Origin of the sequence: Sphingobium sp. MI1205 (genome assembly GCF_001563285.1) — a bacterium.
Classification (GTDB): Bacteria; Pseudomonadota; Alphaproteobacteria; order Sphingomonadales; family Sphingomonadaceae; genus Sphingobium.
Window position 1 is genome coordinate 107585 of the sequence record NZ_CP005191.1, and the last position, 55713, is coordinate 163297.

Sequence of the window (55713 nt, forward strand, 5' to 3'; positions counted from 1 at the left end):
TCACCCCAACCCGACCGACCGAGGGCGAGAATGACCGATGGATCCTCGATCCCGGCGCCATCGTCGGCAATGGCGAGAAACGCAGTCCCATCGGCGTCGATGACCTTGAGGTCGACCGCGCTCGCACCCGCCCGGCGTGCGTTCTGGATAAGCTCGGAGAGAATATCGCCGAGCGTGTTATTGAAGAGGCGGGTGACTCTGGTGACGGCGGCAGGATCGACCTGGCTGTTGATCGTGGCGGGAAGGGACATCTGGGGCTCCTCGACAAGTGGAAATTCTCCGCCTGCAGTCCCCCTCCCCTTTTCCCGGACCGCCGAAGGGCGCGATCGAAGCCCTCAATAATCCTCGGCGAGCATGATCGTGAGCACGCGCCGCGTGAGCGATGCGTCCGCTGGATCTTCCGATCCGAATTCGAGGGCGGGATCATAATAGTCGATCTTGAAGAAGATGCGTTCGCCCCGAAGATCGAAGGCGCCGAAGTCTCGTTCCGGGCCGTCGCCGGGGCCAAAGTCATACCGGCGGACGGCGGCGAGGAGTTCAGCCTGGGCAATGATTTCACGAACCGCGTCTTCTTCGCCTGCGAGACGAGCGAGGCAGGCGCGGGTCACGACAAGGCGAGCGGTCGGATCGAAACCCTGGCGGCAACGGTCGTTCAAACGGGCGATCTGTTCTGTAACGGAGATGGTCATGCTGCCTCCTTCAGGCCGGCGTTGAACTGCTCGAGCCACTCCGCCATGGCCGGACGGTCGGGGAGCGGGACATGGGCCGCCACATCCTGGAACCGGATGAGGTCGGCAGGCGCGTCGTGGATGATCGCGTCGATGTCGGCGGCCGGCAGCAACTCTTCGGCGCGGATGAAATCGGTCATGCGCCCGGGCCGCGTGCGCGTCGAGCGGCGCCACAGGCCTTCGACGGTCCTGAGACGCGGGGCCGCTCTCGCCTCGACCAGCACGATGAGGCGCAGACACCAGGACGGAAGGGCGCGAACTTCGTCCGGCTTCATCGCCCCGCAGATGAAGCAGCTCGATTTTGGCGGGACGGGAAGCTGAGCGGCTTCGATCCGGGCGATGCAGGCCGCGCGATCCCAGCCCCATTCGCGCAGTGGGTAGCGGCATTCGAAAAGATCGCTCGTGATGGTCGAGGCATGGGTATAGCGCCGCGTGTCAGCCGGCGATGCGTCGTAGCCGATAAGGCGAACGACCTTCTGGCCGCGCGCCCAGGCGTCCTTGGCCGGTTCCCACTGCTTGAGAAAGGCGTCCTGCGGGGCGACCTTCCATTTGAGCGAGCATTAGGTCTGGACGGGCCTGTCTCCTTTGCCTCACAAAGCCCGCATTTCCAGCGTTCCTCATCCCCCTTTCCTTTCGGGACGCCCGATTAGGGCGTGACCGACGTCAGACAGCGGAAGGATCGTGCGCTTCAGCGCTGGGGCGGATCGGGATTGGTCTACGTATCCGATCGAGTTCCTGCACGAGTTGGGCATTGCGCCGCTCAAGCCTCTCGGCACGTTGCTCGGCGTCGACGGCGCGTTTCAACAGGCTAGCGTTATGTGTCGCGAGGGCGGCGCTTCGAGCTTCGGCATCCCGAAGAGCCGAGCGTGTGCGATCGGCCTCTCTGGCGGTCGTCTCGTTCGCGCCGGCACGCTGCGACTGAAGCGCGCGGAGGCCGTCGAGAACGCCGGCATGATGGGTATATATGATGTTGCGGCCGACCCCGGCTGCCCGTGCGAGCGCAGCGACTGTGGGTTCTGCGGAGGGATTGCCGGCGAGGCCTGCAAGGGCTTCACGCAGGCGCGCATCCGTCTTTGCCCGCCGTCGAGCTTGCGGGCTGGACAGGTCAATTTCGGTCGCCATCGGTATTTCCTTCGTCTAACTGGTCCAGGATACGGCGAGATTCCTGGATGCGGGCTTCTGCAAGCGCACGGCTCTCGGAGTCGAGGTCATCGCGCTGGAGCAAAGCGCTGTTGCGCTCAAGGCGCGCTTCCCAGACCGGCTTATGCTTGCCGGTCACGGCGAAGTTGGCGCAAGTCGAGCAAGTGCTTTGCGTGCGGAGCACCGGGTTCGGCTCGCGCTCGCCGCCGAGGCATGCCGAGGTTTCCCGGCGGTAGAGGCAGTAGCCCCAGTCGCACACGCCGAGGCGCATATCCGTTTCGGCGAGGATATCGGTGATATAGCCATCGACGTCGCCCGATAGCGTGCGCCCGCGGAACGGCGATCGCTCGGAGAGCATGACGCCCGCCTTCCCGGCGACGTTCGGCGCCAGGAGCAGGTCTTCCAGCGCCTTGCGGGTTTCTTCGGCGGCTTGGTCGTCGATCAGCTGGGCAAGCTCGAAGTCGGTGCCCACATAGGCCCGGTCGGTCATCGCGCGGTGGACATGGCCGAGATGGCGTTGCAGCGCCGTCAGGCCGGTGCGGTCGCGCCGCCCGATGAACCGCGAGAACGTCTTGCGACCCTGATAGGTGGTCAGGTGCCAGGTGCCGCCTTGGTGTTCCGGCAAGGCAAGGAACGGCGCAAGTCGTTCGTTCAAGCGGATATTGACCATGGGTGATCGCAGTAGGGCGACGGGCATCATCGTCGGAAGCGGCGAGCGTCCCCGGCCGAGCTGGTGGAGCCAGAGGTTCCTCTTCCCGCTAAGTTCGCGAAGCGGTGCGGAGAGACGTTCGAGGATGTGGATCGCCCGCCGGACCGGCTCGGGCGCAAGCCATCGATGGATGTCCCCATGTTCCGTCAGCGACGTCTTCGTGATCGTGCCGACCAGATAGACGTGTTCCTCACCGTCTCCATCGGCCGCGCGCCGTTCGAGGCAACCCTCCTCAAGCCTGAGTATTTCGGAGGCTCTCGCGCCAACGAGATAGGCGATGACGACGAAGCAGGCGTCGCCAAGCCGATCCAGCATGAACGTCAGGCGGCGCAGCGGCCATTCCGGATTCGGATACAGATCCGCGTAGGGGCATGGCTCAGCCAACATGGCGCGTCTGATATGCCAGTGGAGCCTTCGCCCCTGATGCTGTGGTCGGAACTGCTCATACAGATCTTCGAGACGGTCGCGCAGCGCGAGTATCTGGTCCGCTGGGTCACCGAGCAGTTCCATAGCGCCGCTGATGAGAGGCACGGCGATCTCGTCGGGCGTATAGGGATGGCCGCCATAAGGTTTCCAGTGCCGCTTCCCAACCGAACCGGCGCGAGGCGGCGCCATCAGCGGCGCGTCGTCCAGCTTGTCGCGCTGCATGTGGAACGTGCGGATCGTGCCGAGATAGCCTTCGGCGGTGCTGAGGGAGAGCCGTGAAGCGTTCCTGCCGGGACGAGCGCGCAACATGGCCACGAACCGGTCGACGGCGTCTTGATCGAGATCCTTGAAGCATCGGACGTTCTCGGCTGCCATCCATCGAACGAGGAAGCGGATGTGGCTGAAGTGACCATCGATCGCTTCCTTGCGAAGTGGCCTCCGCCCTTCGGGCGGATCGGCCCGCAGCGAGAGCAGGAACAGTTCGGCGGCGTGCCGGAGCGGCGTCCACCGATCGTCCCGGAACCGGCTCCCGTCCGGCATTTCGAAGCCCCAGTTGAACGTCGTGGCGGCGGGGATGCCTTCGTTTCCGAGCAATGGCGCCGGAAGTTGGGTAGGCGTGGATGTCGGGACGGAGGCCATGAGGCTATTCCAGGTCCGGCAGCGGCGGCAAGGCGGGTATGTGCCGTTCCGCGTCCGGCATCATTTCGGGCGGGAACGCCGGCAGCAGGTCTTGTGTCAGCACCCGAAGGCTGGGGGCATAGAAGAGGCTGAACCGGATCGGGTCGATGCGTTCCCGCGCCGCTTCAAGATGCATGGTGGCCTGGACAATGCGCGCCAGATGATCCGGGTCGATCGGGACGATCAGGCCTGGACAGGCAAGGCAGCCTCCCAGTTTCGGGCACACGCGGCCAGGCTGTGCCTGCCCGCCGTCGACCGGTCGAAGGCAGTCGTGGCCGAACAGCGCCGTCACCCGCGCGCTGGTATCTGGCCCTTGATGTTGCGAGTCATGGGCGGGCGTCTCGCCGGTGACCCATGTGATCATCAGCGACTGGAGCCGAGCGATCGTATCGCGTTCGAGGCGGCGGACGGCCTCGCCATCGACATAGATGTCGGTGGTGGCGACATTCGCATGATTGAGGACCGCTTTGGCCGCCATGATATCGCCCTGCGACGCTGTGTAATGGGCGCTTGCCATGCTGCTGCGGAACAGCTTGGGCGAGAAGTCGGGAAGCAGGGAACGGGACTTGCCGGGATGCGCTTCGTTCCAGGAAGCGATCGCGCCATTGTGCCGCTCGTAGAAGCGCAACATTGCCGATCGCAACGTGGCCTGCACGATATGACCGGCGCGATGCTCACGCTCGAGGCGTCCTGTCGTCATGAGGAAGCGGTGGAGGAACAGTCGGTCGCGTTTGGACGGCTCCACATGCGGCAATAGGGGTGCCGTCATCGCAAGCAGTTTTTCGATCAGGCGCGGCGCCGCATAGGGTCGGCGATTGTCGAACGAGCGCCGTTGCATGCGTTTCACCTTACCGCCGGCGCGGGGTTTCACCCACTCGACCATGACGCGATGCCGCTCGAGCGGATGCGGCACGAGGCAGTCCCGCTTGATCTGGCGCAGCGGACCGGCGTTGGCCGCCGTCTGGATCAGCAGCACGATATAGAACGCAACCAGCGTGTCGGTCGTGAGGTGGAGATAACCCTCGAGCTCGCGGAACCCGCCTACCTCGGCGATCCTCTGCCGATCGGGCTTATTAAGGTCCAAGCCTCGGTCGGTCGGCATGATGCCGTGGCCGCGGCGATGGAGCTTCCAGATCCAGCGATCCCGTTCGACGGTCCGCCCACCATGGAGCGGCACATTCGGAAGACCAACGATGGCTTGCCCGTGCTGGAACTTGTCCCACGCAGTGTCGATCTCGGCATAGCAGACTGCCAGCAGGGCGCGCATTGCGGCAGGTGTCAGCCGGTCTTGCGGTAGCCGCTGGACGCCGGCCAGCGGGATCGCATTGTTGGGAACGGCGAAGCCCGGTGCGAACAAGCCTGGATTGTCCGCGATCGCGCGCTTGAGGACCGGCCGGATCATACCGAGCTGACCGGATTGTGAGCGGACGCCGCGCCTGCGCCCGTTGGTGGGCATCGCCAGCCAGGTGATGAACCGGCGGATCGTTGCCGTGTCGAGGTCTGCCGCGCGCCTGACACGCGCGTCTTCGCGCAGGAACCTCCCGAACACGCGCAGCGCGAACCAGTGCGCGGTGCGGGTCGCGGCGCTGGATGCTACATCATGATCGCGGAAAGCCCGGGCGATGGCGGCGCTGATATCGTCCGGCATTCCGAACAGCGCCGGGCTGAAGCTTTGGACGATCTTGCCCCATTCGTCGCGGAACTGGATTTCGGCGACCTGCGCCGGATGGTTCGCCGGTGCCGGATCGAGTCTCAGCGTCCGATCGAGGCGGCCCCTAGCCATCGGCGGGGATCAGCTCGCCATAAAGATAGGCGAGGCTTTCGCTCAGATCGCGCTCGTGCAGTTCGACGCAGCGCAGATAAATCGCGGTGGTCGTGATCGAAGCATGGCCCAGCAGCACCTGCACGACCTTGAGCGGGTTGAGATCGGGATTGGTGCGGGCCTGGATCTGAAGGCGGGCCAGCATCGCCATCGCGAAGGTGTGCCGCAGGCAGTGCAATGTACCCAGAAGTCTCGCAGCCGCGAAAGCTTCCGCGAGCTGCGCCGTCAGGAGTTTTCGCGTCATAGCCCGGCCATGCTCGTTCAGCAGGAGATTGGGCGGCGCGCGATAGCCCCGGTCGGAACGGCGGACACGGCGGACGATCCGGGCGCGATCCTCTCCCACATACCAGTCCGTATGATCGAGCAGCCGAATCGGCGGATAGACTGTCCTTGGCCGGTCTCCCTTGGTGATATGGATCGGCACGCCGACAAGTGGATCGCTGTCGAGGTCGAGTGGCCAGCTATCCGGGATTTGGTCGATGGCGAGCGCGCAAAGCTCCTTGCGGCGCAGTCCCGCCCCAAGCGCCCATTGCGCGGCAAGTCGGGCGGTAGGCCTCAGATGCGCGAACAGCCGTGCCAGTTCGTCGGCGCGCAGAGGTCGCGGCAGTTTTTCCGGGCGTGAGACGATCAGCTCGTTGACCTGGCGCCGCTGCAAGCCTGGGCGATAAGCGCCGTCGAGCATCAGCGTCATCTTTTCGGTCAACCGGAACGGGCAGTGGTCGATCAGGCCCTTATCGAGCGCCCAGCCATAGAACCGGCAGACGGTCGAGACGCGCGCGTTGATCGTGGTCCGGGCATAGGGCTTCCCGGTGTGTGCGCTGGGGTTCTCCAGCATCCGGTTGCGATAGGCAGCGATGACGCGTTCGTCGGCTTCGCGCCATTCGATCCCCGATTGTTCGAGCGAGTCGAACCAATCGTGGAGATGCTCGCCGTAGGTCCGCACAGTTTCCGTAGCGTGGGCGCGGCCGCTTAGCTCTGCATGCTCCATGAGCCAGACGAAGGCCGGCTCGATGATCGCCATGTCGGCGTCGAACAGAATCGGGAAGCCGGCGGGGACATTGGGCACGCCAGAGGCAGCCCGAATCACTGATACCACGGGCCATCTCCCTCGCCCGCACAGGTGCAATTTCGAAAGTAGAGCAACATGCTCGATTTGGCCGAAGCATTTCGATGGAATGGGCGCTTTCCTCGCCATGCCGAAGGGTGTCGCTGCGACCAGCTACCCCAAGCACTCACCGTGCCTGCTGACACCTGGCGCCCGCCTTGATATGAGTGAACGAGGATCAAGGGGGGGAAGCGGTGGCGCGTCGGGTATTCTTTAGCTTTCACTATGACCGTGACGTTCGACGGGTCGTGCAAGTCCGCAATTCCTGGGTGGTTCGTCCAGGTGGCGAAGCGCAGCCTTTCTATGACAAGGCAGAGTTCGAAGAGGCAAAAAGACGCGCGGGCGGCATAGAAAAATGGATCGAGGAGCAGCTCAAAGGCACGTCCGTGACGGTGGTGCTTTTTGGCGCGGAGACGTATGACCGCGAATGGGTCCGGCACGAGATCAAGAGAAGCTACGAGCTTGGGAAAGGCCTATTGGCCATCGACATCCATAGCGTAAAAGATCCGCAACTCGGGACTGATCGACAGGGGACCAACCCTCTCAGCTATTTTACAATAAAGCAGAATGGTCGAGATATTCCGCTGTCAAACCTATACGGGACGTATGATTGGGTTCGGGATAACGGCTATGCCAACATGCCGGCTTGGATCGAAACTGCAGCAAAAGCGGCCGGTCGCTGACATCAATGAGTATTTATGAACTCGCCATACTTGGCGCCGCAACGCCAGAGGAGCGCGCGACACTGACAGCGACGCTCACCGATATCGTTTCCGACTTTGGATTGACGTTGGGGGACGATATAGTTGTGCATAATGCGGAAACGCTGGGTGGGCGGCACAAGCCAGCAGCATTCGCAGGTGCATATTTTGGAGGAAATGCCCAACAAGATCTCGAAGCGGCCCAGGACCTGATCCGAGCGAGCGCGCCCATCATTCCCACGATTGCCGCTGGCGCAGACTTCAATGCTCAGATCCCCCAGTGTCTCCAGCCCATCAATGGGCTAACGCGGCGCGCTGACGATCCAAATATGACTGAACTCGCGTCGACAATGCTGGAATGTGTGGGTTTACTTCGTCGACAGCGACGGGTTTTTGTGAGCTATCGGCGGGTGGAATCCCGAGCAGCTGCGTTGCAACTTCACGATCTCCTTGCGTCCCGCGGATTCGACGTATTCTTGGACACGCACGACATTAGGCCCGGCGATCCGTTCCAAGATGTGCTTTGGCATAGGCTCGTTGATTCTGATGTTATGGTTATGCTCGACACGCCTACCTATTTCGATAGCCGCTGGACGCGACAGGAAATAGGAAGAGCACGCGCGAAAGAGATCCAGGTCCTTCGTGTAATTTGGCCTGAGCATACGCCAAACAAGCTGACCGATCTTGCAGAGACTATATATCTTGACCCAAAGGAACTCGAAGGGCCGGATGGCCCAATAGTAGCCCAAACGGCAGATACAATCGTCCTGGAGGTCGAGCGGCTAAGAAGCCGCAGCATCGCATCTCGATATATGTCGATTACCGGCAAGCTTCGCGCTGACGTCGAAAAAATTGGTGCGTCAGTGGAAGGCGTCGGTGCACATCGGGCCGTCGCCGTGCGGTTGCTGGACGGCGAAAAGATCTGGGCATATCCGATCGTCGGAATCCCCACGGCTGAAATTTTGAACGACGTGGCCGATAAGGCGCGACGAGCGGAACAGCAGGAGATACCGGTACTGGTCTACGATCATATCGGCATCCGTGATGCATGGAATGCTCATCTCCGATGGCTTGGGGATCATATTCGCGCGGTCCGTACGATTAAAGTTTCCGAAGCCGGATGGGCTCTTGCGGCATGGGAGAATTGACCATGACTGAGGCCATTTTTCTTTCGGCGGGCGTGCCAGATCCAAAGCGAGGCCCACAATATGCAGCGACTGCTGACACCGTCGCGATTACAGCCGCAGTCTCCGCTTTGGTGCACGTTACACTAGGGCGCAGGCTGCTTGTCTGGGGTGGTCAACCCGCAATCACACCGATGATCTGGGTGGTCTCGCAAGACATCGGAATAAATTACGGACACTGGGTCCGGCTCTACCAGTCTCGCCATTTCAAGGATGAGTATCCCGAGGATAATGAGCGGTTCAACAACGTGGTTTATACGGAAGAGATCGAAAGGGATCGGGAGAAGAGCTTGCTGAACATGCGTGAACGCATGTTTTCCGAACACAAGTTCAAAGCAGCAGTTTTTATTGGAGGCATGGGAGGAATTATACAAGAATATGAGATGTTTCGACGCCTGCAACCCGAGGCTGCAGTGATACCGGTAATCTCCACGGGCGGCGCGACGCTTGACGTAGGAGCGCAAGTTGAGTCTTTAGCGCCCGACCTAACGGAAGACCGGGACTATGTTGCGTTATTTCACCGCCACCTTGACGTTTCCGTCCGAGAGGAGCGCTTCGAAAGCCCGGCCCTCCAACCAGCTGTCGTTGAGGAGCGATTTTGGCAGCCCCCTGCCACTGCTTAAACGGGGTGGGAACTCATCAGTCGCCAGCAAGCCATTCGCTAAGCTCCGTAGCTGTGTTCCTTTTCTCGTCAAGGACCATCCAGACGCGCTTTTGATGACCCTGTAGATCCCCCCAGACGATGCGGCGGTATAATCCCAGATACTCCCACGACGCCCATGCCTGCTCATGCGCGCTGTCGGATGCCGGGAACAGCGCGATCTTCGTCAACCCTTTATAACCATCGGCCACGCCCAACTCCCAGGGCACCCAACGGCTGTCCTTGCTATTCTTGCTTGCAAGAAGGACAAAGCGCTTGGTCTGGCGAATACGGCTCTTTAGCAGCCCCGCCGTTTCCTCCGTCGTGTATGGGGGCATTTCCGGGTCGATTTCATCGACATAGACCCTAGCTCCGTGCCCTTCCAACACACGAATAGCGCCAACGACCAGATCATCATCTTTGCTCGAGTGTGAAAGAAATGTGGTGCCTGAGAGGCTACGGGAAGCAGCAGACTTTCTGAGGCTTGCCTGTTCGCTAACATTTAACTTATCAGCGAAATTCCGAAGCTCGGATTTTGTAATGTATTCGATCATAATCGAAACTCTATTATCGGATATAGACCGAACTCACGGAGCTACCTCAGTTATTTGAGCGGATCGCTATCGCGTCCTCAATCCAACTCTCGATTCCGTTCTTGATCGAATCATAGACTGCCTTGCTATCTGAGCCGGAAGGGGTGACCAGCTTCGCTATAGATGATAGCTTTTTCCCGGTATTTCCATAGCCCACTTCGTCAAACGGATTGCTACCAGCCGTGCACGAATTCCCGTCGTGGCCGAGAAGTTTGTTTATCCGAATACCGACCACTCCTTTGCCGGCATCCCAGCCTTTAACGATCTCGCGGATTACCCAAGGCCGGTTCGCTGTTTCAGAGCCGACAAGCACCACCACACAGCTCTTGCCGTACATGTTGTCATCGATCCATTTTTCGATCGAGGCCTTGCCCTTCCGCTTGACCTCTTCCCACGCATTCGCGGTGCAAAGAGACTGCCCTTCAAGAGCACCGATGTTGCGCACTTGCTGGGTGCGCCAAAAATCGTTCGCGAAGTGGAAACTGAAGAAAACGCGCCGCGCCATAAGGCCCCCTTTTGTTCTCCGGCCTTCTACAAGCCCAGCCTTCGTTTCGCCAGAGAAATCGATTCTGAAGCGATCTGCTCGAGGATGGAGTACGGTAGTTGAGGCCCAGCGGGTTCATCCGGCAATCAGGCGTCGCTGCGCGACGCGAGTGACGGGCCGACCACCGCCAGCTCTTTGGGTTAGCGCGGCGGTCGGCCCGTCACTCATCGCGAGCAAAAGAGACAGTCGCCGAAGCCGGACCTAACGAGCACGAATGGCGCCCCAGCGAAATGCTCGGCAAGGTGGCGTTCGTCAGAACGTTGGACAGCAGATCGAAATAGGGCGGCCAATGCTTGAAACGGCGCGGTGTGTAGCGCACCGTCACATAGGGAATTCCTCGCGCCGCCATCCAGGCGGCGATCATCTTCTGATAGGCATAAGTTTCCGGCTTCTCGACGCCAGGATCCCCGGTGATCACGAGGTCAGGCGGCGTGCCCCGGCTTTCAAGTTCGAGAAGAAGCGCGGTGCTGTCGACACCGATGCCATAGGCCAGGACGACGGGCTGCGGCGCATCGACGCGAATATAATCGAGCAGGCGCGCGGGAGCGGAGCCGGCCTCGGCCGGGATTGAGGTGAGATCGCACATGGGGATATCCAAATGGGCTTGAGCAGAGCTTTGGCTCGATCACTCCTTCCCACTCCCCTCTCATCTGGACGGCTCCGGCATCGATCCACGTCCATGAGATATTGTTGCGCGCCGTTGGCCGCGGCAGCCTGATTTCGCTATTGGCACCGCCGGCGCACAACAGGCGTCATCGGCGGCGTTTTGCGGAAAAGTGCGCTCAGCCTCGAACCATTCCCATAATCCGTCGCATCGCCGCTGATGTAGAAAGCCGCCCACGCCCCATCCTGGGCACCGGCGATCCAGCTCCTTTCGGACTCGGCATAGCAGCAAGCCGTCACGCCCTCGTCCAGACCCGGTCAGTCGAAGGCACTCAAACGGCCATAAATGTCTGCCAGTTCGTTCTGGATACCGAGACGCGCGGGGCCATTGGGCATCATGCCTTCTGTCGTGGCGGAACCAGAGTCCCATCGATCGAGGCGAGGATTTCCGCCGGAGCAATGACCGGTCGATCCGTTTCGACCCGCTCCGAATAGCGATCGACCAGTTGATCGACATGCGGGCGGAGCAGGACAGTGAAACGCACCAGTTCCTCCATCACGTCGACGATCCGGTCGTAATAGCTCGACGGCTTCATCCGCCCGGCCTCGTCGAACTCGGTGAAGGCTTTGGCGACGCTCGACTGGTTGGGGATGGTGAACATCCGCATCCAGCGGCCGAGGACGCGCAAGCTGTTCACGCTGTTGAACGATTGTGAACCTGCGGAGACCTGCATGACGGCAAGGGCGCGACCCTGCGTCGGGCGCATGCCCTTCAAAGCCAGCGGCAGGTGATCGATCTGCGATTTCATGATCCCGGTGATCTGGCCGTGCCGTTCCGGGCTGCACCAGACCTGGCCCTCGGACCAGAGCGCATGCGCCCGCAGTTCGTGAACCGCCGGATGATCGTCATCCTGGACCTGATCGGGCATCGGCAAATCGGAGGGATCGAAAATCCGCGTTTCGCAGCCGAAGAACTGGAGCAGACGCGCCGCCTCTTCCACCACAAGCCGCGAATAGGACCGTTCGCGCAAGGATCCGTAGAGCAGCAGGATGCGCGGCGGCGGATTGAGATCCCCCAGGCCCAGGGCTGGACGCCGATGAACATAGTCAGGCTTGAGCGCTGGAAGACGGTCGGGATCGGCAAGCGTCCGCAATCGGCTGTGGTTCGTCTCGTTCATGCCCGGACCTCCGCCGGCACGCTGTCGGGGAACCAGCGCCGCCCGAACCAGAAGGCGGCGTTGACCAGCAGGATCAGCACCGGAACCTCGACCAGCGGCCCGATCACCGCAGCGAAGGCGACCGGGGAAGCCAGTCCAAAGGCGGCGATGGCGACCGCAATCGCCAGTTCGAAATTGTTGCCCGCGGCCGTGAACGCCACCGCCGTCGTGCGCGGATAGTCGCTCTCGATCAGCTTGCCCATGAAGAAGCTGATGCTGAATTGAACCACGAAGTAGATGGTGAGCGGGATGGCGATCCGCAGTATGTCACCCGGCAGTGTCACGATCTCATTGCCCTTGAGGCTGAACATGGCGACGATGGTGAACAGCAGCGCGACGAGCGTGATCGGGCCGATCCTGGGCAGAAAGCAGGTTTCATACCATTCATTCCCCCTAGCCTTGACCAGCCATTTGCGGGAGAGAAATCCAGCCAGAAAGGGAATGCCGAGATAGATCAGCACCGCCTCGGCGATGGTCCAGAAGCTGACATTGATAACGCTGCCCTCCAGCCCGAGCAGCGGCGGCAAAAAGGCGAGGAAGAACCAGGCGTAAACGCTGAAGAACAGGATCTGGAAGATTGAATTGAACGCGACCAGCGCAGCCACATACTGGTTGTCGCCCTTGGCGAGATGGTTCCAGACGATGACCATGGCAATGCAACGGGCGAGGCCGATAAGGATCAGGCCTGTCATATATTCCGGCTTGTCGCTGAGGAAGATGACGGCGAGCGCAAACATCAGCACCGGGCCGATGATCCAGTTCTGGATCAACGAGATCGCCAGCACCCGCTTGTCTTCGAACACGCGCGGCAGTTCCTCATAGCGCACCCGCGCGAGCGGCGGATACATCATCAGGATCAGGCCGATGGCGATGGGCAGGTTGGTGGTCCCCCAGGACAGGCTGTCGATCGCCCTTGGCAATCCTTCGAAGGTCGATCCCAGACCCACGCCGAGCGCCATGGCGAGGAAAATCCACAAGGTGAGATACCGATCGAGAAACGACAGGCGTTCACGCCTGGGCTGTGCGGTCATCTTGATCCCTCGTTCAACCGGTGACACGCCTGCCGGCGGCATCGATCACCTGTTCGCCGTCTTCCTTGGCGAAGGCGCTGCGCTGGTCAGCCGGTAGGAGGTCGAGGACCTCCTCGGACGGACGGCAAAGCTTCACGCCCAGCGGCGAGACGACCAGCGGCCGATTGATGAGGATCGGATGTTCCATCATCGCATCGATCAACTGCGCATCAGTGAGATCCGGATTGTCGAGTCCCAGTTCGGCAAAGGGCGTGCCCTTCTCGCGCAGCAGGGCGCGCGGGGTGACGCTGGCGCGGACGATGAGGCTTGCCAGCAAGGCACGCGAAGGCGGAGTCTTGAGGTACTCGATGACATGCGGTTCGATGCCGGCATTGCGGATCATGGCCAGCGCATTGCGCGAGGTTCCGCATTCAGGATTGTGGTAGATGACGATGTCGACAGGCGTCTCCGGGTGGGTCATTCGCATGCTCCTGCCCTGACGCTGGCGCCCTCGCTCTGGCCGATTTCCCTGAGTTTGCGCCGCATCGCCATCTCGTCGAGGCTGGCGAGCGGGAGCGCGAGGAACAGCGAAATACGGTTCTGCAAGTAGCGCAGGGCCTGCATGAAGGCCTCGCGCTGATCATCGCCTTCGACGGCGGCCGGATCCTCGATGCCCCAGTGCGCCGTCATCGGATGGCCGATCCACACGGGACATGTTTCGCCTGCGGCGTTATCGCAGACGGTGAAGATGAAATCGAATTGCGGCGCGTCCGGCACGGCGAACTCGTCCCAGCTTTTCGAACGCATGCCCGCTGTGTCGAACCCAAGCCCGTTCAAAACCGAGAGCGCCATCGGATGGACTTCGCCCCTGGGCTGGCTGCCGGCGCTCCAGGCGCGGAAACGCCCTTCCCCCAGCTTGTTCATGATGGCTTCGCCCAAGATCGAGCGGGCGCTGTTACCGGTGCACAGGAAGAGCACGTTGTAGGTCTTGCCGGGGCCGATCGTGTCGGACATGGGAGTAACCTCAGGCCTTGCAGTCGAGCTCGCCGAACAGATCGGCGCACATTTCAGGGACGCCCTGGCAGCAGTCCTCCATCAGGAAGGCCAGCAGCCGGCGCATCCCCTCATAATCGGCGCGATAGTGGATGAGCCGGCTTTCCCGCTCGGACTCCACGAGTCCCGCCCGTTCAAGAATACCCAGATGATGCGACATGGTGGACGGAGGCACATTGGCGGCCTGCGCGATGGCGCCGGCGATCAGTCCATCGGGCCCTGCCTTCACCAACATACGAAAGACAGACAGGCGCGTGTCATGCGCCAGCGCGCCAAGCGCCTCGACGGCCGAGTCCTGCGGATTGAACTCCTTCATGGTCGATTCCATCCTTCCAAACTCATCGAATAATAGTAGGCGCCTGCGCGGTCAATCTACATTTCGAGAAGTATAGAATCATATACCACTATGGAGATGGCCGATGGTCTGAGTGACCATGATGCACTCATGCGGATGGGCCGACAGCCTCGATCCAGGCGGAACCATCTTGCGCCAGACGCTCATGACAGATAGATAGTAATAGATTACTATCTTTTGAAGGCGCAAGCTATGAACGGGCGGTCCAGACATCTTCCCGCTGACGAGCGACGGGCGGCGACCGTGGAGGCGGTGGTCGGCCTGGCCGCGGAACAGAACCCGAGCGACATCACCACGACGGCCATCGCCCAGCGGATGGGTCTGACCCAGGGCGCGCTCTTCCGCCACTTCCCGACCAAGGACGCCATCCTGCAGGCGGTGATGTCCTGGGTGACCGAGCGCTTGCTCGGCCGCGTGGACAAGGCGGTCGAGGAAGCCGCCTCTCCGGCTGCCGCGCTTGAAGCGGTTTTCATGACGCATATCGATTTCGTGTCTGATCACCCGGGTGTACCGCGAATGCTGTTCGGGGAGTTGCAGCGACCGGGCGAGACGCTTCCCAAGCGCATGGCCCAGACCCTGATCCGCCATTATGGCGAACGGCTGCATACCCTGCTCGACGCCGGAAAGGCACGGGGCGAACTGCATGCGGACCTCGATCCGGAAGCCGCGGCCACCCTGTTCATCGGCACGGTCCAGGGCCTGGTCATGCAATCCATGCTGGCGGACGATGTGACCCGCATCCGCAGCGATGCGCCCGGCGTGTTCGCCATCTATCTGCGCGGCGTCGGAGCATCATCATGAAGAACATCCGCCTGTCCGGCACGACAAAGCGGATCCTGATCATTGCGGCCGTCATCGTGATCATCGGTGCTGGATGGCTGTGGATGCAGCGGGGCAGCCGCGACGGCGACGCCCTCAATCTGTACGGCAATGTCGACATCCGGGAGGTGCAATTGGCCTTCCGCCAGTCCGGCCGCGTCGCGCAGATGCTGTTCGATGAAGGCGATCATGTCGAGCCGGGCGCACATATGGCGACTCTCGACGCGCAGCCGTTCGAGGAAGCGCTCGCGGCCGCCGACGCCGCCGTAGCGGCCGCACAGGCAGACCTCGACAAACTGCGCCGCGGGCTGCGGCCGCAGGAGATTGCGCAGGCGCAGGAGGCCCTCAATCAGGCCCTGGCCGTCGCCAGGGACACGGAGCGTAATTTTGATCGGCAGAGCCAGTTGCTCGCGTCGGGAGCCGCCAGTCAAAAGACGGTCGATGCCGCGCGCACTGCGCGCGATCAGGCCGCCGCCAGTGTCAAGGCGGCCCGGGCCGCGCATTCGCAAGCCGCCGAAGGCTTCCGCAAGGAAGACATCGCGGCGGGGCAAGCGCGCCTCGCCGCCGCACAGGCAGCACGGGCTCAAGCCGCCACCGCGCTCGCCGACACGGTTCTGCTTGCACCCGGCACCGGCACGATCATCGCACGGGTGCGCGAACCCGGCAGCATGGCTGTCAGCCAAAGCCCGGTCTATAGCCTCAGCCTTGATGCTCCGGTTTATGTGCGGGCTTATGTCGGCGAACCGGATCTGGGGCGTATCGCGCCCGGAATGCGGGTGCGCGTTCGCAGCGATTCCTCCGACAAACTCTATCAAGGCCAGATCGGGTTCATTTCGCCTCGCGCCGAGTTCACGCCCAAAACGGTAGAAACGACCGATCTGCGCACGGATCTGGTCTATCGTCTGCGGATCGTGGTCACCAATGCCGATGCCGCGCTGCGTCAGGGCATGCCGGTAACGATCGAGGTCGTAGTCGGACAAACCTCCGGCGCGCGCGCCAAAGGCCGCTGACGTGCCGCCCGCCACCGCGCCACAGGAGCAAAATGGCGATGTCGCGGTCGTCATCGACAGGTTGAGCAAGCATTTCGGCAGTGCGCCTGCGTTACAGGATCTCAGCGCGCAGATAAGCTATGGCCGACTGACCGGGCTGGTCGGGCCGGACGGCGCGGGCAAGACCACCTTGATGCGTATCCTGACAGGACTGCTGGTGCCGAACAGCGGCCACGCCAGGGTAGCGGGCTTCGATGTGGTGGACGACAATGACGCCATCCATGTCGCGACCGGCTACATGCCGCAACGCTTTGGCCTCTACGAAGACCTGTCGGTCATGGAGAATATGCGGCTCTATGCGCAGTTGCGCGGTATGGCCGCCGATGGACACGCCGACCTGTTCGCCCAACTGCTCGACTTCACACGTCTTGCCCCCTTTACCGGACGCCTGGCGGGCAAGCTCTCCGGCGGCATGAAGCAGAAGCTGGGTCTCGCCTGCGCATTGATGGCCCGGCCTGCTGTCCTGCTGCTCGATGAACCGGGTGTCGGTGTCGATCCGGTCAGCCGTCAGGATCTGTGGCGCATGGTGCAGGCGCTGACCGACGAAGGGATGGCCGTAGTCTGGTCGACCGCCTATCTCGACGAAGCCGAACGCTGCGACAGCGTGCTGCTGCTCAACGAAGGGCGGCTCGCCTATGACGGACCGCCCGGAGAGCTGACCGCGCGCCTTACAAGCCGGAGCTTTCGGCTGGAACAGGTCGGCGAGCGGCGGCGGGCCGTGCTAGCCGAAGTGCTCAGCCTGGACAGTGTCGGCGACGGGGTGATCCAGGGCGCCGGCGTCCGCGTGGTGCTGCGCGCCGATGCGGGAACCGAGCAAATTAGCGCGCTCGCCGATCGGGTCGGCGCACAACTGAAAGCGGTGCCTGCCCGCTTCGAGGATGCTTTCATTGATCTTCTGGGCGGCGGTCCGGGCGGCACATCGGCGCTTGCCGAAGGGATGCCGCCGGTCGAACTGGCTTCAGACGTTGCCGTCTCCTGCCGCGATCTGACCAAGCGTTTCGGCGATTTCACCGCCACCGACATGGTGAGCTTCGAGGTCCGCAAGGGCGAGATATTCGGTCTGCTCGGGCCGAACGGCGCCGGCAAATCGACCACCTTCAAGATGCTGTGCGGCCTGCTCAAACCCACCAGCGGCGAAGCGCAGGTGGTGGGGCTGGACCTGCGCCGGGCGACCGGTGCTGCCAAAGGCCAGCTTGGCTATATGGCGCAGAAATTCTCGCTCTATGGTTTGCTGTCCGTGCGGCAGAACCTGGAGTTCTCCGCGGGCGTCTATGGCCTGAAAGGCGCCGCGCGGCAGGCGCGGATCGACGAGATGATCGACATCTTCGGGCTGCAACCCTGGCTGTCGGCGGCGCCGGAGTCCCTGCCGCTCGGGGTCAGGCAACGTCTGGCGCTGGCCTGCGCGGTGATGCACCGCCCGCCCGTGCTGTTCCTGGATGAACCGACTTCGGGCGTCGATCCCATCACGCGCCGCGAATTCTGGACCCATATCAACGGCCTTGCCCGCAAGGGGGTGACGGTGATGGTCACCACCCATTTCATGGACGAGGCGGAATATTGCGACCGGGTGGCGATGCTCTATCGCGCCCGGCTGATCGCGCTCGACACGCCGGACGCCCTCAAACGCAGCGCGGTAAGCGATCTCCGTCCGGACCCGACCATGGAAGACGCCTTCATTCATCTGGTCGAAGCCGAGGACCGCGCTGACGAAGCCCGCAGCGGAGTTGCCGCATGAACGGCGCGGGCGGATCGCGAACGGACCTTCAAGCCATGCGCCGCTTCGATCCGAAGCGCCTTTGGGCGCTGGTGTTCAAGGAAAGCCTGCAGGCGATGCGCGACCCGTCCACGCTGCTGATCGCCTTCGCCCTTCCGGTCGTGCTGCTGCTGCTGTTTTCCTATGCGGTATCACTCGATGTGCGCGCGGTGCGCATCGGCGTCGTGCAGGAATCCGAATCTGCTTCGGCGCAATCGCTGGCCGCCGCCTTCGCCGGCACCCGTTATCTGGACGTCACCTTCGCCCATGACCGGCGCGAAGTCGCCGACCAGGTCGTCTCGGGCGATTTGCGCGGATTTGTGGTGATCCCGCAGGATTTCGAGCAGCGCCTGGCCGATCGCGGCACGCGGCCTCTGGTGCAGATCATCGCCGACGGTTCGCAGCCCAATACCGCCAACTATGTCACCAACTATGCGCAGGGCGTGGTGCAGACCTGGCGGGGCGGGCTTGATGGCGAGACGCCACGCGCAGCCGTCACGATGGAGCCGCGCTACTGGTTCAACGCCGAACTGGAAAGCCGCCGCGCGCTGGTGCCCGGCGCGATCGCCATCGTCATGACCATCATCGGCACCATGCTGACCGCGCTGGTGGTGGCGCGCGAATGGGAGCGCGGCACGATGGAAGCGGTGCTCTCCACGCCCGCATCGGTCGCGGAGATCCTGATCGGCAAGCTCCTGCCCTATTTTGCGCTCGGCATGCTGGCCACGCTCGGTGCGACCGCGCTGGCGGTCTTCGTGTTCGGCGTGCCGCTGCGCGGATCGCTGGCGGCGCTCCTGCTGCTTTCGGCCACCTTCATGGTGCCGGCGCTGGGCCAAGGGCTGCTGATTTCGTCTGTCACCCGCAACCAGTTCCTGGCCGCGCAGATCGCCTTGTTCTCCGGTTTTCTGCCGGCCTTCATGCTGTCGGGCTTTCTCTATGAGATCGACGCGATGCCCGCGCCGATCCGGGCCATCACCTGGGCGATACCGGCGCGCTATTTCGTCTCTTCGCTAAAAACCGTCTTTCTGGCCGGCGACATCTGGGCCGTCTTCGTGCCGAACCTGCTGGCGATGGGCGCCATCGGCGTCCTGTTTTTCCTCCTGGCCAAGCGCGCCACGCGCAAGAATCTGGAGTGACGAGCCATGACGCGGCACAATGGCTATCTCTCTTTCACCCGGCTGCGAGCCCAGTTCGTCAAGGAAGTGCTGAGCATCCTGCGCGATCCGCGCAGCCGCATGGTGGTGTTCATGCCGCCGCTGCTGCAACTGCTGGTGTTCGCCTTCGCCGCGACGCTCGAAGTGCGCAACGTCGATATTGCCGTGCATAATCAGGATGCGGGCCGCTGGTCGCATGAACTGATCGCGCGGCTCGATCGGGCCGACTTCATTACCCAGGTCTATCGCGTGACCGACGGTCAGGAACTGGGACGCCTGATCGACCAGGGCAAGGTGATCGCGGCGCTCGACATCCAGCCGGACTTTTCGCGCGCAATCGCTGCCGGAGACAGCGGCCGTATCCAGCTGTTGATCGACGGCCGGCGCAGCAATTCGGGACAGATCACCGCCAGTTATCTCTCCGCCATCGCCGCCGAAGTCGGCGCGGAGGCCAACCCCGGCACAGGTCCTGCGACGCCAGTGGCGGTACGCAACTGGTTCAATCCCAATCTGACGTATCGCTGGTTCATCGTCCCGGGCCTCTCCGGCATCCTGGCGTTCTTCAGCGCACTGCTCATAACCTCGCTGTCGATCGCCCGTGAACGCGAACTGGGAACCTTCGACCAGTTGCTGGTCTCACCAACCTCCACGCCGGAAATCATCCTGTCCAAATCCTTGCCGGCGCTGGTCATCGGCACCATGCTCGGACTTCTGATGATGGCCGCGGCCGCGGGACCGTTCCGGATTCCGTTCAACGGGTCGTTCGCGCTGCTGTTTGTCAGCCTGGTCCTGTTCATCCTGTCGGTGGTGGGCATCGGTCTGATGATTTCGGCGATCAGCGCGACCCAGCAACAGGCCATCCTGGGCGCCTTCGCCATCGGCGTGCCATCCGTCCTGATGTCGGGATTTGCCACGCCGGTCGAGAACATGCCCATGCTGCTGCAATGGCTGGCGCAGGCGATTCCACTCACCCATTTCCTGGTCATCGTCGAGGGCAGCTTTCTCAAAGCCATGGCGCCGGGCGACATATTTGCCAGCCTCTGGCCATTGGCGATGATCGCCCTGGTGTCGCTCACCATGGCCACCATCTTCGTTCGAGGACGCCTGCAATGAGATCGCCCCGCCACAGTCATGCGCCGTCATTGTCTGATACGGGCGGACGTTCCCCGCGATGGTCGCGCTACGCAATATTGATAGCTGGCTGCAGTTCGTTGACGGCCTGTATGGTCGGCCCCAACTACCGGGCGCCACCTGCCGTTGACACGGGTAGTGGCTGGAGCCGGCCGGTTGGGGAAGCGTCGGCGCCAACGGACCTGGACCGCTGGTGGAGGGCCCTGGGCGATCCCGAACTGGAGAGGCTGGTCGATACCGCACTGGCGCAAAATCTCGATATCCGTCAAGCCACCGCACGGATCGACGAGGCGCGCGCGCTGCGAGACCGCGCCGCTGGCCGGCAACTGCCCACGGTTTCTGCTGGCGCCAGTGTGAACCAGCGTCGGCAAAGCGAGAACGGCCCGCTGCCCGTTGGGTCCATTCCCGGCCTCGATGCGTCTCAGACGATCTACGATGCCGGCTTCGACGCGGCCTGGGAACTCGACCTGTTCGGCGCGAACCGGCGGGCGCTGGAAGGCGCGAACGCCCGCTTGCAGGCAAGTGAAGCGGAGGCGCAGGGCGTGCGTATGCGGATCGCGGCCGAAGTCGCACGCGCATGGTTCGAGGCGACCGGCGCCAGAGAAGAATTACGCGCGCAGCGGGCGACGGTGGCGACGCTGCACCAGACGCTGGAACTCATGCGCGGTCGCGCGGCGCTCGGCGATGTTGCCGGTGCCGACGTGGACGCAACCCATGAACGCTGGGCCGCCGCCAACGCCCTGCTGCCGGGCATAGAGGCGCGGCAGCGTGCGGCAGTGCTCGGCCTTGGTGTCCTGCTCGGCTCACCGCCGGAACGTGAACTCAAGCTGCTCGATGCAACTGCATCGTCTCTCATACTGCCGGCGCTGCCCGTGGGGGAACGGGCCGATATATTGCGGCGTCGCCCCGATGTTCTGGCTGCCGAACGGCGCCTCGCCGCCAGCACCGCCGATATCGGCGTGGCGACCACCGAACTGTTTCCCAAGCTCTCTATCGCAGCGGGCGGCGGATTTCAGGCGCTTAGCACGGGCGACTGGTTCGACACCTCCAGCACCCGCTACTCCATCCTGCCGCTCATTTCCTGGCGCTTGTTCGACGGCGGCCGCGTGCGCGCGGAGATACGCGCGCGGGAGGCCGTTCAGCGGCAGGCCGCGCTGGGCTATGAACAGGCCGTCCTGGCCGCATTGGGCGACGCGGAGCGCGCCTTGAGCGACTATGACGCCGGACGCGATGCGCTCGCGCGGCGTCAAACGGCGCTGGACGCTGCGCGTCGAAGTGTCGGCCACGCCGAGGCCCGTTTTGCCGCCGGCGATATCGCGGGGATTGAACTGCTTGCGGCCGAGCGCCTCCTGCACGAAGCTGAAACCGCCTGTGCCCGCGCGCATGCCACAACGGCGGTGCAACTGGTGGCGTTGTACAAGGCGATCGGTGGGGGCTGGGACTTGCCCGATGCGCCGACTTCCAAACACGTTTCAATTGGTGCCACAGTGGGAGAAGGGCAATGAATGACGCTGACGGGAACAGCAAGGAACCGGCCGCGCACGACTGGGCGGGGGAAGCGGGCACACGCTGGCTCGCCCAGCTCGACCGTTTCGAGAGCATGATCGAACCGATCGGCGCAGCGCTGCTCGCGCGAGCAGCCTATGTTGCCGGGGAGAAGGTGGTCGATATCGGCTGCGGCGGCGGCTGGACGACGAGGCGGATCGCCGAAAGGACGGGCAACACGGGATTGGCGCTCGGCCTCGACATATCGCCCGAACTGGTGGCGGCGGCAACGGATCGGGCGCAGCGCGCCGGTCTTGCCAACATCCGCTTCGAACAAGGCGACGCCGCGACGGCCATGCCCGAAGAAGCCCCCTTCGACCGGCTGCATTCCCGCTTCGGCACGATGTTCTTTCCCGAACCCTATGCCGCATTCGCCAATCTGCGCCGGATGCTGCGTGCCGGTGGACGGCTCGACATCGCGGTGTGGGCGCCGATCGCCGACAATCCGTGGCAGCGCAATGTCATGGCCGCGATCCGCCGGCATATCGACCTGCCCACGCCGCAGCCGCGCGAGCCCGGCCCCTTCGCGCTGGGCGAGCAGGATTATGTCACCGATCTTCTGCAAAGCGCCGGCTTCTGTGACATATCGTTCGACGCCTGGACGGGCGAGCAGCGCGTCGGCGGACCCGGCAGCGATCCCGAGAGCGCCACCCGCTTCGTGCTCGACGGCATGCAGGTCGGCGATCTCGTCCGGGCGAGCGGGGACGACACACGCGCAGCCGTTCACCGCAGCCTGGTCGAACTGTTCGAGCGCAATTGCGATAATGAAGGTGTTCGCATGGGCGCGAAAGCCTGGCTGGTGAGCGCCCGCGCGTGACCTGGCGTCAACCGCCATCCTCATCGTGAACCACCCACAGGCTATGCGAATCGATTTCCAGCTTGAGCAGGGCGCGGGCCGCTTCCGATCGCGCCATGATCTCGGACCGGCGCGCTTCACCCGCCTGACGGCGGGCATAGAGCAGGTCGGCAAGGTCGATCTGGCCGAGCTGGTAGCCACGTTCGGTTCGGGCCAGCGCACTAGCGGCGCTTTGCGCTGACAGATCCGTGTTTTTCCACGCCTCCAGCCGCAATGTGGCGCTGGACAGATCGGCATCCGCGATGGCCCTCACGGTCCGCTGGACGGACATATGCTCAAGCTGCGCGGCATTGCCTTCCGCGGAAGCCCGGTCCGCCGCCGCGCGTCTGTGACCGCCGCCCAGCGGCATCGACATGACCACCCCCGCGCCCTGCTCCATGCCGCTCCGCTCACTGAACAGCCGGACGCCGAAGGACGGATCGGCAATCCGGTCCGCGCGAACACGCTGCGCAACGACCGCCAGCCGCTGCGCCTCGCGCTCGGCGGCGCGGATTTCATGGCTGCGTTCGATCACCAGATCCCGCATCGCCGCAAGTCTCTGGGCCGGAACCATCGCGACGGACGTTTCCGGCGGCTCGATGGGCAGCGGTATTTCTGGAAAATTCGCGGCAAGCGCCACACGCGCCTGTTCGCGCGCCGCGAGCGAGTTCGCGGCCTGGGCCTGGGCCTGAGCCATTGCCGCCATGGCCTGATCAACATCGAGCGCCGCCGCATCGCGCAGCGCCACGCGCCGGCGCAGCGCGGACAGCTCCTTTTCCAGCCAGCGCACCGTATCGAGGTCGTTGCGATACAGCGCGCCGGCGACCAGCCAGTCGTTCCAATAGCCGGAGAGCAGCAAAGCCGTCTGATGCCGGGCATCCTCCATCCGGTTTTCCGCGACCTCTATGCCCAGGGCGCCCGCCTCGCGATCGAGCGCCGCCTTGCCCGGCAGGCGGAACGGTCGGGCGATCGTGGCGTCGAACTCGTCATAGCCGCCTTCCCTGTCCACGCTGCGGCGAACATAGCTGCCGGTAACGGCAATCTCATGGGTCCCCTTCGCCAGCATGTCGCGGTCGGCACGGGCGGCGTCCACCCGTGCCCGCGCGGCCGCCACGGCCGGATGATTGTCCAGCGCTTCGGCAACCTTTTCGCTCGGCGGCAAATCGGCGCGCTGGGCAAGCGCCCCAGCGGGTGTGAGCAATGCGACAAGCGCCCCGAGGATGATCGGCGATCTCATGCGATCCTCCCCCGGGCTGACACCGGGACTACGTGCCAGCGCACTGGCAGCGACCGCTTCGATTGGGTGACCGCGTCAACCAGTGTCCCCAGAGCGTCCTCATCGACAATCAGTTCCAGCGCGTTGCGGCGCAGAAGGCCCGACACCCGTTCCGCCGTGCTGGCGTCGCCGAAGTCCCAGCCGCGCACCGCCTGCTCGGCGATATGGATCGGCGCGTCGCAGGCGGCGCGGAGTGCGTCAGTCACGCTATCGGCGTCATGCGAGGCGCAATGGAAGGTCAGCAGGATGTCAGCCATTGTCGGTTTCTCCCGCGCTTTCGCCGAAACGCTCGAACAGGATCGGCAGCAGAATGAGCGTCAGCAGGGTGGAGGTGATGAGGCCGCCGATCACGACGATGGCGAGGGGGCGCTGGATCTCCGATCCCGGGCCGGTCGCGAACAGCAGCGGCACAAGGCCGAAGGCCGTGATGCTGGCGGTCATCAGGACGGGACGCCGGCGCCGTTCGGCGCCGAGGCGCACCGTCTCGGTCATGCTCCGCCCATCGGCGCGGAGCTGGCGGAAATAGGTGACCATGACCAGTCCGTTGAGCACCGCGATGCCGAGCAGGGCGATAAAGCCCACCGAGGCGGGAACCGACAGATATTCTCCCGAAGCCCAGAGCGAGACGATCCCGCCGACCATGGCGAAGGGGATGTTGACAAGGATGAGCACCGAGGCGCGCATCGAGCGCAGCGTCGCCAGCAGAACGAAGAAGATCAGGAGCAGCGCGATCGGGATCACGACCGCCAGCCGGGCCGAGGCGCGCTGCTGGTTTTCGAACTGCCCGCCCCAGACGATGCTGTAGCCGGCGGGCAGTTTGACCTTCGCGCCGACCTCGGCCTTCGCTTCATCGACATAGCCGACCAGATCGCGCCCGGAGACGAACGCCTGCACCAGCGCGAAGCGCGACCCGTTCTCATGGTCAAGCTTGACCGGCCCCTCTGTCCGCTCGATCCGCGCCATGTCGCTGACCCGGGCGACAATTCCGGCGGGCGTGTGCAATTGCAGATCGGTAAAGCGGGCGGGATCGGCGCGCAGCGTCTCATCGCCGCGAATGACGATCGGCACGCGCTTCTGGCCATCGGCGACGACGCCGACATGGACGCCTTCGATCTGCGCGCGCAACGCATCCTGTATCTGGTCGACCGGCATGCCGAAGCGCCCGGCGGCGGCGCGGTCGATGTCGAGCTGGAGATAGTCTACGCTGTCATTGGCGACGGTCAGCACTTCGGATGCGCCATCGACGTTTGACAGAATCTCCTGCACCTGACCCGCGAGATCGCCCAGCGTCGCCAGATCCGGCCCGAAAATCTTGACGGCAAGATCGCCGCGCGCACCGGTCAGCATTTCGGAAACCCGCATCTCGATCGGCTGGGTGAAACTCGGCTCGATGCCGGGCAGGCCTGCCATCGCCTTGCGCATATCCTCGACGATGAGATCCTTGTCGCCGCGCCATTCGGAGCGCGGCTTCAGGCGGACGAAGCTGTCGGTCTCATTGGGGCTCATCGGATCAAGTCCGATTTCGTCCGATCCGACGCGCGCGATCACGTCCTGCACTTCCGGCACGCGCATCAATGCGCGCTGCGCGGCCATGTCGCCCTGAACCGACTGGTCAAGATCGATGGAGGGCAGCTTGGTGAGCTGGACGATGATAGAGCCTTCATCCATCGTCGGCATGAAGGTCTTGCCGACCGCGCCATAGGCGATGCCGGCGATGACCAGCCCTGCCGCCGATAGTCCATAAACCAGCCGCTTGCGCGCGAAGGCGCCATCGAGGAGACCCCGGTAGCGGGGACCAAGCTGGCGCATCAGCCACGGCTCACCATGATGGCCGCTTTTCAGGCCGAAGGATGCAAGCACCGGAACGAGCGTGAGCGCGAGCAGGAGCGAGCCGGCCAGCGCAAAGACGATGGTGAGCGCAACCGGCGCGAACAATTTGCCTTCAAGGCCCTGCAGCGACAGCAGCGGCAGGAACACCAGTGCGATGATGGCGATACCGGCCGAGACCGGCACGATGACTTCACTTGCCGCCTGATAGACGAGGTTGAGGCGCGGGGTTCCCTCCTCGTGTGCCCGGCCGAGCCGTTCGACGATATTTTCCACCACCACGATCGACCCGTCGACCAGCAGGCCGATGGCGATGGCAAGACCGCCAAGGCTCATGAGATTGGCCGAAAGGCCCATGCCCTGCATGAAGAGGAAGGTGATGAGCGCCGCCAGCGGCAGAGTGGCGGCGACAATCGCCGCCGCACGCCAGTCGCCAAGGAACAGGATGAGCAGCACGACGACAAGGACGGCCGCTTCGAGCAAGGCTTTCTCGACCGTGCCGACGGCGCGCGCGATCAGGTCGGAGCGGTCGTAAAAAACATCGACATGGGTGCCTGTGGGCAATGTGCTTTCGATTTCCGCAAGGCGGGTGCGGACACCATCCACCACCTGCCGCGCATCGGCGCCGCGCAGGGCGATCACCAGCCCCTGAACCGCTTCGGCCTGACCGTTTTTGCTGACCGCGCCATAGCGCGTCAGGCTGCCGGTTCCGACCGTCGCCAGATCGCCCAGCCGAACGATGCGGTCGTTGCGGCTTTGAACCACCAGTTGCTGTAGATCCTCGACCGACCGGATTGCGCCGACCGCGCGCACGATCAGCGATTCCTCGCCGCTTTTCAGCCGTCCCGCGCCATCGTTACGGTTGCCGCTTTCAATCGCCGTCTGGATGTCCGCGATCGAGAGGCCTGCCGCCGCAAGCGCAACGGGATCGGGGCGGACTTCGAAGGTTCGCACAAAGCCGCCCAGCGCGTTCACATCGGCGACGCCCGGCACGGTGCGAAGCGCGGGGCGGATGGTCCAGTCGAGCAGTTCACGCTTTTGCTGAAGCGAGAGCGGTCCCTCGATTGTGAACATGTAAATGTCCGAAAGCGGTGTGGAAATCGGGGCAAGGCCGCCGCTGACCGACGCGGGCAGATCGGGCAACACGCTCGACAGGCGTTCGGCAACCTGCTGACGCGCCCAATAGATGTCGGTGCCGTCGACAAAATCTATGGTGATGTCGGCAATGGCATATTTGGCGGTGGATCGCAGGATGGCCTGATCGGGAATACCGAGCATTTCCATCTCGATCGGCGTGATGACGCGGCTCTCCACCTCCTCGGGGGTCATGCCCGGCGCCTTCAGGATGACTTTCACCTGCGTCTGGGCGATGTTCGGATAGGCATCGACCGGCAGCGTCACGAAGGCCCAGGCGCCAAGCCCTGCAACCGCGAGGGCGAGCGCGAGAACGAGCAGACGCCAGGACAGCGAGGCGGCGACTAGCGAACGCAACATGGCCCGGACCTATCGCGACAAGGCGAGCGCCTTGAGTGCGCTCGTGCCGGAAATGACCACCTGCTCGCCCGGCCTGACGCCTGAAAGCAGCACGGTTTGTCCCTCGACGGAACCGCCCCCAGATCCACCCAGCGTTACGTCGCGGATCGCATATCCGCCGCCAGTGGCGACGAAGACGATAGTCTTGTCCCCGATCATGGCGATCGCACCAGAAGGCACGCTGACGGCACCGGCCGGGGCTGGGCCGGACAGCGACATGCTGGTCGCGCGGCCGGCGATGATGCCCGGCCCGGCAGGAATCTCGGCCTTGAGAACGACCGAGCGGGTGGCAGGGTCTATCGTCGACCCCACGGCCGTGACCCGGCCGGCGATGTCGGGCTCGATCAATACGGTCATGCCCGGGCGGGCCGTGCCGACGAGCCGTTCGGGCAACTGGCCGACAACCTCATAGCGGTTGGCGGCGTCGATCACGTAAGGCGCGGTGGTTCCGTCCACCGGATTGCCCGTCTGGACGCTGGCGGTCGTGACGCGCCCCGCGATCGGCGCGGTCAGCGTATAAGTGCCGCTCGCGCCCACGCCATTGACCATTTTGAGGATGCGCGCCTTTTCGGCGACATCCGCGCCCGCTTCGGCCGCCAGCGCATTGGCTTCATCGGCGCGCGCGCCAGCGATGATGCCTTCGCGGGCAAGCTGCGAGAGCCGGGCCGCGTTCGACCGCGCCACGCCCGCCCGCGCATTGGCGCGGGTGAGGTCGGCCCCCATGGTCAACACATCGCGGCTGGAAATGATCGCAAGCGGCTGGCCCTGCCGGACCGTATCACCTTCGACCACCAGCGTCCGCATGACCACGCCGGGAAACGTTGCGGCCACCGCCACGCGCGCGTTGGCGGGCGGCTGGATCACCGCCGGAATGACGGCGATGGGCGCTTCAATCGCGGCGATGGCGGGCACAAGGCGGATACCGAGCTGCGCGGCCTGTTTGCGATCAACCGGCAATATGCCCGGCGCCGCTTTCCCGGCTTCAGCGGGTTGGAGGCTGGGCTCAGGGGCCGTGCCGGATCCGGCAAACCACCAGACACCAAGCACCAGCACAATGACGGCAACGCCGGCAAGGAGATAGTTCCGCTTCGACATGGGCTTCGCCTAGTGCGCGAAACTGACGAGACCCTGACGAGGCCAAAATGCGATCAGGCGCCGGGGAAGTGCAATGACAATTCCCGCGCGACAGGATCGGTGGTCAGCTCTCCACCGTGCGCCGCCATGATCCGGTCAACGATCGCCAGACCAAGCCCGGCGCCGTTGGTGCTGGCATGGTCCGCCCGGCTATGCCGCCGCACAAGTTCGCGAAGCCGATCGGTCGACAGGCCCTCTCCGCCGTCACCCACCGCGATCACCGGATCTGGGCCAACCCTTATGGTCACCGTGCTCCCGGTTGGCGTCACCCGGACAGCATTCTCGATGAGGTTCCGCAAGGCGGCGGCGATCGCTTCGCGCCGGCCCCGCGCCACGGGATGCCCGCTACCTGCATCGAGCGTGATGGCTTTCCCTTCCGCGATGATGCCTGGCGCCAGAAGGCTGACGACATCGCGGGCGATCTCGACAAGGGACACGGATTCCAGCGGGAATTGCGCGGCGGATGCGGCGTCAATTTGGGCCAGCAGCATGAGCTGGTCGATCAGGCGACGCATCGCGGCGACGTCATGCTTCAGGCGCGCGGAGTCGTCATGGTCGAGCCGGTCAAATTCGAGCGACAGCACCGCGAGCGGCGTGCGCAGTTCATGCGCGACATCGGCGGCAAAGGCTTCCTGGCGCATGGCGGCGTCGTCAAGCCGGCCGAGCAGATCATTGACGGCATCCGTGAACGGCAGGGCTTCGGCCGGCAGATGGGACGTGTCTATGCGAAAGCCGCGTTCGTGCCCACGCGCGGCCTCGATCGCGGTTGCGGCTTCCTCAAGGGAGCCAAAAGCCTGTCGGATCACGCGCCGCACGACGAAGGCGACGGGCACCATCAGCACGACCAGTGGAAGCGCGACATGCTCCAGCATCTCGCGCACGGCCTTGATCAGCGCGTCCTGCGCCGTCAGATCGTCGAATGTCAGGCTGTAGAAAAAGACGACCGCTGCAAGCAACAAGATGGTGCCGACAAGGCCGACGAGAGCAAGCCCTCGCGCAAGTTTGCGCGACACGGAGCGCCGATAGGTCACGCCGCGACATCCTTCAGCATATAGCCGACGCCGCGGATGGTGTGGAGCGCGCCAGTGGCACCAGCCTCGTCCAGCTTCCGGCGCAAGCGGGAGACCGCCGCTTCCACGGCATTGGGCGTCACCGGCTCGTTGAAATTGTAGAGCGCATCCTCGATCGTCTCGCGGCGGACGACGGTTCCCGCCCGCCGTAGCAGCAATTCCAGGAGGTCGGCCTCCCTGCGGGACAGATCGATGGCGTAGTCCCCGCAGTGCGCCGTGCGCGCCGCCGTGTCGAACCGCAGGCAGCCCGCTTCCAGCACAGGTTGCGCGCGCGGGCCGGGGCGGCGGAGCAACGCGCGAATGCGCGCGGCCAGTTCATCGATCTCGACAGGCTTGACGACATAATCGTCGGCGCCGGCGTCAAGCCCCGTGACCCGGTCCTCCAGCGCGCCGCGCGCGGTCTGGATGATCGCGGGCGGCATTTGCCGATACTGGCGACGGTTCGCCAGCCAGGCGACGCCATCGCCGTCCGGCAGGCCGAGATCGAGTATGATCGCGTCATAGACCGCGCCACCCAGTGCGCTGTCCGCATCGGACAGGGTCGTGGCGATGTCGCACGAAAAGCCCCGGCGCTGAAGGCCGTCCGCAACCAGCTTCGCCAGCCGGTCATTATCCTCTATGACAAGAACGCGCATCTATGCCGGCTTTCCTAGCACGATCCCGCCTCAATTCCCGCCCTGCAATCTGACCAGTCCCGCGCGGGGATCGAAAGAGGCCGTCTCAATCCCGGTCATTATCCTCGCCTTGAACGGCTGTTCCACCTTCGATTTCATGCCCTTGCTTTGCCTCGCCGTGCGACTGCGCACTGAACGCCGCGGAATCGTAGCGCAGGATGCCAAACACCGTCATCCCGATCACCAGGACGGCCAGCAGCACCGCGACGACGGCCGGCCGACGGGCATCGTGGGCGCCAGGGTGCAGAGCGACGCTCTTGCGGCCAGTAACCATGGCGCGCGCGAGATTTTCGCGGGTGAAGACGGACATCAGGACCACCGCTGCGACATGAACGCCGATGAGCGCCAGCAGGCCATAGGCAATCGCCTCATGAAGATCCTCGTCGGCCTGCCCCGCGTCGACCTGGATGCCGGTCCACAGCACCGCGCCGGTTGCAATGAGCATGGCCAGAACAGCGAGCGCCCCCAGCGGATTGTGCCCGATCGTGCGTTGTGGATGACCCGTCACAAGTTCCCGGACGTGGGACAGAAGGCGTGACGGTCGCACGAAATTGGCAAAACGCGCATGCTCGCCGCCGATAAACCCCCAGACAAGACGAAAGACAAGCAGGACAGCGGCGGTCCAGCCTGCCGCCATGTGCCAGTCCGCGATTCCGCTGTCTCCTTCCGAGGACAAAAAGGCAATCGTGATCGCCGCGACCAGCAGCCAGTGGAAAAGCCTGAGCGGGGCATCCCAAACCCTGAAACTATCACTGTAGCTCGTTTTTGCCATGAGCATCATTTGTCTCCTTGGCCTTTGGCCATAAGAGAGATTGCTGACGGCGCGCTGACGAACGCGGGGCAGCGATCACGTCAGACAGCCGCTCCGAACAGGCTGCCCACGCCTGCCGTCAACGCCATCGCCAGGGCGCCCCAGAACGTGACGCGGACGATCGACCGCATGACAGGGGCCCCGCCCGCCTTCGCGCCAAGCGCCCCGAGCAGCACGAGGCACAGAAGCGAAACGGCGACGACGAGCGGTATCAATTGCTGTCCCGGCGCGGCGGCAACCACCGCCAGCGGCATGATCGCCCCGGCGCTGAACGTCGCGGCGGATGTGAATGCCGCCTGCAACGGCCGCGCCGTGGATATGTCGGAAATTCCCAGCTCATCGCGGGCATGCGCCCCAAGCGCATCGTCCGCCATGAGCTGGTCGGCAACCTTGAGCGCAAGATCGGGGTCCAGGCCGCGCGCCATATAGATGTCCGCCAGTTCCTGCCGCTCGAGCCCGGGCTGCGTTGTCAGTTCCGCCGTTTCGCGGGCGAGGTCCGCCTTCTCGGTATCGGCCTGCGAGCTGACCGAGACATATTCGCCGGCGGCCATCGACATGGCGCCGGCGACAAGCGCCGCGATGCCGGCAACGAGGATGCCTGATCGGTCCGTTCCCGAAGCGGCGACGCCGACAATGAGGCTTCCTGTGGAAACGATACCGTCATTGGCGCCAAGGACCGCCGCGCGGAGCCAGCCGATACGTGATACCGCATGTCGTTCGGGGTGAGCGTGCAAGCGGGTCATGGGTCCTCCAGCCAAGGGTCGGCACAAGACCATGACCGCATTTGCTGACCAGCTCCTGACGCAATGTGATTTCCGGCGCTAATTGAAATGGAAAGGCAGGACGCAATCGAGCGTTCCCACGCCGAGACTTTCAGGCGGGCGCGGAAAGGGCGCCGCCAGGCGAACCGTGCGAAGGGCGAGCCGGTCAAGCTGCGCATTGCCGCTGGATTGCGCGAGCGAGATCTCGCGCAAGGCGCCGTCAGCACCGATGGAAAAATTAATCAGCGCCTCACCCTCAAGATGAAGGCCCGCCGGGCGTCTGGCGGCAATCCATTCCCACAACCGCCGAAGATAGGCCGCACGCGCAGTGCTGAGCGTTGATGACGCAGCCTGCGGCGAAGCAGGTTGGGGATGCGGCATGTCGACGTTCATGCGGGCAGGCAAGGGCGACGGTGCGACAGGTAGCGTCAAGGCAGCCTGATCGGAGGCAGGCCGGTCGGGCGACGCCTGCGGCCCTTGCCGCGCGCGTGTCGCTGGCGTTGTACTGGGGGGCGTCAGCTGATTTGCCGGTCTGGGGGCGGCTTTCGGCCGGCGGGCAGACGGCTGTTCGGTTTCGAGCGAAGGCAGCGTCATGATCGTGACCGTGCGGGGTTCCTCCCGCCTTTCGGGGATTAGACGCGGACTGTGGCTCCACAGGCCATAGGCCGCAAGAACACCCGCATGCAGGGCAAGCGACACGAGGAACCCGAAAGCCCTCGTATCGCTCGCCTGGGCCAGCCGGTATGCTGGACTGGCGGCCATGCCTCAGAATTTCGCAGTCAGGCCGATGTTGAAGGAGCGGCCACGACCAGGCACCGGCCGCAAGTCGCCGGTCGCCTTGTAATCGCCGAGCGACATGCCGCCCAGCGGCAGATCATAGCCCTTGTCGAACAGGTTCTGGACATCCAGGCCCAGCCGGTAATTGCCCCAGGCATAGCCGGTCCGAAGATTGACGAGCGCATAGTCGTCCGTTCGGGGTTCGTTGCGCGTGGCGTCGACCCGGTTCTTGTCCGCCACGACCGTCAGTTCGACCGCGCTCTCCCAGCCCCCGAGCCGATGCTCCAGCGCAAACGTCGCGTTGAACGGCATCTGATGGTAGAGCGACCCGCCGTCGTCCAGATTGCGCCCGCGCAACCAGCTTGCCGTTGCGGTCAGTTTCGCCGTGCCGGCCGATGACGACTGCCACAGCGCAAGCGAACCCGAGACATCGACGCCATATAGCTCGGCTTCGCGGTTGGCGAACCGAAGCTGCACGAACCCCGTCGGCGTGCCCATCATATTGGTGAAATCGGCCAGCTTCACGACATCGATATAATCATGGACGCGCGTGTAATAGGGTGCGATCCTGAGCGTCCAGCCATTGGCGCCGGCGCCTTTCAGACTGACCGCGGCACTTATCGTATCAGCCCTTTCGGGCTTCAGGGTGGGATCGCCGACATAGCCGTTGCCATCACCGAACCAGCCGATCATCCGGCTCGACATCGAACCGCGTCCCCAGCTGTAGCGCTCATAGACGCCCGGTGAACGGCTCTTGCGCGCATAGCCCAATTCGAGCGTCGCCTGATCGCTCGGCGCATAGCGGACAAGGGCCGTGGCGCTCCAGTTGCTGTCATGCCGTTTGCGATCCGCGGCGTTGAACGCGGTGGCCGCCATCGCGTCGGCCATATTCATCATCGAGGTGGAATAGGGCTGGACCTCGCCGGTGTTCATCCAGACCTGATCGTTGCGCACGCCGACCAGCGTGGTGAGCTGCGGCGTCCACTTCGCCTCCCATTCGGCAAAGGTGCCAAGCCGGTCGCGCTTCGCGCCGTTCACATTGATATAGGTGTTGGGCCCCATCATCATGTGGCCCGCGACCGCCGGCCAGTAATCATTGAGCCATTGGTGGTGGAATTCGCTCCCGAGACGCAGCGTGTCGCGATTGGACAGCATAATGTCGCCCTTGAGCGTATAGCCGGCGCTATGAACCTCGGTGTTCATGGGCATGCCGCCGGTCGCGGTGCCGCCCTTGTCCGCCAGGAAGTTCATCCGATGATCGGTGTCGCGATAGAAGGCGCGCAGGTCCAGATCGCCCCAGTCGAAGGCGCCCTTCCAGTGACCGTTCAGATACCAACTCTTGTTGGATGTCATGTCCATATACTGGTTGGGAAAGCCCTCGTACGGCGAGAAATGGTAGCCGCCCTTCAGTTCGAACAGCCCGATATCGGTCTGCGCGGCCAGGCTCAGCGCATGGTCCGTCTTCTTGTATTCAGTCGAACGGACGGTGCCGTCACGGCCGCCGCCCTTGTAATTGTCGGACTGGGTGAAGGAACCGGCATAGCTGAGGCTGAGCCGGTCGCTTGCCGCCGTGATCGAAAGTGCGCCGCCGAAGCCGTCGCCGTTACTGCGGTAGAAGGTGGACAGTTCGCCCGTCAGCAATCGTTTGCCCGCCTTGGCGAAGCGCGGTGTCAGGGTTTCCACCGAAATCGCGCCGCCGATGCTGTCACCGCCCATGCTGACCGGCGTCACGCCCGTGATGACGCTGATCGCGTCGATCGTCTGCGGATCGGTGTAGGACAAAGGCGGGTTCATCGCATTCGTGCAGGCGATGTCGATCGGCACGCCGTCGACCAATATGGTCAGCCGCTGGCTTTCGAGGCCCCGGATCACCGGCAGGCTGGAAAAGCCACCGGCGCCGAAGCTGCTGCCCCCCGGCAGGCGGCCGATCAGCGCCGCCGTATCGCTTGTTCCCGATTGCAGGGGTGCGACCTTGTCACGCAAAAGGATCTCGGACGACACGGGACCGGCAGGGCGATCCTCGGAATCGATCCCGATGGACGGAAGAACCTGTGTATCCTGCGCAAAGGCACTCGCGGCCGACAGGCCATAGAATATTGCAGCCGCGCTCGCGGCTTTGGAAATGACAGACATGGATGGATCCTGATCCGGGCGCGCGGCGGTCCGCGCGCCGTTGAAAACGAACGGCGAAAGGGATCAGGCGGCTGTTGGCGGTCCTATTGGCGGAGGCCGCAGAAATGGCGAGGCACCGGGCAGGGCGAAAGATAGGCCAAGAAAGCCCATCGCCAGGATGAAGGCAATGGCGAGCGCCAGCAGGATCGGGTCGGCGGCGGCGAGCGCCGGCGACGACAGACCCGAGAAAGCGCAAGGCATGTCGGCCTGCTTGTGATCCGCGGGATCATGATCGCCGGACCTGCCCGGAAGCTCCATCATGACCGTTTGCGGACCCTGGCCCGAGCAGAGCTGGACCAATATCGTACCCGAAGAGACGGTCGGCATGAACCCGGCCGGCACCAGCACCTTCAGCATGAGCGCGGCCCCGGCCAGCCAGATGGCCAGCCAGCGATGCCGGGCAAGGAAGGAGCGGATCATGGTCACGGGAGCGGTCTTTAGAAATCGGTCCTGCTGATGTCGAGGTGACAAGTCGGATTTTTTCGCATACATCGCCTTGACTTAGCGCATCGCGAACAGCTCCTGATGGAAACGTTTCGCTACCGGAAAGCCCAGCGCGGCAAAGTCCCGGCGCAGCGTTTCACCAAATCCAAGGGGGCCGCAAAACCAGAGGCTCGCCTCCCGCCATTCCGGCACGGCGGCGCGTATTCGCTCGCCATCGAGGCGGCCATCGCGTGCATCGACCAGAACATGCAGGCGAATATGGGCAGCCGCCGCATCCGCTTGCAGCTTGCCCAGAGCCTCCTCGTCGACTTCGGCCGTGCAGTGGAAGAGATCAATCTCCGCGCGCGCGCCTTCGGGACTCTGGGCCAGATACTTCATGCGGGCGATGAACGGCGTGATACCGATCCCGCCACCGATCCAGATCTGACGGGCGCTATCATCGTCGAATGTGAAGCATCCATAAGGCCCCTCGATCCTGATCTCCTGGCCGACATGGAGTTTTTCGGGCAGGCGCCGCGTATGATCCCCCAGTCCCTTGGTGATGAAGGTGATCCGCCGCTCATCCTCGCGCCAGGCGGACGCGATGGTATAGGGATGCGGCCCTTCGGCCGGGTCCGACACGGCAAAGGCGAACTGGCCGGGTCGGTGGCCGGGCCACCCCTCCCCCATGTCGACGATGGTCTCGAGCGCCCGCACGCCCGGATAATGGTGGATGGCGGCAATCCTGCCCGGCACCTGCCGGTCCCGGCCTGCGCGGCGCGACAGAATGAGGATCGCCGCCCCGGTGCCGCAAGCAAGCAGCGCCGCCAGCGTGAGGCCGTACGGAGACAGCCAGTAGCTGAACGTCGTCAGGATCACGGCATGAAAGACCAGCACGAGATAGGCCAGCGCCAGAAGCCGATGCGTTCGATAGAAGAAGCGGTAGGGAATGCGCTGGATGAGCGCGACGGCGATCAGCGCAACCACGGCATAAAAGGCCCACTCGCCCAGACCCTCCGCCGTGTGGCGGAGACTGGCGAACAGGGCCTCGACAGGATTGCTTGCGGGCGGTTGCGGGCCACGCGACGGTCGTTCGAGCCAGCCCCACCCCACGGCCCATTTCGGACCCTTCGCCCACAGCCAGTGCGCGATGGCCGTGACCAGTGCCGCGATGCCGAGCCATTTGTGGAGACGATACATCTTGTCCAGTCCGCCCAGCCCATGTTCGGGCCAGCGGGGGCGGATGGCGAGCATCATCGCGACGCTCATGCAGGCGATCGCCAGCGCGCCGCTATACTGCACCGCCGCGCTGCGGATCGCGAAAAAGCCGGACGACCGGAATATGGACAGGTCCGCAAGAAGCCACAACATGGTGACCAAGGCGGCCAGGCCCCAGAATGTCAGTCGCAGGTTGCGCATTTCGATCCTTGTCCGGCCCTTGCGTCAATTGTTCCCTTCGCCCTGTAGCGATCGGCCCAGCTGTGGGATTGATTTCGGACAAGAAGGCAGAACCCCTTGCTCGGCGCATGCGAACATCGCCGACAAGTCTGACGAAAGCCTGACGAGCATTACCCAAATTCGATAGTGTCAGGCCTCGCAGCGTGACATATTTCACGAAATGGGTGCACCATCGGCAGCATAGGTCCGGCTCCGGTCGTATTCGTGGTCGCCCGCTTCGTCGACAAGATAGCCGGACACTTCTTCGGCGTAGTCCGCTTCAAGCACTCCTGTAGCACTCGGAATCAGACGAACACCGAAACCGTTGGCAAAGAGAAGGCGATCTGCCTCCTTCATTGCTGCAAACTGGTCATGTGCGGTCACGCCCAGTTTGACGCGCACGGTGGCATAGACGTGAACGAAATGGGTTGGCGCAGACATGCTGATCTCCCTTTGAGGCATTGGAATGATCGCGGGTGACAGGCCCAGATGCCTTGGCGCACGGCCGACATCGTCAGCCCCGATCGAGGCCGAAGTCATCAGCGGGGTTCGATGACGTCCCGCAATATAGTGCTGAGGGCATCATTGATCGCGTAAAGCACACCGCTATGGGCAGTGTCGCCCATGCCGTCGAGATAGAGATCCGGGATTAGATTGTTGACTGCATGCGTCGCATCATCAACGAGTTGATCGAATTCGTCCTCGGTCATGGGGCTATTCCTGACCAGGAGATGCGGACAGGCTCTCAACCTGTATCCGGAAGGTGGCGCCATCATTGAGCGTCAACCCGATCTCGACACCGTCTTCATTTTCACAGCTGGAGAGGATTTCCACGTCAGCACGGGTTCCATGCACAGCCGAGACGATATGATGGTGGTGATCCCCTGACGGCCGCCCTCCCACGTCGCATGCCTGCATGTGGGTCTCGAGCAACTCGCACAGCACTGCGGCGACTGTGCATGCTTTCGTCATGGACGATCCGTCAGTCATCTGCGTGCTCCATCCTGTCGTCAAAGAAGGTGCCGTCGTTGCCGAGCGCGGTGAGTTCAGCCTGCAGGGCATGGGGTGGGACATCGTCGGCGGATGTGATGGCGAAGGCGCCAACCATGTCACCGAAGTCCATTTCCTCGCCGATACGGGCGAGGCTCATGGTCGAGAGGCGATCCTCATCGCTGTCATGCATCAACAGCGTGACGCCAATAGTCACCTTTCGGATTTTCATCTTATGGGATGGACGCCTCCCGCAAGCGGGCCGAGCATGTTGCCACAGCGACCGGGAAGAGGAGTTCATCACATGCAAATGCTAGCGATCGATTTGGGCAAGCAGTCTTTTCACATCTACGGGATCACTTGCGAAGGTGAGGTAATCTCGCGGAAGGTTAGCAGGGCAAAGCTGGTCGATGCGGTGACCAGATTGCAACCGCAGTCGGTCGCGATGGAAGCCTGCGCCAGTTCACACCACTGGGGCCGCGTCTTCGAGGCGCTGAGTTATGCCGTTCGCCTGATCCATCCGCGTTTCGTCAAGCCATTCGTGAAGGGATCGAAGAATGATGCGGTTGATGCCGAAGCCATTTTCGAAGCTGCCAACAGGCCAACCATGCGGTTCGTGCCGCTGAAGAGCGTCGAACAGCAGGATCTGCAAGCTCTGCACCGAACGCGTGACAGACTGATCGTGCAGCGCACCGCGTTGATCAATCACACTCGTGGTCTTTTGGCCGAGTATGGCGTCGTCATGCCGGCAGGTGCGTCCCGGTTCCGGCTGCAGGTCGACAAGATGATCGAAATTGCCGAACTATCGCACTTGGCGAAGGACCTGTTCCTGAAGCTCGTCGAGGAGTATCGCGACTTGGATGCCAGAGTATCCACTCTGGATGACATGCTGGTTGATATCTGCCGGAGAGACGATCGTTGCAAACGTCTGACTACGCTGCCGGGGGTAGGACCGATTGTCGCAACCTCCCTCATCGCCGCAATTGACGATGGCCGACACTTCGCATCCGGCCGAGCCCTTTCTGCCTGGATTGGACTGGTTCCGCGACAATACACGACCGGCGGAAAGCCAAGGCTCGGTGGTATCGGGAACAGAGCCAATCATTACCTGAGGCGCCAGCTGATACATGGTGCACGGTCTGCGTTGCTGCGGATCGCCAAGCATGACGACCGGCGTTCAAAATGGGCGCAGGAACTGCAATCAAGGGCAGGCCACAACAAGACACTCGTCGCCATGGCAAACAAGACTGCTCGCATGGCCTGGGCGATGTTGCGAAGCGGCGAAAGTTACAAAATGGCGTGACCGTTCGGGCAGCGGGCCGCAATCTGATCAGAGGTTACAAATGCGAGGTGAAGACTTGATGGTGTAACGGCACGGACCGCCGCTTCACAGCCTGTAAGGAACGATGGCCCTCGAGGCCGCTCATCTTAAAAGGCACTGAACCGCGCGGATTCCCATCATGGCCAGGGGCGAAAACACCTCAATCAACAGGCCGGATAGATTCACGCATCCAATGCCGGAGCAACATCGAGAAACTACCTTGCGCGGGAGGCGTCCATAGAATCGTTCCTTCCCTGGATTGACGTGTTTGCTGGCCTTGGCCATGCCAGCCGCGTTGCACCGCCGAATGCCCGCAGGCGCGCTGCCATCGTGCTGCGCAGACGGGCGCGATTTGCGATGACGGTTTCCCATGCCAATGGCTCGCCTCGCGCCGTGACGAAGCCCGCGGCAGGCTTACCGTCGGCGGTTTCGATGACGATGCGGTGGCCGCGCGGGGGAAGCTTGCCGGCATAACGGGCCGTAAATTCTCCGAGCCGGCCCGTCAGGCCATTGACGGCCTTGCCCCAACGAATGTGGCCTGCCCCGACCGTCTGGCCCGCGAGAAACCCACGGTCGAGCCAGATACGAAAGTGCGTCCGTTGCTGGAGCGCGGTGTTCCGCGTTCGTTCCATTGTCCGGCAAAGCGGAAGCGCTGCAGCATGTGCATCGAGCAAAGCCAGATAATACCCTTGGGCAGCGACAAGGATGTCATCAAAGTCGCGATCACCGAGCAGCGCCCGCAAGCAGGCCTGGAGTGCGCGATCGGACGCGAGTACCTCCAGTGCTTCGGGACCACCGAGGGGCAGCGCCGTATCGGCTCTATCGAGAGGGTGAAAACCGGCTCCGGAAATGACGACGATGGTCGCCTCCCCGCAGCCCGAGCAGGAATCGAGAGCCGGACGAAGCAGGGCCGTTTTTGCCGGCGCGGCGACCAGTCCGGCTTCGGGCGCACCGATCAGGAGGAGGCGACGATGCCAGCGTGCCGGCCGCGGCACGTCAGTCGGCTTGAGCCATTCGCTGGGACGAGGCCGCGCGGGCAAAATGGCCGAAGACGTTGGTGTGCGATCCACCATCAAGGCGCGGCGCGCGGTGTCGAAGAGGTCATCGCGGTTGCCGCCACCATCGCAAAAGCCGTGATCATAGGCTTCGGCGCCCGCATCGAGTGGGCCAGGCTTGCGGCATTCGGGATCCCAGCCCGCATGCGCGGCATACCAGCCATCGGCATAGCGGACCGATCGATCCCAGTCATGGCCATGGAGATCGCGCGCGCGCAGAATGGCACGATCGCGATCATCCCCCCGTCCCTCGGCGACTCGTCTTGCGGTGAAGGCGAAATTGCGGGCCTGTCGTTCCGCCTCGACCATGTGCGCCATCGCTTCCATCACCGGCCGCAGTGCCGTGACACGCTCGCGCATACGTGCCATGCGCTGATCGAGTGGGGAATCGTTCGCAAGGTCCGGGAAGCGGCGCCAGGCATCAGCGAGCGCCGCTGCTTGTACCGGGCTTCGACCATGGGCAATCCATGCGTCGGTGTCAGCGGGGTCAAACGGCTCTGACATCATCGGTCTCCTTCGATGCGAATCCCAGGAGACGTGGCGGCGATGGTCGGAGGGGACAGCGTACCGCTCCGACAGTTTCTCGATCACACCCACAACTGGCATACGCGCGCGCAAGCCCGCGCCCGAAATCGGAATGCACCGAGATCAACGCTTGCCGTTCGAACGAACTTTCCGTGAAAGGTATATAGAGGCGATAGGAATAGCCCGACTCCTGGACGCCGATCCTGACGCGGACGAAAAGAATGCGCATGATCGCCTTCGTTCAGGCGACGAGACGGGGAACAACGGGCTGCGATGTGGACAAGCGAAGCTCCCGCCGGATTCGTGCGGCGAAGCGGCCCGGGTCGACAAGTTCGCGGATTGACGCCCAACAATTACGGTCTCCAAGATGATCGTCGCGGCCCTGCACCTTGCGAAAGCACACTTCCCGATCGGGACCGGAGAGGCCGAGCGAGAGTTGCACCCAGACATCCTCGCCGTGCAGCGTCACTTCGCCTGACACGGCGGGACCACCCTTGTTGGACCGGATATCGAAACTGCCCTCGTCGAGCGCGAGGGCGTCGGCCAGGCGGCGCATGGCGGCGCGCCCCTCCGAATGAAACAGGCGCTTGGCGGGCTCGTCATGGGCAACGCCGCGATAGGCGAGCGTCTTCAGAACCGGCCGGTTCCGCAGCTCGGCGATCCGCGCGATGCAGTCGCGCCGCAGATCCGCGTCCGGTGCACGCGTTTCGCACACCGTCCCCAGATGGCGCGCAAGCAGAATAACCGCCGGATCACGTTCGAGATCGATGCCGGCGTTGCGGCAATCGGTGATGGCGGCGTGGATCGCATGCAGCGCCGTGCCGATCGTGATCAGCGCGCTGGGATCGAGAGCCTGACTGTAGCGGAAGGCGAGATCATAATTCATGAGAGTCTCCGGGTCTCGAGCGGTTCGGCCGCTCACACCTCCGTTCCCCCTCTCCTCACCTTCAGTCCGCTGATGCTGCGCCGTAGATGTCCGCTGCCCATTGCTCGGTCCACAGGGCCGTCATCTCGTCATGGTCGAGATCGCCGGTTTCGATGAGATCGCGTATCTCGCGGCGCGCCTGTGCGATCACCCGCTCCCAGGGGTCTGCCGGTTCGGGAGGTGGCGGCACCTCAGGTTGCACCGGCAACTGTCGCGAAGGCCGATCAAGGCGAGCATGCTGTCTGAGCAACCACTGCGTCATATGGTCCGCCACCAAGCGGTCGGTCTTGGCTTGACCACAACGTCGCGCGGCGATGCGCGCGCTGACCCCATAGGCCTGGCTGTCGATCGAGGCGATACGATGGGCGAAGGCGGTGAGATAGGGGATGGCGGCGCCCTTGACGCCGAAGAGATGCAGACGGGTCTGCCTTGGCAGCACCTGGTCGAGACGATCAACGACGGCGATCAGTCCATCCGCGCCATGGACAGGGCGCCGGCACATGCTGCCGACACCGACAAGCCCGGCGCGCTCGATCATATGCGCGAGCGCCACTGCACAGCGTTCATAATCACCGGGATGACGTCCCTGAATGACCGGCATGAAGGTCGCATCGATCCCGGCATTTTCAGCGCGCAGCCGGCATTCGATGTTGGCCCGGATGGTACGGGACATGCGGTCGAGCACCTCGTTGCGATCGCTGGCCACTTCCTGCTCGACGCAATAGTCGAGGCTTGCCCACCAGCGGAATGGATAGGCTGCGGCCAGGCCGACATAATCATCGACCGTCCAGGGATAGCGCCCATAGGTGACCATTGCGCTGAACCCCGCGCTGTCGAGGCTGAGGCTGCGAAGACCATGCGCATTCATGAGTGGCCGCGTCGTCCAGCCGGCCCATTCGCGCCAACCTCGCTTCGTCGACCAGCGCGACAGGGCATTGGCGGAAATCAGGACGGGCTGCTGAAGCTGTCGGGCGCGCCGCAGGAGCACCCCATCAGCAAGGTGCGGCAGTCCCACCATGACAGCGATCGAGCGTGACTTGACCGGATAATTGTTCATGTTATGTTCCATTCAAGGGAGATTTTTAATGACCGAGCAGGCCGCCCGCTATTTTGAACCGTTCGATCTCGATGTGACGCTGCGCGATGCCGCGCTTGACGATCAAAACCGCCCCACCCGCCGCATGCTGGCCAATGCGGCGATCGGTATGCATGTCGAGGATGCCTATTATTCGGTGCGCGAACTGCGCGAGGCGATGTCCTGGGTCCATGAGGGTGAGACGGGCGGCAAGCGCAAGCTCGCGTCCATCCTGAGCAATCCGGCAGGCGACGATTTCCAGCGCTGCATCTATTTCTGCCTCGCTGGCCGCGGCATCGTCGAGATGCTCGACGATCTGATGTGGCTCGAAGAGCTGCTCGAAGCGCGCGGCCGCGTCGCGGGCAGCATCCACCGCCGGAAAATCAGGGCACGTCCGCTGGTCTCGCCTTATGTAGCTGACGAACCGGATGGCCCTGTCGTCGCCTCAACCGAGAACTTCAGGCAAGGCCGTTCCTGGTGGGCCGATCCCGGCCTCACTGCCTGACGGGACCGCGCGGTACGCCGCTCCAGCCTTGGAGATCACCGCTCACAAGCGAGGCGGTCGCCGCGCCGCCACCGAGCCGGCTCGATCCACTGGCCAGCGAACGCGCCAGCCTTGTTTCGCTGCGCGGCGGCAAAGGCTTCGGTATATTGCTTCGCACGCGCCGGATCGGTTTTCAGGAATTGGGGTTGGGGAATGGCGAGACCCGCGCGGATCAGCGTCTCTCCGAGATCGCGGCCTTTCACGGTCACAGTCGCCACCGGCCGACCATAGCTCGAGCGGTTGGTGAGCCGGATTTGGGCGTCGGCTTCGCCCAGAATCCGCGCGGCATGATCCTGAGCCGCCTTGCCACATTCCCAGCACGACCGCGCCCGTTCACAGAGCTGACGGCGCTCGAACGCATCGACACCAAGGAGACGGAAATCGGCTGCAATCGTGTCGCCATCGAGCGCGCGAGCGGATGCGGTAAACCCCGGCTCATTGACGGGAGCACCCCGGACGTCGCATGCGGAGACAAGGAATAGGAAACACAGAAAACGATACATTCGATGTCTATGACAAAGGGCGCTGATCTTTTCCATTGCGTCGAACACGAAGTTCAGTCCCCAGGAAACCAGTCGAACGTCAAGGTGCGCGCGCCGGCCCGGCTTTCGAGTTCAAGGACGTCGGCAATGGTCCAGATCTTGCGGGATTCGCGCGCCAGGTCCGCGTAACCACCGTAGGTGCAGCCGCCATGCACGATGAACTGGGCGTGGATGTTCTGGGTCGCCGCTTCGGAGAGAAAGAAGCCCGCAACGCCCTTGATATATTGTGGCGGGAGAACGCCCAGCATAGCGTCGTAGAAACGCTGCGTGATCCGGCTGAGAGGAAATGACGCCAATGTTTCGGCGCGCGTGCGTTCGAAATAGGCGTTGGTGGACTCGACAACAGCGTCGGGATGGCGATCGCGGTGACGCGCGAGCAGCGCGGCTGCGTCCTCCCTGCTGTGTGCGTAGTCGAGGGGGAATTTCGAAGACCGCGCGGTAATGTAAAAGTTAGTGTCCATGGCGGATCCTTCCAGCTTGGAGAACACCGTCATTCATCCCCCTTCCCTCTTGCCATGGGTCGCGAGCGGCGGGATCATGGGCCTGGCTGCGTTGCAGCGGCGGTCAGCATGCGGATGGGCTTTGCTCCGGAAGACATGAATGGAGAGGGCTTCAGGCGACCATCTCGAGGACGATCAGGCCCGACGACGCAGGGTCGGTAGAGATGCGGAAAGGCTGCAGCGGATCGGTAGTGCGCAGGATGCTTACCTTACCCTGCGAATGATCGAAAATCCGGCTGGCGACGCGCAGGGCATTCTCGCGGCTGCAGAGCAACTGGCGTTTGGGAGACAGACAACGCCTGTCGATGGCCGTCGTCATGACCTGATCCCTTTCTCCTCGAGGATTGACGCTCATGCAAACAGCGTCTTGTGGATCTTGGTGACCGGTACGACCACCCAGGCGCGCGTCATGAGGCGACTGATCCGGTAGAAGCAGCCATTCTGCGGATCGCGAAGCACGAGCCTCCGGCCGCGCTTGCAGACGACGAACTCCTGCGCGACATTACCGTCGGTGAAGGTCACCGGCTCGGGAAGCCGGATGCGATCCCCGTCCGCGAGTTTGCGCGCGCGGTGCGCAAGGTTCGCCCGGCAACGTGCGCGCCAATCGAGCGCATATTCATGCTCGGTCGGGCTCAGCAGATCGAGGATCGCCGCGGGGCAGTCGGCCTCGCATGGCCCCATATTTTCGGTCAGTCGGGTAGGATTGGTGCTGCTCATGGAGTCAGCCCTGATCCCCCCGCCGAACCGCACGTGCAGCTTTCACCGCATGCGGCTCTCCACTGTGACGAACCATCACTTTGCCGTAGATCGGGCAGGCGGCCTCTGTGAGTATCCCAGTGGCATTGCTCGCACAGGACCACCGTCCTGCGGGCGCGTGCCACCTTCATTCTCACGACAAAACCGCGGTGCGAAACATCGGCCATCCCCCGGATATGGTGCACCTGACACGGAACATCGGATCGACCGCAAGCCTCGCATTGCTTGGCATTCTGACGATCAACCCAGTCCGTACGTGAGTGGGTGAACACCTGCGTCCAAGGCTGGATATCAATCCTGGACGAGGTGGCCGGATCACGTTTCAGATGAGCCAGTTTCCAGACTTTGACCGATCGGGGCTGGCCATCGACGTCGTAGCCGATGGTGAATTCCTGCCCCGTCCTCATGCGGGCCAAGACCGCTCGCACATTGGTTTTGTGCTTGCTGGCCAAGGTCTTGAACAAGCTCCACCGCTGGAGAAACTCAAGCCTGTTCAGCTTGAAGCTCACATCCTTGGCGAGAGCATAGTAGTTCGCAAAACCCCGCAATTCGGCGTTGTAAGCTAGGACGATCTCAACGTCGCTGCAGCTGAGCAGCAGGCTACGATGACGCGGCTTCAACACCGACAGATCACCATAACCTTTTGCAGAAGCGAACGCGTGGACCTTCTCCCAAGGGACATGCAGCTGCATCACTTCCGACGGCGGCCTACGAAGGAAGCTGACGGAACCTTGTCGGCTCCGGACAACCCGTTGGCGTGTCGTATATGTGCGGACCTCATATCCAAGGAAGGCGGCTCCATCGCTCGCCTTGCGGATACCGCTTTTCTCCTCGGACACCGTGAGCGCCAGCGCCTCGGTCAGGAATGCCCTGACTTCGGCGAACACGCTTCGTGCATCCTCCTTGCTACCGATAACCCCAATCATGAAGTCGTCCGCGTAGCGACAGTAACGAAGTCGGCGATAACCGGGGTCCATCGCGTCTCTCGACGGGATGGACCGCTTTTGCGGCAGTAAGGTTTGGATTTTGGCCAAGGAGGCCGCAACCTTCACCTCGTCGACATTGTCTTTGGCCCGCAGCATGGTGACGCGCTTCCGTTGTTTCTGGATGCGCCCAGCCAGTCGCCCATATTCCGGGTTCGTGGCACGGACCTTCCCCCTCTCGAAAGCCGCGATCCGTTCCGCCATGAACATATCGAGTTCATGGAGGTAGATGTTGGCCAAGATTGGAGAGACGATACCGCCCTGCGGAGTGCCGCTGTAGGTCCGGGTGTGAACCCGGTCTTCCATAACACCCGCCTTAAGCATGCTGCCGATCAAGCCGATGAATTTCTCGTCATCGATCCTTTTCCGCAACAGCCGCAGGAGGATGTCGTGGTCGATGTTCTCGAAGAACCCCGCGACATCCACATCTACGAGCCATTTCACCCCCGTCCATACGGCTTTGACGTGTTCAAGCGCCGTATGACACGACCGGCCCGGCCGGAATCCATGGGAGGCGTTCGAGAACACCGGTTCATAGATCCGTTCGAGCAGTTGCCGCGCCACTTCCTGAACGAGGCGGTCGTCGCGCGTGGGAATGCCCAGCGGACGCCGTTTGCCCTTGCCTTTCGGGATAAACACCCGACGCACTGGTTTGGGATCATAGGTCCCTGCCGTCACGCTGGCGATAATCGGGTCGAGGTCTTCCGGTCCGAAGTCCGCGAAGGTCTCGCCGTCAATACCCGGCGTCATCGCACCCTTGTTGGATCCGATCTTCTGGAGCCCCTCCTCCCAAAGGAGGCGAGACCCCATCAGACGATAGAGTCCATTCACCCTTTTGCCCGACGCAACGAGCGCCGGAATGGCCTCCAACCGGCCTTTCACAGTTTCTGGCAGCATCAGCACACCCCATGATCGGTGGTTGAAGAATCACAGCTGCCGCCCTTCCCCCGGTCTTCCCCGCTTTCGGCCCGATCGCTCGAGACCTTATACAGTTGCACCGCCGCCTCCGAAGAGGTCGATGTCCCGGGCATTACCCCGGGCATTTGAGTAATATGGCGGCTCCGTACCCATGCAGGCCGGCAGAAGCCGCCTGTTTAGGGCATCCCGTAGTTACGCTGAATGGAGATGCGGCGCGGTTAGGTGTCCCGTTCGTCCACTAAACCCCTCGACGAGAGGCGCACCGGATGGGCTGAGAAACAGGCGGCCAAGACATGAGACCGCTGTCATCATCCGGACCTGGCGTGACAGTCGCTTTCGCCAGTATCGCTATATAGATTGCTGCAGACTGGGATTTAAGCAGTGTAGCCTTCACCATACGCACCTTGCCCTGACCGTCATCGCCTCCATTTGCGACTAAGACGCATCTGGCCTTTTCCGAACATGCTATTGTTCCCCGTCCCTTTCGGGATTTCAGACCTTGTGAGGCCCGAGGTTAGTCCGGCGAGCAGAGGCATTCTCAACTTACCTCATCATCACTGATACTCCATTTCAGCGCCGCAACGGCGCACTATCCTTGTACCCGAACTGGTGGCCATCGCGCGAGCGTGGATTCCAGCGCACCAGGCACACTACCGCGAAAACGTTGCCGGCAATGCCGTCCACGATTTCCTGGGCTGCGGCGTAATAGGTCCGATTTCCCGGACAGGAGGACGCGAGCACCCTGAGGCCGCGTTTCGTGCCGTCCTCGAGCGTGTTTTCGTAGGTAAGCTGCGCGTCGAGATAGGATTTGGCGGTCTTGTGGCCGCCCATCGACGTAAAGGGCATGAAGAGCCATCCCATGATGAGTCCTTTCTTGAGGAAGGAAACCGGCCGCTGGCCGTTTCCGGTTTGAGGATCGTCGGGCCGCGAGCGCTGGTCAGCAGGCGAACGCCCGCGTATCAAAGTCGCAGTATTTTCATGTCGTGCGGATGTGACCTTCCGCACCCGTCATTGTCGGAGAAGTCATGCTCGCCGCGTCGGCCATTGAGATAATCGGCGGCACGCCTTTGATCGCACTGGATCGCATCTACACGGGTCCTGGTCGCATCATCGCCAAGGCCGAGTTCCTGCTGCCCGGGGGAAGTGTGAAGGACCGTGCCGCCAAGGCGATCCTGCTTGCCGCAAGAGAGGATGGCCGGCTGAAGCCGGGAATGCCGGTCGTGGAAATGACGAGCGGAAACATGGGCGCCGGACTGGCGGTGGCATGCGCCGCGCTCGGCCATCCCCTCGTCGTCACGATGTCGGCAGGCAACAGTCCGGCGCGAGCGAAGATGCTCGAAGGACTCGGCGCCGAAGTGGTGCTCATCGCCCAGGTGGATGGAAGCCCGGGCCAGGTGACGGGTTCCGATGTCAATGCTGCCGCACAGGCGGCTTGCGCGATCGCCCGGGCGCGTGACGGTTTCTACGTCGATCAGTTCAACGCTGCAGAGGGGATCGCAGCGCACGAGACCACGACAGGCCCGGAGATCCTGGCGCAGTTCGGTGGCCCGGTCGACGGATGGGTTGCAGCGGTCGGCACGGGCTGCACCTTCGTGGGCGTTGCAAAGGCGTTGAAGCGCGCCAATCCCGGTACGGTCTGCGCCGCTGTCGAACCGCTGAACGCGCGGCCGCTGGCCGGAGAACCGGTGCTCGACGCCCGGCATAAACTCCAGGGCATCGGTTATGGCACGGTTCCGCCGCACTGGGATCCGTCGCTGATGGATATGAGTGTCGGCATCAGCGATGATGAAGCTGAAGAGTGGCGGCGTACTCTGGCCCATCGCGAGGGCCTGTACGTCGGCTATTCTGCCGCTGCGAACGTCTGCGCCGCGGCAAAGCTGCTGGCATCGGGGCGGTTGACGGCTGATGCCGTCGTGGCAACGGTGCTTTGTGATACCGGCCTGAAATACTGAACCTCGGCGTGGGGGTGGCCCCGATGGACGTGCATCCGGTCGGCTGCCGGCTGCGCCTTGCTCGCCGCGCCGAAGCTTTTGAGATACGCGAAAGCCTGTTCAGCCTTGGCGGCAGCGTGGATGATCGCGGTCTTGTCGCCGCGGAGGATACCGAGCCAATGCGCCACATAGCTCGCATGACTGTCATGGAGGACGTTGGGCAGACCAAGGTCAGCACAGCAGAGCCCCGCCCCGATCTCGGCGCAATATCCTGACAGTCCAGCGAAAAATGGCGGTTGAAAGGTGAAAACCATCGGTGCCTCCTGCACTGCCTAAAAACCCCATGGCTCCCCCGAGGCGGGGGTGGGCGGCGAGAACGACCGGAGAGGCCCGCGCAAGCGGGGGGCCGCACCCGGAGGGGCGAAATGCAATGGAGCAGCGCGGCGAAGCCGGGCTTGCGGCGCGCCGTGGCGGGCCTAGCAGGGAGCGCCGACCAGACCCGCATCGAGGGAGGCCCAGAAATCAGCGCCGCCGCGCCAGCGGCGTCCGCTGGTGAGCGGGCGAAGCCCGCGCATCGCCGTGCGCGACGAAGCGGCCGAGCCCGCGAGGGATCGGCCGCTCGGCTTTGGTCGCTGCTGGATCATGGCTGACGGGCGTGCATCCAGTCGGCCGCTGCCTGCGCCTTGCTCGCCGCGGTGAAGATCGCGCGGGGCTCGTCCTTGAGCAGTTGCAGCCAGGAGGCGATATAGGCCGCGTGATCGGGTCGCGGTTCGTGCGCGATCCCAAGATCGGCGAGCAGGAACGATGCGGTCAGTTCGGCGGTCGCTTCCTCCATGGCGAGCGCGTGCCTGGTCCACTTGGCGCTGAAATCCCGGTCGAGCCGGTGAGCTGCGCCACTGGCATGAGCCGCCTCGTGAATATGGGTGGCGTAGAAGCCGTGGGCATCGTGGAAGGCGCTGAAATCCGGCATGTGGATGCGGTCTTCGGCGATGTGATAATAGGCGCTGGCCGAGCCGTAGACGGTATCGATGCCGAGGGCGGCGATGAAGGCTTCGGCGGCGGCGAGGCGTTCGCTCTCGGGCAGGTCCGGCCCCGGTTCGGGCGCATAGCCATCGACCTGATCGGCGTTGAACAGGCTGAACGCCTTGGCGAAAAGCCGGCGGTGGTCGTCATCGTCGCCGGCGTCGTCATCCTTCGCGCGAAACTCCTTCCAGAGGACGCCGAGGCTGGCCTGCTCGCCCTTGCGGACCTGCGCGCCGAGCGTCTGCCACTGGCGATAGGTGCCCCAGACGCCGCTCGCATAGCCGCTGCCATAGGCGGCTGCCCAGAGCGAGACCGTATTTATGCCGCGATAGGGCTTGCCGCTGGCGACGTTCGTCGGGCGGGTGACGTCGGCGCCAGAATGATGCCATGGCATGCGCCAGGTGCCGGTGCCGGCTTCGATGGCGTCGACGATCGCTTGCGTGACGCGAGCATAGACGTCGACACGTGGTGAGGCTGACATGATCTGTTCTCCGTTCTCGCGCCGGGGACCATCCCCGGCGGCGGAGGCCCGTTCGCGCCGGGCACAGGGGGGCTCGCGCACCCGTCAGGGCCGCAGCGAAGCGAAGGACGGCGAAGCCGTTGCGCGGGCGCGCCGACCGGCGCAGGACTCCGCCAACAGCCGGGGTGGTCTACGGCGTGGGAGGATCGATCCCGGCAATCACCGCGGTCAGGCGATCAAGCTCGCGCTGGAGAGCCTGACGCTGAAGATCGGAGATGCGCCGTTCGCGTAGATGCGCCCTGGCATCGGCCGCCGCGCGTTCCCAGGCCGGCCTGTGGCGGGCGGTGATGCAGGCGTTGGGACAGCGGGTCGGCTCGCACAGGGCGGTGAGCGGCTGCGCGGGATCAGGGGTCGTCACGCGCTTGAGGCAGAGCGCGGTCGCGGGATCAAAGAAGCAATCCGCGAGCGGGCCGACATGGAAGGTGCGCGCGACGCTGGCGAGCATGACGCGCAGGCGGGCGCGATCGGCGATCATGGCGGGCAAAGGCCCTTGTCTGACGGCGGCATCGTCGAGCGTCCGCGCGATGCGCGGTCCCGCTGGGCCGCCGAGCGATGCGCCGCCCTGACGGCGGTCGAAATAGTCCAGCAGATCGTCAATCTGACCGAGCCGGCGCTGCGCTTCGACCTCGGCGCGAAACCCCGATGCGCTGGTCCCGGCATAGCCCTCGAAAGCGGCGACCGAGGCGTGCTTGTACTGGATCATGCCGGCGATGGTGCCGAACGGGCGGTTGGCGATGTGCCACGCGATCGTGCGCCGGAACTGCCGTGTCGTGATGCGCCACGGCTTGCCGTCGGGACCGCGCGGGATGACCGGCATATCGGGGTTGCCGAAGGCGGTGTTGAGGTGGTCGCGGAAGGCGTTGAGCTGGCGGACCACCTCGCTCGACAGATGCGTCTTGGAGACGGCGCTCGCGCGCAGTACCGGCCAGAGCGTATCGCTGCCGCTGGCGCGCGCCGGTCCTGCCGACAGGCGTTCGAGCACCGTGATCGCATCGGCGACCGGCTCGATCGTCACCCAGCTCGCCACTTCGTCCACCGCCGCCCGGCGCTTGTAGATGGTCGATCGGATGCGATGCCGTTCGATCAGGCCGTCCTCGCTGCGCGCGATAGAGACACACCCGCGCCGCATCGCCTGCACCTCGCAGTCGCGCATGCCGGTCAGATAGGCGCACACGATATAAGCGGCGGCCTGGAGCATCCGTTCCTCGTGTGCGAGAGTCTTCGCGTCGAAGCGCTCGCGCCATGGCCGACCGCTATCGGGATCGATCGAGATCGGCGTGTCCATGCCGCCGACCTCCACCCCCAGCTCGGCCGCCACTGCATCGATCAGCCTCGCTTCGCCGCCGGTCAGCATGAGATGTGCGTGCGGTTCCGCCTGCACGTCGATCCCGACATGGAGATGTAAGAGATGGGCGTTGATCGGTGGGGTCACGCTGCCGGTGTTGGGGTCGACGCGCAGCTTGCCGTTATGAGCGGTGGCCCAGATCGGTGCGCCGCGCCCCTCGCGGCGTCGGCGATCGAAATAGGCCTTCAGGCGGGTGCGGCGACGTTGCCGGCGATCAGGGTCCGAGAGGCCGGCGTCGGCGGTGACAAGGCGATCCCGGCGCGCTTCGAGCCGATCAAGCTCGCGGCGGGCGGCGAGAATATCGTCAGCGAAGACGGTGACGTAGCGCAACGACCAGGCGAGCAGCGCGGCGATGACCTCTTCCGGGAACCGTGGGGTGCGGTTCTCCCGGACATGGCGGTAGCCCGCAACGCGGGCGGGCGCCTGTCCGGCCCAGGGCTCGAATACAAGGCCTCCGTCAGCGAGGTGGTCACGATAGTAATAGAGATCGGAGACCACTTCGAGGAGGTGACCGACGATGACGGGTCGTCGGGCAGGATCGTCACGGAGATGACGGGCATAGGCATCGACCAATGGCTGATCGATACGGGAAACGTCGAGCCGTCCGAGCCGCTCACGGGCGAAGGCGAAGAACCGGCGGGCACGGTTGAATGCCTGGCGGATGCAGGCGGGCGGTAACTTCGTCCGATAGCCGGGGAGATCGGCGTTGAGGCGGGCGTAGAGATAGGCGCGCATCGCCGCCTGGACATCGGCATGTTCGAGCACGTCGAAATGCACGGTGACGTGGCAGCGCCGGGCGTTCTCGCGGAATACGGCGGGACCGAGATCCCAGCTCGCGTCGCCGACGCGCGACAGATCTTCGCGGGCGTGACCGGCCTTGAGCGGCGCGCTCGCCAGCACGGCGCGATCGTCGAAGGCGGGCGCCTGGACATGGGCTGGCATGGTCATGTGCGTGCCTCCGGCGGCAGATAAAGCCGTTCGCCTTCCATCTGCCGGCGCGCATCGGCGATGACGGCATCGGAGAATGCCGGCAGGACCTGGGCGGTGATGCGGGCATGGACGCGGCCGAACTTGGCCGCCCAATCGTTCGCGGGCAGGCTCAGCCTCTGCTCTTCGACGAATGCGAGGAAAGCGAGGATCGCGGGGAGCTTGCGCGCGGTGATGACGGCGTTGGGACAATCGAGGCAACCCCAGAAGGGCTGCGCGCAGGGTGATCCGGCATCGGCGAAGGGACTGCTATGGAAGCCCGCGCAGGCGGCGAGCCAGACATCCTGTTCGCCGTCGAGCAACGGACCGACGGTATCGGGCGGCATCAGCGGCGCGGCCTGATCGGGCGATTGGCGCAACGCCTTCTCGGCGGTGGGCGGCAGCACGGTCGGCGTCGCGGTGGCGACCGCTTCGCGAAAGGCGTCAGCGAGGGTCTTCTCGTGCAGGGACCGAAGCGACGGCAGATCGGCATAGTGGCGCCCCGCAACCTCGCGCGAATGACCGACTGCGAAGCGGGCCATGTGCCCCTCAGTCTTCGTGTACCACAGCGCCTTGTGGGTCTTGCGGAGCCGGGAGAGCAGCAGGTGGAGCGGCTTGCCGTCGTCATCGACAATAGCATGCTGTGCTATCCAGGCAGCGATCCGCTCCTTCGGATGAGCGATACCCGCCCGCAGGCCGCCAACGTTGTGATAAACCCAAAGACGATCATCGGTCAGATGCTCGCGGGCTGGCGCGGTGACGTCGATCAGGCGACGGATGAGGCCGCCAGGCGTGCCACCACCGCCGTCGCGGACGCGCATGCTCTTGTGCTCGGCGCCGCGGGCGCGGCGCTTGAGATAGCGCAGTTCCACCGTGCCGGCATGGGGGTTGGTGAGACAATCCACGGTCAGCGCCTTCAGGCACTCGGGCTCGAGCCCGGTATCGAGCGTGAGCAGCACGAGCAGCGCCGGCAGATCGCGCGCAAGCAGGTGATGGCGGCCATGCAGATCGTCGATGAGCGTGCTGATCGGCAATCCGCGTCGCATGCGCATGAAATAGAGGCTCTTCAGCGCGGGCTGGTCTGCGACGATAAAGCCCTGCCGCGCGATGATCGCTTCGACCTCGGCGCGCACGCTGGCGATGACCGGGTCGCCCTCATCGGTGCGGTCGTCGGCACCGAGACGGCGGAACATCGCTTCGACGTCGGTCCTCGCGGCGTCGCGCAACGCGCGGGCAACGAAGGGGCTATAAGCATCGCGCGGGGTCGAGCGGCCCGCCGACGTGGCCAGTGTGTAGCGCAGCCGCTCATGCAGGTCAGGCGCGATCCGATCGGGCCGGTCTGCCTCGATCGCGCGCAATGTGTTGACGATCTTGCCGACCGTTATGTGCCGGTGGATCGCGCCCATCCCGCGGCGGTCGAGCGCGGAGGCGAACCCATCGATATGGGCTGCGCGCAGGTCGCCGACGCCAGCCACGTTCAGCGCTTCGTCGCCAAGCCAGGCGAAGAACAGGCGGTAGGCATTTACATACTGCTTGATGACGCTCGCCGCACCGATCGGTCCTCCGAGCGCGGCCGACCGTCGCAATGCGCCAGCAAAGGCGATGGCGAGCGGACGAGGATCGAGTGCGGCCATATCGATCAGGACCGTCCCGCCATGCCGCGCCTCGATGGTGAACTTGAGGCCGAGCACGGGATCAGGCTGCACGGGCTCCGGCGTGATCGGCACGAAGGCGACGGGCCGGCCCTTGCGGGGACGACCGCTCATGCGCCCTGCGGTCCCGGCAGCAGCGCAAGCAGCTCCTCGACCGCCGCATCCACCGTATCGGCGCGGGTCGCAATATGGTCGAGGTAGATATAGGTGGTGGTGAGGCTCGCGTGGCCGAGCAGGCGTTGCACCTGTTGCAGCGGGTCCCCGAGGATCAGCCGGTAGCTCTCCATCGGCCCCGCCGGCAATGCCGCTTCGCGCAGTCGCTGCTGGATCAGCAAGGCAAGCATATGGACTGCGAACGTGTGGCGAAGCTGGTGCGGGTTGATCGACAGCGGGAAGCCGTTCTCCGCGCACCGGTTGCCAGCACGGGTGAAGATCACCTCCCACGAGTTGGGCCGAACAGGCTGCCCGACCTCGGTCAGCCACAGCGCCGCCGGCTCGCGGGGCGGTCCATCCTCGTCGCAGAGGATCAGGCGGCATCGTTCCTCCGGGGTGCAGATATCGCGCATGCGGTCGAGACCGGCGCGGGTGACAGGGATCGGTCGTTCGAGCTTGGTCGCGCCGTCTCGCGCGGCGAACTTGGCGACGCCCGCGGCGCGCTCGACGGCGACGTAGGCGGCAATCTGACGAAGCAGCCGACGCGGGAGCAGGACGCTGCGTCCCCGGTCGCCCTTGGTCAGCGGTGGCGGGAGAGGCAGCCAAAGTTGTTGTGCATCGCTGTCCTCGCGGTCGATCGCCGCGAGCTCGGCGGCGAGTAGACCCGACGCCTCTTCGAGGCGCAGGCCGGTGGTGACGAGAAGATCGGCGAACAGCGCGTTGCGCAGCCCGTTCCGGTCGCGCGCGCCGGGGCGCTCGGTGCCGTCAGGGGTAAGGCCGCGCAGGCCGACCTCGCGGAAAATGCGGTAGTCGTCCATCGTGACGAACCGCACATCCGATCGCCTGGCAACACGTTCATAAGCGTCATTGCGCGCCGCGATCATGCCGCGACGGCCACCATGCGCCGGTCGCCACACGGCGCGGCGGCTGAACGGCGCGTCAGTGATCAGCCCGTGCTGCTCACCCCATCGGTAAAGGCGATCGAGACTGGCGACGGCACGGTTCCAGCTTGCGGCCGTTATCCGGTGATCGGCCTCGTCGCGGCGTCGCTCACGATGATAGGCGTCGACATCGTCGCGGGTCGCAGCCCACACGGTCTTGCCGCAGGCATCGAGAAAGCGAAGCCAGACTACGACATCATAGGCATAGGCGCGCAGCGAATGGCGCGAGCGGACGCCCGACAACGGCAGGTCGAGAAAGAAGCGATCCAGATCGGGATCATAGAGCGCGTCGCCGCGCAGGATCAGCGGCACATGCGCATCGAGGCCCCTGGCCTCGCGGCGCTCGCAAACAGTAATGA

The 55713-nt window shown here is 63.8% G+C and carries 54 protein-coding genes and 5 pseudogenes (2 of these 59 only partly in view); 14 read left to right on the forward strand and 45 right to left on the reverse strand.

Annotated features, from left to right (window positions below; genetic code table 11):
• The 7 genes and pseudogenes from K663_RS25000 to K663_RS21340 all read right to left on the reverse strand — a co-directional run.
• Nucleotides 1-251, reverse strand: partial view of an ATP-binding protein gene (locus K663_RS25000; protein ID WP_020818777.1) — the 5' end (the start) only. The gene continues 628 nt to the left of window position 1, outside the view; only the first 251 of its 879 coding nucleotides appear in the window; its start codon is at nt 249-251; its stop codon lies beyond the left edge, outside the window.
• Between the two features lie 84 nt (nt 252-335).
• Entirely contained in the window at nt 336-689 is a 354-nt protein-coding gene (locus K663_RS21315; protein WP_020818778.1) for a DUF3768 domain-containing protein, read from the reverse strand.
• A pseudogene (locus tag K663_RS21320) lies at nt 686-1288 on the reverse strand (hypothetical protein); the annotation flags it as partial. The gene K663_RS21315 and the pseudogene K663_RS21320, both read right to left, overlap by 4 nt.
• Before the next feature lie 103 nt (nt 1289-1391).
• Nucleotides 1392-1850, reverse strand: a complete 459-nt coding sequence (locus K663_RS21325) for a hypothetical protein (RefSeq protein ID WP_020819456.1) — start codon at nt 1848-1850, stop codon at nt 1392-1394.
• On the reverse strand, nt 1834-3642 hold the full coding sequence (locus K663_RS21330) for an integrase (RefSeq protein WP_025160958.1): 1809 nt from the start codon (nt 3640-3642) through the stop codon (nt 1834-1836). The genes K663_RS21325 and K663_RS21330 overlap by 17 nt, the downstream gene beginning before the upstream one ends.
• 4 nt (nt 3643-3646) lie before the next feature.
• Nucleotides 3647-5464, reverse strand: coding sequence for a site-specific integrase (locus K663_RS21335; protein ID WP_020819454.1), 1818 nt, complete (start codon nt 5462-5464; stop codon nt 3647-3649).
• The gene (locus K663_RS21340; RefSeq protein ID WP_025160957.1) at nt 5457-6599 is read right to left on the reverse strand and encodes a tyrosine-type recombinase/integrase; all 1143 of its coding nucleotides are present in this window, start codon (nt 6597-6599) and stop codon (nt 5457-5459) included. The genes K663_RS21335 and K663_RS21340 overlap by 8 nt, the downstream gene beginning before the upstream one ends.
• 203 nt (nt 6600-6802) lie before the next feature.
• On the opposite strand from K663_RS21340, the gene K663_RS21345 reads away from it, so the two are divergent.
• The 3 genes from K663_RS21345 to K663_RS21355 are packed head-to-tail and all read left to right on the forward strand — an operon-like array spanning nt 6803 to nt 9116.
• Complete coding sequence (locus K663_RS21345) at nt 6803-7291, forward strand: TIR domain-containing protein (protein ID WP_020819452.1); 489 nt, start codon at nt 6803-6805, stop codon at nt 7289-7291.
• Nucleotides 7292-7296: 5 nt separating this feature from the next.
• On the forward strand, nt 7297-8457 hold the full coding sequence (locus tag K663_RS21350) for a toll/interleukin-1 receptor domain-containing protein (RefSeq protein ID WP_020819451.1): 1161 nt from the start codon (nt 7297-7299) through the stop codon (nt 8455-8457).
• Between the two features lie 2 nt (nt 8458-8459).
• Nucleotides 8460-9116 (forward strand): SLOG domain-containing protein, encoded by a 657-nt coding sequence (locus K663_RS21355; protein WP_025160956.1) that lies wholly within the window; start codon nt 8460-8462, stop codon nt 9114-9116.
• 16 nt (nt 9117-9132) lie between these two features.
• On the opposite strand, the gene K663_RS21360 is transcribed toward K663_RS21355, so the two are convergent.
• From K663_RS21360 to K663_RS21400, 8 genes and pseudogenes are all read right to left on the reverse strand, one after another.
• Entirely contained in the window at nt 9133-9687 is a 555-nt protein-coding gene (locus K663_RS21360; protein WP_021224402.1) for a toll/interleukin-1 receptor domain-containing protein, read from the reverse strand.
• Between the two features lie 46 nt (nt 9688-9733).
• Entirely contained in the window at nt 9734-10231 is a 498-nt protein-coding gene (locus K663_RS21365; protein WP_020819448.1) for a TIR domain-containing protein, read from the reverse strand.
• A 241-nt stretch (nt 10232-10472) separates the two neighbouring features.
• Nucleotides 10473-10856 (reverse strand): annotated as a pseudogene (locus K663_RS21370) (hypothetical protein); the annotation flags it as partial.
• A gap of 412 nt (nt 10857-11268) precedes the next feature.
• On the reverse strand, nt 11269-12051 hold the full coding sequence (arsH, locus tag K663_RS21380) for an arsenical resistance protein ArsH (RefSeq protein WP_021223100.1): 783 nt from the start codon (nt 12049-12051) through the stop codon (nt 11269-11271).
• Nucleotides 12048-13121: an ACR3 family arsenite efflux transporter gene (gene arsB, locus K663_RS21385; RefSeq protein ID WP_025160954.1), complete on the reverse strand. Its 1074-nt coding sequence runs from the start codon at nt 13119-13121 to the stop codon at nt 12048-12050. The genes arsH and arsB overlap by 4 nt, the downstream gene beginning before the upstream one ends.
• A 13-nt stretch (nt 13122-13134) precedes the next feature.
• Nucleotides 13135-13581: an arsenate reductase (glutaredoxin) gene (gene arsC / locus K663_RS21390; protein WP_020819444.1), complete on the reverse strand. Its 447-nt coding sequence runs from the start codon at nt 13579-13581 to the stop codon at nt 13135-13137.
• On the reverse strand, nt 13578-14114 hold the full coding sequence (locus tag K663_RS21395) for an arsenate reductase ArsC (RefSeq protein WP_020819443.1): 537 nt from the start codon (nt 14112-14114) through the stop codon (nt 13578-13580). Before K663_RS21395 ends, arsC begins: the two co-directional genes overlap by 4 nt.
• Nucleotides 14115-14124: 10 nt before the next feature.
• Nucleotides 14125-14469, reverse strand: coding sequence for an ArsR/SmtB family transcription factor (locus tag K663_RS21400; protein ID WP_025160953.1), 345 nt, complete (start codon nt 14467-14469; stop codon nt 14125-14127).
• A gap of 231 nt (nt 14470-14700) precedes the next feature.
• Here K663_RS21400 and K663_RS21405 point away from each other — a divergent pair, with 231 nt between their 5' ends.
• The 7 genes from K663_RS21405 to K663_RS21435 are packed head-to-tail and all read left to right on the forward strand — an operon-like array spanning nt 14701 to nt 22776.
• Nucleotides 14701-15309: a TetR/AcrR family transcriptional regulator gene (locus K663_RS21405; RefSeq protein WP_020819441.1), complete on the forward strand. Its 609-nt coding sequence runs from the start codon at nt 14701-14703 to the stop codon at nt 15307-15309.
• A complete protein-coding gene (gene hlyD, locus K663_RS21410; protein ID WP_020819440.1) occupies nt 15306-16337 on the forward strand; it encodes a secretion protein HlyD in 1032 nt (343 codons plus the stop codon). Before K663_RS21405 ends, hlyD begins: the two co-directional genes overlap by 4 nt.
• 1 nt (nt 16338) lies before the next feature.
• Complete coding sequence (locus K663_RS21415) at nt 16339-18111, forward strand: ATP-binding cassette domain-containing protein (protein WP_020819439.1); 1773 nt, start codon at nt 16339-16341, stop codon at nt 18109-18111.
• The gene (locus K663_RS21420) at nt 18108-19265 is read left to right on the forward strand and encodes an ABC transporter permease (protein WP_021223102.1); all 1158 of its coding nucleotides are present in this window, start codon (nt 18108-18110) and stop codon (nt 19263-19265) included. The genes K663_RS21415 and K663_RS21420 overlap by 4 nt, the downstream gene beginning before the upstream one ends.
• Nucleotides 19266-19271: 6 nt before the next feature.
• Nucleotides 19272-20396, forward strand: coding sequence for an ABC transporter permease (locus tag K663_RS21425; protein WP_020819437.1), 1125 nt, complete (start codon nt 19272-19274; stop codon nt 20394-20396).
• A complete protein-coding gene (locus tag K663_RS21430; protein WP_025160952.1) occupies nt 20393-21919 on the forward strand; it encodes an efflux transporter outer membrane subunit in 1527 nt (508 codons plus the stop codon). The genes K663_RS21425 and K663_RS21430 overlap by 4 nt, the downstream gene beginning before the upstream one ends.
• Entirely contained in the window at nt 21916-22776 is an 861-nt protein-coding gene (locus tag K663_RS21435) for a class I SAM-dependent methyltransferase (protein WP_020819435.1), read from the forward strand. Before K663_RS21430 ends, K663_RS21435 begins: the two co-directional genes overlap by 4 nt.
• Nucleotides 22777-22783: 7 nt before the next feature.
• Here the strand turns inward: K663_RS21435 and K663_RS21440 are convergent, their stop codons facing one another.
• The 16 genes from K663_RS21440 to K663_RS21510 all read right to left on the reverse strand — a co-directional run bounded on the left by K663_RS21440 (nt 22784) and on the right by K663_RS21510 (nt 37911).
• Complete coding sequence (locus K663_RS21440; RefSeq protein WP_020819434.1) at nt 22784-24031, reverse strand: TolC family protein; 1248 nt, start codon at nt 24029-24031, stop codon at nt 22784-22786.
• Nucleotides 24028-24327 (reverse strand): DUF3240 family protein, encoded by a 300-nt coding sequence (locus tag K663_RS21445; protein WP_020819433.1) that lies wholly within the window; start codon nt 24325-24327, stop codon nt 24028-24030. The genes K663_RS21440 and K663_RS21445 overlap by 4 nt, the downstream gene beginning before the upstream one ends.
• A complete protein-coding gene (locus K663_RS21450) occupies nt 24320-27391 on the reverse strand; it encodes an efflux RND transporter permease subunit (RefSeq protein WP_020819432.1) in 3072 nt (1023 codons plus the stop codon). The genes K663_RS21445 and K663_RS21450 overlap by 8 nt, the downstream gene beginning before the upstream one ends.
• Nucleotides 27392-27400: 9 nt before the next feature.
• Nucleotides 27401-28525, reverse strand: coding sequence for an efflux RND transporter periplasmic adaptor subunit (locus K663_RS21455; RefSeq protein WP_020819431.1), 1125 nt, complete (start codon nt 28523-28525; stop codon nt 27401-27403).
• Nucleotides 28526-28578: 53 nt separating this feature from the next.
• Nucleotides 28579-29595 carry a sensor histidine kinase gene (locus K663_RS21460; protein ID WP_020819430.1) on the reverse strand — a complete coding sequence of 339 codons (1017 nt, stop codon included), beginning with the start codon at nt 29593-29595 and terminating at the stop codon, nt 28579-28581.
• Nucleotides 29592-30269, reverse strand: coding sequence for a winged helix-turn-helix domain-containing protein (locus tag K663_RS21465; RefSeq protein WP_020819429.1), 678 nt, complete (start codon nt 30267-30269; stop codon nt 29592-29594). Before K663_RS21465 ends, K663_RS21460 begins: the two co-directional genes overlap by 4 nt.
• An 85-nt stretch (nt 30270-30354) precedes the next feature.
• Entirely contained in the window at nt 30355-31089 is a 735-nt protein-coding gene (locus tag K663_RS21470; RefSeq protein WP_020819428.1) for a cytochrome b/b6 domain-containing protein, read from the reverse strand.
• Between the two features lie 71 nt (nt 31090-31160).
• A complete protein-coding gene (locus tag K663_RS21475) occupies nt 31161-31862 on the reverse strand; it encodes a VIT1/CCC1 transporter family protein (protein WP_020819427.1) in 702 nt (233 codons plus the stop codon).
• Between the two features lie 78 nt (nt 31863-31940).
• Entirely contained in the window at nt 31941-32642 is a 702-nt protein-coding gene (locus K663_RS25005; protein ID WP_021224255.1) for an energy transducer TonB family protein, read from the reverse strand.
• Between the two features lie 3 nt (nt 32643-32645).
• The gene (locus tag K663_RS21485) at nt 32646-34790 is read right to left on the reverse strand and encodes a TonB-dependent receptor (protein WP_020819425.1); all 2145 of its coding nucleotides are present in this window, start codon (nt 34788-34790) and stop codon (nt 32646-32648) included.
• 63 nt (nt 34791-34853) lie between these two features.
• Nucleotides 34854-35249: a hypothetical protein gene (locus tag K663_RS21490; protein ID WP_020819424.1), complete on the reverse strand. Its 396-nt coding sequence runs from the start codon at nt 35247-35249 to the stop codon at nt 34854-34856.
• A gap of 81 nt (nt 35250-35330) precedes the next feature.
• Complete coding sequence (locus tag K663_RS21495; RefSeq protein ID WP_020819423.1) at nt 35331-36671, reverse strand: ferredoxin reductase family protein; 1341 nt, start codon at nt 36669-36671, stop codon at nt 35331-35333.
• A gap of 192 nt (nt 36672-36863) precedes the next feature.
• Nucleotides 36864-37130, reverse strand: a complete 267-nt coding sequence (locus tag K663_RS21500; protein WP_025160949.1) for a hypothetical protein — start codon at nt 37128-37130, stop codon at nt 36864-36866.
• Between the two features lie 98 nt (nt 37131-37228).
• Nucleotides 37229-37399 carry a hypothetical protein gene (locus K663_RS24500; protein ID WP_020819421.1) on the reverse strand — a complete coding sequence of 57 codons (171 nt, stop codon included), beginning with the start codon at nt 37397-37399 and terminating at the stop codon, nt 37229-37231.
• A gap of 4 nt (nt 37400-37403) precedes the next feature.
• Nucleotides 37404-37679 (reverse strand): hypothetical protein, encoded by a 276-nt coding sequence (locus K663_RS24085; RefSeq protein WP_025160948.1) that lies wholly within the window; start codon nt 37677-37679, stop codon nt 37404-37406.
• Entirely contained in the window at nt 37672-37911 is a 240-nt protein-coding gene (locus tag K663_RS21510) for a hypothetical protein (RefSeq protein ID WP_020819419.1), read from the reverse strand. Before K663_RS21510 ends, K663_RS24085 begins: the two co-directional genes overlap by 8 nt.
• Before the next feature lie 72 nt (nt 37912-37983).
• On the opposite strand from K663_RS21510, the gene K663_RS21515 reads away from it, so the two are divergent.
• Entirely contained in the window at nt 37984-38982 is a 999-nt protein-coding gene (locus K663_RS21515) for an IS110 family transposase (RefSeq protein ID WP_020819418.1), read from the forward strand.
• Between the two features lie 233 nt (nt 38983-39215).
• On the opposite strand, the gene K663_RS21520 is transcribed toward K663_RS21515, so the two are convergent.
• From K663_RS21520 to K663_RS21530, 3 genes are all read right to left on the reverse strand, one after another.
• Nucleotides 39216-40562, reverse strand: coding sequence for a hypothetical protein (locus K663_RS21520; protein WP_025160947.1), 1347 nt, complete (start codon nt 40560-40562; stop codon nt 39216-39218).
• Between the two features lie 259 nt (nt 40563-40821).
• Nucleotides 40822-41466 (reverse strand): hypothetical protein, encoded by a 645-nt coding sequence (locus K663_RS21525; RefSeq protein WP_020819416.1) that lies wholly within the window; start codon nt 41464-41466, stop codon nt 40822-40824.
• A gap of 61 nt (nt 41467-41527) precedes the next feature.
• A complete protein-coding gene (locus K663_RS21530) occupies nt 41528-42562 on the reverse strand; it encodes a deazapurine DNA modification protein DpdA family protein (protein WP_020819415.1) in 1035 nt (344 codons plus the stop codon).
• Nucleotides 42563-42590: 28 nt separating this feature from the next.
• Here K663_RS21530 and K663_RS21535 point away from each other — a divergent pair, with 28 nt between their 5' ends.
• Nucleotides 42591-43085: a hypothetical protein gene (locus K663_RS21535; RefSeq protein WP_020819414.1), complete on the forward strand. Its 495-nt coding sequence runs from the start codon at nt 42591-42593 to the stop codon at nt 43083-43085.
• A 35-nt stretch (nt 43086-43120) separates the two neighbouring features.
• Here K663_RS21535 and K663_RS21540 read toward each other — a convergent pair whose 3' ends face one another.
• From K663_RS21540 to K663_RS21565, 6 genes and pseudogenes are all read right to left on the reverse strand, one after another.
• A complete protein-coding gene (locus K663_RS21540; protein WP_020819413.1) occupies nt 43121-43627 on the reverse strand; it encodes a thermonuclease family protein in 507 nt (168 codons plus the stop codon).
• A gap of 53 nt (nt 43628-43680) precedes the next feature.
• Complete coding sequence (locus K663_RS21545; RefSeq protein ID WP_020819412.1) at nt 43681-44160, reverse strand: hypothetical protein; 480 nt, start codon at nt 44158-44160, stop codon at nt 43681-43683.
• Between the two features lie 118 nt (nt 44161-44278).
• The gene (locus tag K663_RS21550) at nt 44279-44485 is read right to left on the reverse strand and encodes a hypothetical protein (protein WP_020819411.1); all 207 of its coding nucleotides are present in this window, start codon (nt 44483-44485) and stop codon (nt 44279-44281) included.
• 32 nt (nt 44486-44517) lie between these two features.
• A pseudogene (locus tag K663_RS21555) lies at nt 44518-44859 on the reverse strand (DUF6927 domain-containing protein); the annotation flags it as partial.
• A 20-nt stretch (nt 44860-44879) separates the two neighbouring features.
• A complete protein-coding gene (locus K663_RS21560; protein ID WP_020819409.1) occupies nt 44880-46802 on the reverse strand; it encodes a reverse transcriptase domain-containing protein in 1923 nt (640 codons plus the stop codon).
• A gap of 612 nt (nt 46803-47414) precedes the next feature.
• Nucleotides 47415-47684: pseudogene (locus K663_RS21565) on the reverse strand (DUF6927 domain-containing protein); the annotation flags it as partial.
• A gap of 164 nt (nt 47685-47848) precedes the next feature.
• Between K663_RS21565 and K663_RS21570 the strand changes: the two are divergent.
• Entirely contained in the window at nt 47849-48775 is a 927-nt protein-coding gene (locus tag K663_RS21570) for a PLP-dependent cysteine synthase family protein (RefSeq protein WP_020819407.1), read from the forward strand.
• A gap of 38 nt (nt 48776-48813) precedes the next feature.
• On the opposite strand, the pseudogene K663_RS23605 reads toward K663_RS21570, so the two are convergent.
• Nucleotides 48814-49017 (reverse strand): annotated as a pseudogene (locus K663_RS23605) (zincin-like metallopeptidase domain-containing protein); the annotation flags it as partial.
• A gap of 162 nt (nt 49018-49179) precedes the next feature.
• On the opposite strand from K663_RS23605, the gene K663_RS24090 reads away from it, so the two are divergent.
• Nucleotides 49180-49404 (forward strand): hypothetical protein, encoded by a 225-nt coding sequence (locus K663_RS24090; RefSeq protein ID WP_062118092.1) that lies wholly within the window; start codon nt 49180-49182, stop codon nt 49402-49404.
• On the opposite strand, the gene K663_RS21585 is transcribed toward K663_RS24090, so the two are convergent.
• The 4 genes from K663_RS21585 to K663_RS21600 all read right to left on the reverse strand — a co-directional run.
• On the reverse strand, nt 49395-50258 hold the full coding sequence (locus tag K663_RS21585; protein WP_020818728.1) for an ArdC family protein: 864 nt from the start codon (nt 50256-50258) through the stop codon (nt 49395-49397). The genes K663_RS24090 and K663_RS21585 overlap by 10 nt on opposite strands.
• Nucleotides 50259-50427: 169 nt before the next feature.
• Nucleotides 50428-52590 (reverse strand): integrase, encoded by a 2163-nt coding sequence (locus K663_RS21590; RefSeq protein ID WP_020818727.1) that lies wholly within the window; start codon nt 52588-52590, stop codon nt 50428-50430.
• Complete coding sequence (locus K663_RS21595; RefSeq protein ID WP_020818726.1) at nt 52587-54374, reverse strand: hypothetical protein; 1788 nt, start codon at nt 54372-54374, stop codon at nt 52587-52589. The genes K663_RS21590 and K663_RS21595 overlap by 4 nt, the downstream gene beginning before the upstream one ends.
• Nucleotides 54371-55713 carry the 3' portion of a tyrosine-type recombinase/integrase gene (locus K663_RS21600; protein WP_020818725.1) on the reverse strand. 7 nt of this gene lie beyond the right edge of the window, so 1343 of the gene's 1350 nt are visible here — the last part of the coding sequence; its start codon lies off the right edge, out of view — the gene reads right to left on this strand; it ends in the stop codon at nt 54371-54373. The genes K663_RS21595 and K663_RS21600 overlap by 4 nt, the downstream gene beginning before the upstream one ends.

What these genes read in the sequence shown, in the direction of transcription:
- K663_RS21585 (WP_020818728.1), bottom strand. Translation starts at nt 50,258, where the DNA reads ATGTCAGCCTCACCACGTGTCGACGTCTATGCTCGCGTCACGCAAGCG.
- K663_RS21475 (WP_020819427.1), bottom strand. Translation starts at nt 31,862, where the DNA reads ATGACCCGCTTGCACGCTCACCCCGAACGACATGCGGTATCACGTATC.
- K663_RS21435 (WP_020819435.1), top strand. Translation starts at nt 21,916, where the DNA reads ATGAATGACGCTGACGGGAACAGCAAGGAACCGGCCGCGCACGACTGG.
- K663_RS21420 (WP_021223102.1), top strand. Translation starts at nt 18,108, where the DNA reads ATGAACGGCGCGGGCGGATCGCGAACGGACCTTCAAGCCATGCGCCGC.
- K663_RS21365 (WP_020819448.1), bottom strand. Translation starts at nt 10,231, where the DNA reads ATGGCGCGGCGCGTTTTCTTCAGTTTCCACTTCGCGAACGATTTTTGG.
- K663_RS21595 (WP_020818726.1), bottom strand. Translation starts at nt 54,374, where the DNA reads ATGAGCGGTCGTCCCCGCAAGGGCCGGCCCGTCGCCTTCGTGCCGATC.
- K663_RS21570 (WP_020819407.1), top strand. Translation starts at nt 47,849, where the DNA reads ATGCTCGCCGCGTCGGCCATTGAGATAATCGGCGGCACGCCTTTGATC.
- K663_RS25005 (WP_021224255.1), bottom strand. Translation starts at nt 32,642, where the DNA reads ATGGCCGCCAGTCCAGCATACCGGCTGGCCCAGGCGAGCGATACGAGG.
- hlyD (WP_020819440.1), top strand. Translation starts at nt 15,306, where the DNA reads ATGAAGAACATCCGCCTGTCCGGCACGACAAAGCGGATCCTGATCATT.
- K663_RS21540 (WP_020819413.1), bottom strand. Translation starts at nt 43,627, where the DNA reads ATGTATCGTTTTCTGTGTTTCCTATTCCTTGTCTCCGCATGCGACGTC.
- arsB (WP_025160954.1), bottom strand. Translation starts at nt 13,121, where the DNA reads ATGACCGCACAGCCCAGGCGTGAACGCCTGTCGTTTCTCGATCGGTAT.
- K663_RS21355 (WP_025160956.1), top strand. Translation starts at nt 8,460, where the DNA reads ATGACTGAGGCCATTTTTCTTTCGGCGGGCGTGCCAGATCCAAAGCGA.
- K663_RS21450 (WP_020819432.1), bottom strand. Translation starts at nt 27,391, where the DNA reads ATGTTGCGTTCGCTAGTCGCCGCCTCGCTGTCCTGGCGTCTGCTCGTT.
- K663_RS21485 (WP_020819425.1), bottom strand. Translation starts at nt 34,790, where the DNA reads ATGTCTGTCATTTCCAAAGCCGCGAGCGCGGCTGCAATATTCTATGGC.
- arsH (WP_021223100.1), bottom strand. Translation starts at nt 12,051, where the DNA reads ATGAACGAGACGAACCACAGCCGATTGCGGACGCTTGCCGATCCCGAC.
- K663_RS21455 (WP_020819431.1), bottom strand. Translation starts at nt 28,525, where the DNA reads ATGTCGAAGCGGAACTATCTCCTTGCCGGCGTTGCCGTCATTGTGCTG.
- K663_RS21335 (WP_020819454.1), bottom strand. Translation starts at nt 5,464, where the DNA reads ATGGCTAGGGGCCGCCTCGATCGGACGCTGAGACTCGATCCGGCACCG.
- K663_RS21530 (WP_020819415.1), bottom strand. Translation starts at nt 42,562, where the DNA reads ATGAACAATTATCCGGTCAAGTCACGCTCGATCGCTGTCATGGTGGGA.
- K663_RS21535 (WP_020819414.1), top strand. Translation starts at nt 42,591, where the DNA reads ATGACCGAGCAGGCCGCCCGCTATTTTGAACCGTTCGATCTCGATGTG.
- K663_RS21550 (WP_020819411.1), bottom strand. Translation starts at nt 44,485, where the DNA reads ATGACGACGGCCATCGACAGGCGTTGTCTGTCTCCCAAACGCCAGTTG.
- K663_RS21430 (WP_025160952.1), top strand. Translation starts at nt 20,393, where the DNA reads ATGAGATCGCCCCGCCACAGTCATGCGCCGTCATTGTCTGATACGGGC.
- K663_RS21325 (WP_020819456.1), bottom strand. Translation starts at nt 1,850, where the DNA reads ATGGCGACCGAAATTGACCTGTCCAGCCCGCAAGCTCGACGGCGGGCA.
- K663_RS21560 (WP_020819409.1), bottom strand. Translation starts at nt 46,802, where the DNA reads ATGCTGCCAGAAACTGTGAAAGGCCGGTTGGAGGCCATTCCGGCGCTC.
- K663_RS21510 (WP_020819419.1), bottom strand. Translation starts at nt 37,911, where the DNA reads ATGAAAATCCGAAAGGTGACTATTGGCGTCACGCTGTTGATGCATGAC.
- K663_RS21515 (WP_020819418.1), top strand. Translation starts at nt 37,984, where the DNA reads ATGCAAATGCTAGCGATCGATTTGGGCAAGCAGTCTTTTCACATCTAC.
- arsC (WP_020819444.1), bottom strand. Translation starts at nt 13,581, where the DNA reads ATGACCCACCCGGAGACGCCTGTCGACATCGTCATCTACCACAATCCT.
- K663_RS21490 (WP_020819424.1), bottom strand. Translation starts at nt 35,249, where the DNA reads ATGATCCGCTCCTTCCTTGCCCGGCATCGCTGGCTGGCCATCTGGCTG.
- K663_RS24085 (WP_025160948.1), bottom strand. Translation starts at nt 37,679, where the DNA reads ATGACTGACGGATCGTCCATGACGAAAGCATGCACAGTCGCCGCAGTG.
- K663_RS21425 (WP_020819437.1), top strand. Translation starts at nt 19,272, where the DNA reads ATGACGCGGCACAATGGCTATCTCTCTTTCACCCGGCTGCGAGCCCAG.
- K663_RS21495 (WP_020819423.1), bottom strand. Translation starts at nt 36,671, where the DNA reads ATGCGCAACCTGCGACTGACATTCTGGGGCCTGGCCGCCTTGGTCACC.
- K663_RS21500 (WP_025160949.1), bottom strand. Translation starts at nt 37,130, where the DNA reads ATGTCTGCGCCAACCCATTTCGTTCACGTCTATGCCACCGTGCGCGTC.
- K663_RS21440 (WP_020819434.1), bottom strand. Translation starts at nt 24,031, where the DNA reads ATGAGATCGCCGATCATCCTCGGGGCGCTTGTCGCATTGCTCACACCC.
- K663_RS21525 (WP_020819416.1), bottom strand. Translation starts at nt 41,466, where the DNA reads ATGAATTATGATCTCGCCTTCCGCTACAGTCAGGCTCTCGATCCCAGC.
- K663_RS21395 (WP_020819443.1), bottom strand. Translation starts at nt 14,114, where the DNA reads ATGTCCGACACGATCGGCCCCGGCAAGACCTACAACGTGCTCTTCCTG.
- K663_RS21445 (WP_020819433.1), bottom strand. Translation starts at nt 24,327, where the DNA reads ATGGCTGACATCCTGCTGACCTTCCATTGCGCCTCGCATGACGCCGAT.
- K663_RS21590 (WP_020818727.1), bottom strand. Translation starts at nt 52,590, where the DNA reads ATGACCATGCCAGCCCATGTCCAGGCGCCCGCCTTCGACGATCGCGCC.
- K663_RS21400 (WP_025160953.1), bottom strand. Translation starts at nt 14,469, where the DNA reads ATGAAGGAGTTCAATCCGCAGGACTCGGCCGTCGAGGCGCTTGGCGCG.
- K663_RS24090 (WP_062118092.1), top strand. Translation starts at nt 49,180, where the DNA reads ATGCAATGGAGCAGCGCGGCGAAGCCGGGCTTGCGGCGCGCCGTGGCG.
- K663_RS21465 (WP_020819429.1), bottom strand. Translation starts at nt 30,269, where the DNA reads ATGCGCGTTCTTGTCATAGAGGATAATGACCGGCTGGCGAAGCTGGTT.
- K663_RS21405 (WP_020819441.1), top strand. Translation starts at nt 14,701, where the DNA reads ATGAACGGGCGGTCCAGACATCTTCCCGCTGACGAGCGACGGGCGGCG.
- K663_RS21470 (WP_020819428.1), bottom strand. Translation starts at nt 31,089, where the DNA reads ATGATGCTCATGGCAAAAACGAGCTACAGTGATAGTTTCAGGGTTTGG.
- K663_RS24500 (WP_020819421.1), bottom strand. Translation starts at nt 37,399, where the DNA reads ATGACCGAGGACGAATTCGATCAACTCGTTGATGATGCGACGCATGCA.
- K663_RS21330 (WP_025160958.1), bottom strand. Translation starts at nt 3,642, where the DNA reads ATGGCCTCCGTCCCGACATCCACGCCTACCCAACTTCCGGCGCCATTG.
- K663_RS21360 (WP_021224402.1), bottom strand. Translation starts at nt 9,687, where the DNA reads ATGATCGAATACATTACAAAATCCGAGCTTCGGAATTTCGCTGATAAG.
- K663_RS21315 (WP_020818778.1), bottom strand. Translation starts at nt 689, where the DNA reads ATGACCATCTCCGTTACAGAACAGATCGCCCGTTTGAACGACCGTTGC.
- K663_RS21350 (WP_020819451.1), top strand. Translation starts at nt 7,297, where the DNA reads ATGAGTATTTATGAACTCGCCATACTTGGCGCCGCAACGCCAGAGGAG.
- K663_RS21520 (WP_025160947.1), bottom strand. Translation starts at nt 40,562, where the DNA reads ATGATGTCAGAGCCGTTTGACCCCGCTGACACCGACGCATGGATTGCC.
- K663_RS21545 (WP_020819412.1), bottom strand. Translation starts at nt 44,160, where the DNA reads ATGACGGTGTTCTCCAAGCTGGAAGGATCCGCCATGGACACTAACTTT.